Annotated in this window: 57 protein-coding genes (2 of these 57 only partly in view); 40 read left to right on the top strand and 17 right to left on the bottom strand. The window is 70.2% G+C overall.

Features of this window, described 5'->3' with window-relative positions:
- From tsaB to trmB, 12 genes are all read left to right on the top strand, one after another.
- A protein-coding gene (gene tsaB / locus ACK41C_RS05150) for a tRNA (adenosine(37)-N6)-threonylcarbamoyltransferase complex dimerization subunit type 1 TsaB (RefSeq protein ID WP_409651146.1) crosses the window boundary here: on the top strand, positions 1-537 show its 3' portion. The gene continues 99 nt to the left of window position 1, outside the view; 537 of the gene's 636 nt are visible here — the last part of the coding sequence; the start codon falls outside the window, past its left edge; it ends in the stop codon at positions 535-537.
- The gene (locus ACK41C_RS05145; RefSeq protein WP_409651144.1) at positions 534-1,016 is read left to right on the top strand and encodes a GNAT family N-acetyltransferase; all 483 of its coding nucleotides are present in this window, start codon (positions 534-536) and stop codon (positions 1,014-1,016) included. The genes tsaB and ACK41C_RS05145 overlap by 4 nt, the downstream gene beginning before the upstream one ends.
- A 13-nt stretch (positions 1,017-1,029) precedes the next feature.
- Positions 1,030-1,437, top strand: a complete 408-nt coding sequence (locus ACK41C_RS05140; protein ID WP_409651142.1) for a Fur family transcriptional regulator — start codon at positions 1,030-1,032, stop codon at positions 1,435-1,437.
- A gap of 51 nt (positions 1,438-1,488) precedes the next feature.
- Entirely contained in the window at positions 1,489-2,820 is a 1,332-nt protein-coding gene (gene miaB, locus ACK41C_RS05135; RefSeq protein WP_409651140.1) for a tRNA (N6-isopentenyl adenosine(37)-C2)-methylthiotransferase MiaB, read from the top strand.
- Positions 2,817-3,770: a PhoH family protein gene (locus ACK41C_RS05130; protein ID WP_409651138.1), complete on the top strand. Its 954-nt coding sequence runs from the start codon at positions 2,817-2,819 to the stop codon at positions 3,768-3,770. The genes miaB and ACK41C_RS05130 overlap by 4 nt, the downstream gene beginning before the upstream one ends.
- Positions 3,767-4,231 carry an rRNA maturation RNase YbeY gene (gene ybeY, locus ACK41C_RS05125; RefSeq protein WP_409651136.1) on the top strand — a complete coding sequence of 155 codons (465 nt, stop codon included), beginning with the start codon at positions 3,767-3,769 and terminating at the stop codon, positions 4,229-4,231. Before ACK41C_RS05130 ends, ybeY begins: the two co-directional genes overlap by 4 nt.
- Positions 4,224-5,111 (top strand): hemolysin family protein, encoded by an 888-nt coding sequence (locus ACK41C_RS05120; RefSeq protein ID WP_409651134.1) that lies wholly within the window; start codon positions 4,224-4,226, stop codon positions 5,109-5,111. The genes ybeY and ACK41C_RS05120 overlap by 8 nt, the downstream gene beginning before the upstream one ends.
- A complete protein-coding gene (lnt, locus tag ACK41C_RS05115) occupies positions 5,108-6,679 on the top strand; it encodes an apolipoprotein N-acyltransferase (RefSeq protein WP_409651132.1) in 1,572 nt (523 codons plus the stop codon). Before ACK41C_RS05120 ends, lnt begins: the two co-directional genes overlap by 4 nt.
- Before the next feature lie 31 nt (positions 6,680-6,710).
- Entirely contained in the window at positions 6,711-7,142 is a 432-nt protein-coding gene (locus ACK41C_RS05110) for a helix-turn-helix domain-containing protein (protein WP_409651130.1), read from the top strand.
- A gap of 109 nt (positions 7,143-7,251) precedes the next feature.
- Entirely contained in the window at positions 7,252-8,472 is a 1,221-nt protein-coding gene (gene metK / locus ACK41C_RS05105; RefSeq protein ID WP_409651128.1) for a methionine adenosyltransferase, read from the top strand.
- Between the two features lie 59 nt (positions 8,473-8,531).
- A complete protein-coding gene (locus ACK41C_RS05100) occupies positions 8,532-8,864 on the top strand; it encodes a YkvA family protein (protein WP_409651126.1) in 333 nt (110 codons plus the stop codon).
- Positions 8,865-8,874: 10 nt separating this feature from the next.
- Entirely contained in the window at positions 8,875-9,546 is a 672-nt protein-coding gene (trmB, locus tag ACK41C_RS05095; RefSeq protein ID WP_409651124.1) for a tRNA (guanosine(46)-N7)-methyltransferase TrmB, read from the top strand.
- 15 nt (positions 9,547-9,561) lie between these two features.
- On the opposite strand, the gene ppa is transcribed toward trmB, so the two are convergent.
- The gene (gene ppa, locus ACK41C_RS05090; RefSeq protein ID WP_409651122.1) at positions 9,562-10,101 is read right to left on the bottom strand and encodes an inorganic diphosphatase; all 540 of its coding nucleotides are present in this window, start codon (positions 10,099-10,101) and stop codon (positions 9,562-9,564) included.
- A gap of 129 nt (positions 10,102-10,230) precedes the next feature.
- Between ppa and ACK41C_RS05085 the strand changes: the two genes are divergently transcribed.
- From ACK41C_RS05085 to ACK41C_RS05020, 14 genes are all read left to right on the top strand, one after another.
- Positions 10,231-10,938: a hypothetical protein gene (locus tag ACK41C_RS05085; RefSeq protein ID WP_409651120.1), complete on the top strand. Its 708-nt coding sequence runs from the start codon at positions 10,231-10,233 to the stop codon at positions 10,936-10,938.
- Positions 10,939-11,056: 118 nt separating this feature from the next.
- The gene (gene rimP / locus ACK41C_RS05080) at positions 11,057-11,599 is read left to right on the top strand and encodes a ribosome maturation factor RimP (protein ID WP_409653924.1); all 543 of its coding nucleotides are present in this window, start codon (positions 11,057-11,059) and stop codon (positions 11,597-11,599) included.
- A 14-nt stretch (positions 11,600-11,613) separates the two neighbouring features.
- Complete coding sequence (nusA, locus tag ACK41C_RS05075) at positions 11,614-13,302, top strand: transcription termination factor NusA (protein WP_409651118.1); 1,689 nt, start codon at positions 11,614-11,616, stop codon at positions 13,300-13,302.
- A gap of 4 nt (positions 13,303-13,306) precedes the next feature.
- The gene (locus ACK41C_RS05070; protein ID WP_409653921.1) at positions 13,307-13,960 is read left to right on the top strand and encodes an RNA-binding protein; all 654 of its coding nucleotides are present in this window, start codon (positions 13,307-13,309) and stop codon (positions 13,958-13,960) included.
- Between the two features lie 71 nt (positions 13,961-14,031).
- Positions 14,032-16,968 carry a translation initiation factor IF-2 gene (gene infB, locus ACK41C_RS05065; protein ID WP_409651116.1) on the top strand — a complete coding sequence of 979 codons (2,937 nt, stop codon included), beginning with the start codon at positions 14,032-14,034 and terminating at the stop codon, positions 16,966-16,968.
- Between the two features lie 128 nt (positions 16,969-17,096).
- Entirely contained in the window at positions 17,097-17,636 is a 540-nt protein-coding gene (locus ACK41C_RS05060) for a lipocalin family protein (protein WP_409651114.1), read from the top strand.
- Positions 17,633-18,142: a DUF2939 domain-containing protein gene (locus ACK41C_RS05055; RefSeq protein WP_409651112.1), complete on the top strand. Its 510-nt coding sequence runs from the start codon at positions 17,633-17,635 to the stop codon at positions 18,140-18,142. Before ACK41C_RS05060 ends, ACK41C_RS05055 begins: the two co-directional genes overlap by 4 nt.
- Positions 18,143-18,180: 38 nt before the next feature.
- On the top strand, positions 18,181-18,990 hold the full coding sequence (locus ACK41C_RS05050) for a dienelactone hydrolase family protein (protein WP_409651110.1): 810 nt from the start codon (positions 18,181-18,183) through the stop codon (positions 18,988-18,990).
- 93 nt (positions 18,991-19,083) lie between these two features.
- Positions 19,084-19,515, top strand: coding sequence for a 30S ribosome-binding factor RbfA (gene rbfA / locus ACK41C_RS05045; protein ID WP_409651108.1), 432 nt, complete (start codon positions 19,084-19,086; stop codon positions 19,513-19,515).
- Positions 19,515-20,459, top strand: a complete 945-nt coding sequence (gene truB / locus ACK41C_RS05040; protein WP_409651106.1) for a tRNA pseudouridine(55) synthase TruB — start codon at positions 19,515-19,517, stop codon at positions 20,457-20,459. Before rbfA ends, truB begins: the two co-directional genes overlap by 1 nt.
- 3 nt (positions 20,460-20,462) lie before the next feature.
- A complete protein-coding gene (gene rpsO, locus ACK41C_RS05035; protein ID WP_409651104.1) occupies positions 20,463-20,732 on the top strand; it encodes a 30S ribosomal protein S15 in 270 nt (89 codons plus the stop codon).
- A 256-nt stretch (positions 20,733-20,988) separates the two neighbouring features.
- Positions 20,989-23,133 carry a polyribonucleotide nucleotidyltransferase gene (gene pnp / locus ACK41C_RS05030; RefSeq protein ID WP_409651102.1) on the top strand — a complete coding sequence of 715 codons (2,145 nt, stop codon included), beginning with the start codon at positions 20,989-20,991 and terminating at the stop codon, positions 23,131-23,133.
- A gap of 127 nt (positions 23,134-23,260) precedes the next feature.
- On the top strand, positions 23,261-23,824 hold the full coding sequence (locus ACK41C_RS05025) for a carboxymuconolactone decarboxylase family protein (protein WP_409651100.1): 564 nt from the start codon (positions 23,261-23,263) through the stop codon (positions 23,822-23,824).
- A 2-nt stretch (positions 23,825-23,826) separates the two neighbouring features.
- Positions 23,827-24,624, top strand: a complete 798-nt coding sequence (locus tag ACK41C_RS05020; RefSeq protein WP_409651098.1) for an SDR family NAD(P)-dependent oxidoreductase — start codon at positions 23,827-23,829, stop codon at positions 24,622-24,624.
- Positions 24,625-24,632: 8 nt separating this feature from the next.
- Here the strand turns inward: ACK41C_RS05020 and purU are convergent, their stop codons facing one another.
- Positions 24,633-25,475, bottom strand: coding sequence for a formyltetrahydrofolate deformylase (purU, locus tag ACK41C_RS05015; protein ID WP_409651096.1), 843 nt, complete (start codon positions 25,473-25,475; stop codon positions 24,633-24,635).
- A 104-nt stretch (positions 25,476-25,579) separates the two neighbouring features.
- On the opposite strand from purU, the gene argE reads away from it, so the two are divergent.
- Positions 25,580-26,761 carry an acetylornithine deacetylase gene (gene argE / locus ACK41C_RS05010; protein ID WP_409651094.1) on the top strand — a complete coding sequence of 394 codons (1,182 nt, stop codon included), beginning with the start codon at positions 25,580-25,582 and terminating at the stop codon, positions 26,759-26,761.
- On the opposite strand, the gene ACK41C_RS05005 is transcribed toward argE, so the two are convergent.
- Positions 26,733-27,785 carry a glycosyltransferase family 2 protein gene (locus ACK41C_RS05005; RefSeq protein ID WP_409651092.1) on the bottom strand — a complete coding sequence of 351 codons (1,053 nt, stop codon included), beginning with the start codon at positions 27,783-27,785 and terminating at the stop codon, positions 26,733-26,735. The two genes, argE and ACK41C_RS05005, sit on opposite strands and share 29 nt — an antisense overlap.
- 38 nt (positions 27,786-27,823) lie before the next feature.
- Between ACK41C_RS05005 and rfbC the strand changes: the two genes are divergently transcribed.
- Together rfbC and ACK41C_RS04995 are read left to right on the top strand one after the other, a co-directional pair.
- Positions 27,824-28,378: a dTDP-4-dehydrorhamnose 3,5-epimerase gene (rfbC, locus tag ACK41C_RS05000; RefSeq protein ID WP_409651090.1), complete on the top strand. Its 555-nt coding sequence runs from the start codon at positions 27,824-27,826 to the stop codon at positions 28,376-28,378.
- A gap of 2 nt (positions 28,379-28,380) precedes the next feature.
- A complete protein-coding gene (locus tag ACK41C_RS04995; RefSeq protein ID WP_409651088.1) occupies positions 28,381-29,208 on the top strand; it encodes an acyl-CoA thioesterase in 828 nt (275 codons plus the stop codon).
- A gap of 92 nt (positions 29,209-29,300) precedes the next feature.
- On the opposite strand, the gene ACK41C_RS04990 is transcribed toward ACK41C_RS04995, so the two are convergent.
- Together ACK41C_RS04990 and ACK41C_RS04985 are read right to left on the bottom strand one after the other, a co-directional pair.
- Entirely contained in the window at positions 29,301-29,612 is a 312-nt protein-coding gene (locus ACK41C_RS04990) for a UrcA family protein (protein WP_409651086.1), read from the bottom strand.
- Positions 29,613-29,830: 218 nt separating this feature from the next.
- A complete protein-coding gene (locus ACK41C_RS04985) occupies positions 29,831-30,985 on the bottom strand; it encodes a saccharopine dehydrogenase family protein (RefSeq protein ID WP_409651084.1) in 1,155 nt (384 codons plus the stop codon).
- A 152-nt stretch (positions 30,986-31,137) separates the two neighbouring features.
- Here ACK41C_RS04985 and ACK41C_RS04980 point away from each other — a divergent pair, with 152 nt between their 5' ends.
- Genes ACK41C_RS04980 through ACK41C_RS04970 form a run of 3 tightly spaced genes read left to right on the top strand, consistent with a single transcriptional unit; the run spans position 31,138 to position 33,515 of the window.
- A complete protein-coding gene (locus ACK41C_RS04980; RefSeq protein WP_409651082.1) occupies positions 31,138-32,052 on the top strand; it encodes a glutathione S-transferase family protein in 915 nt (304 codons plus the stop codon).
- A gap of 9 nt (positions 32,053-32,061) precedes the next feature.
- A complete protein-coding gene (locus ACK41C_RS04975; protein WP_409651080.1) occupies positions 32,062-32,874 on the top strand; it encodes a crotonase/enoyl-CoA hydratase family protein in 813 nt (270 codons plus the stop codon).
- Positions 32,871-33,515 carry a glutathione S-transferase family protein gene (locus ACK41C_RS04970; RefSeq protein ID WP_409651078.1) on the top strand — a complete coding sequence of 215 codons (645 nt, stop codon included), beginning with the start codon at positions 32,871-32,873 and terminating at the stop codon, positions 33,513-33,515. Before ACK41C_RS04975 ends, ACK41C_RS04970 begins: the two co-directional genes overlap by 4 nt.
- Here ACK41C_RS04970 and queG read toward each other — a convergent pair.
- The 4 genes from queG to ACK41C_RS04950 all read right to left on the bottom strand — a co-directional run bounded on the left by queG (position 33,512) and on the right by ACK41C_RS04950 (position 37,496).
- A complete protein-coding gene (queG, locus tag ACK41C_RS04965) occupies positions 33,512-34,657 on the bottom strand; it encodes a tRNA epoxyqueuosine(34) reductase QueG (protein WP_409651076.1) in 1,146 nt (381 codons plus the stop codon). The two genes, ACK41C_RS04970 and queG, sit on opposite strands and share 4 nt — an antisense overlap.
- Positions 34,638-35,324 carry a glutathione S-transferase family protein gene (locus ACK41C_RS04960; RefSeq protein ID WP_409651074.1) on the bottom strand — a complete coding sequence of 229 codons (687 nt, stop codon included), beginning with the start codon at positions 35,322-35,324 and terminating at the stop codon, positions 34,638-34,640. Before ACK41C_RS04960 ends, queG begins: the two co-directional genes overlap by 20 nt.
- Positions 35,321-36,295, bottom strand: coding sequence for a cation diffusion facilitator family transporter (locus tag ACK41C_RS04955; RefSeq protein ID WP_409651072.1), 975 nt, complete (start codon positions 36,293-36,295; stop codon positions 35,321-35,323). Before ACK41C_RS04955 ends, ACK41C_RS04960 begins: the two co-directional genes overlap by 4 nt.
- A gap of 115 nt (positions 36,296-36,410) precedes the next feature.
- Positions 36,411-37,496, bottom strand: coding sequence for a citrate synthase/methylcitrate synthase (locus ACK41C_RS04950; protein WP_409651070.1), 1,086 nt, complete (start codon positions 37,494-37,496; stop codon positions 36,411-36,413).
- A 74-nt stretch (positions 37,497-37,570) separates the two neighbouring features.
- On the opposite strand from ACK41C_RS04950, the gene ACK41C_RS04945 reads away from it, so the two are divergent.
- Entirely contained in the window at positions 37,571-38,734 is a 1,164-nt protein-coding gene (locus ACK41C_RS04945) for a citrate/2-methylcitrate synthase (protein ID WP_409651068.1), read from the top strand.
- Here ACK41C_RS04945 and ACK41C_RS04940 read toward each other — a convergent pair.
- Both ACK41C_RS04940 and ACK41C_RS04935 read right to left on the bottom strand, forming a co-directional pair.
- A complete protein-coding gene (locus tag ACK41C_RS04940; RefSeq protein WP_409651066.1) occupies positions 38,710-39,021 on the bottom strand; it encodes a 4a-hydroxytetrahydrobiopterin dehydratase in 312 nt (103 codons plus the stop codon). The two genes, ACK41C_RS04945 and ACK41C_RS04940, sit on opposite strands and share 25 nt — an antisense overlap.
- A complete protein-coding gene (locus ACK41C_RS04935; protein ID WP_409653918.1) occupies positions 39,018-39,677 on the bottom strand; it encodes an HAD-IA family hydrolase in 660 nt (219 codons plus the stop codon). Before ACK41C_RS04935 ends, ACK41C_RS04940 begins: the two co-directional genes overlap by 4 nt.
- Positions 39,678-39,803: 126 nt before the next feature.
- On the opposite strand from ACK41C_RS04935, the gene ACK41C_RS04930 reads away from it, so the two are divergent.
- From ACK41C_RS04930 to ACK41C_RS04915, 4 genes are all read left to right on the top strand, one after another.
- Positions 39,804-40,178, top strand: coding sequence for a VanZ family protein (locus ACK41C_RS04930; RefSeq protein WP_409651064.1), 375 nt, complete (start codon positions 39,804-39,806; stop codon positions 40,176-40,178).
- The gene (locus ACK41C_RS04925; protein ID WP_409651062.1) at positions 40,175-41,008 is read left to right on the top strand and encodes a heme-dependent oxidative N-demethylase subunit alpha family protein; all 834 of its coding nucleotides are present in this window, start codon (positions 40,175-40,177) and stop codon (positions 41,006-41,008) included. Before ACK41C_RS04930 ends, ACK41C_RS04925 begins: the two co-directional genes overlap by 4 nt.
- Before the next feature lie 50 nt (positions 41,009-41,058).
- Positions 41,059-41,898: a hypothetical protein gene (locus tag ACK41C_RS04920; protein ID WP_409651060.1), complete on the top strand. Its 840-nt coding sequence runs from the start codon at positions 41,059-41,061 to the stop codon at positions 41,896-41,898.
- Positions 41,899-41,976: 78 nt separating this feature from the next.
- Positions 41,977-42,540 carry an SRPBCC family protein gene (locus ACK41C_RS04915; protein WP_409651058.1) on the top strand — a complete coding sequence of 188 codons (564 nt, stop codon included), beginning with the start codon at positions 41,977-41,979 and terminating at the stop codon, positions 42,538-42,540.
- Here ACK41C_RS04915 and ACK41C_RS04910 read toward each other — a convergent pair.
- The 5 genes from ACK41C_RS04910 to recF all read right to left on the bottom strand — a co-directional run bounded on the left by ACK41C_RS04910 (position 42,537) and on the right by recF (position 49,789).
- Entirely contained in the window at positions 42,537-43,985 is a 1,449-nt protein-coding gene (locus ACK41C_RS04910; RefSeq protein ID WP_409651056.1) for a family 16 glycosylhydrolase, read from the bottom strand. The two genes, ACK41C_RS04915 and ACK41C_RS04910, sit on opposite strands and share 4 nt — an antisense overlap.
- A gap of 241 nt (positions 43,986-44,226) precedes the next feature.
- Positions 44,227-45,303, bottom strand: coding sequence for a methyl-accepting chemotaxis protein (locus ACK41C_RS04905; RefSeq protein ID WP_409651054.1), 1,077 nt, complete (start codon positions 45,301-45,303; stop codon positions 44,227-44,229).
- Between the two features lie 187 nt (positions 45,304-45,490).
- Positions 45,491-46,015, bottom strand: a complete 525-nt coding sequence (locus ACK41C_RS04900; RefSeq protein WP_409653915.1) for an OmpA family protein — start codon at positions 46,013-46,015, stop codon at positions 45,491-45,493.
- 205 nt (positions 46,016-46,220) lie between these two features.
- Positions 46,221-48,647 carry a DNA topoisomerase (ATP-hydrolyzing) subunit B gene (gene gyrB / locus ACK41C_RS04895; protein ID WP_409651052.1) on the bottom strand — a complete coding sequence of 809 codons (2,427 nt, stop codon included), beginning with the start codon at positions 48,645-48,647 and terminating at the stop codon, positions 46,221-46,223.
- A complete protein-coding gene (gene recF / locus ACK41C_RS04890; protein WP_409651050.1) occupies positions 48,647-49,789 on the bottom strand; it encodes a DNA replication/repair protein RecF in 1,143 nt (380 codons plus the stop codon). The genes gyrB and recF overlap by 1 nt, the downstream gene beginning before the upstream one ends.
- Positions 49,790-49,886: 97 nt before the next feature.
- On the opposite strand from recF, the gene ACK41C_RS04885 reads away from it, so the two are divergent.
- Together ACK41C_RS04885 and ACK41C_RS04880 are read left to right on the top strand one after the other, a co-directional pair.
- Positions 49,887-51,692, top strand: coding sequence for a TonB family protein (locus tag ACK41C_RS04885; RefSeq protein WP_409651048.1), 1,806 nt, complete (start codon positions 49,887-49,889; stop codon positions 51,690-51,692).
- Positions 51,693-51,724: 32 nt separating this feature from the next.
- On the top strand, positions 51,725-53,344 hold the full coding sequence (locus tag ACK41C_RS04880; protein WP_409651046.1) for a cisplatin damage response ATP-dependent DNA ligase: 1,620 nt from the start codon (positions 51,725-51,727) through the stop codon (positions 53,342-53,344).
- Here the strand turns inward: ACK41C_RS04880 and ACK41C_RS04875 are convergent.
- On the bottom strand, positions 53,341-53,862 hold the full coding sequence (locus ACK41C_RS04875; RefSeq protein ID WP_409653912.1) for a D-glycero-alpha-D-manno-heptose-1,7-bisphosphate 7-phosphatase: 522 nt from the start codon (positions 53,860-53,862) through the stop codon (positions 53,341-53,343). The genes ACK41C_RS04880 and ACK41C_RS04875 overlap by 4 nt on opposite strands.
- Before the next feature lie 84 nt (positions 53,863-53,946).
- On the opposite strand from ACK41C_RS04875, the gene ACK41C_RS04870 reads away from it, so the two are divergent.
- Positions 53,947-54,554: the 5' end (the start) of a dipeptide ABC transporter ATP-binding protein gene (locus tag ACK41C_RS04870; RefSeq protein WP_409651044.1), read on the top strand. The gene runs 1,222 nt beyond the window's last position; the window shows 608 of its 1,830 coding nt (coding positions 1-608); the start codon lies at positions 53,947-53,949; its stop codon lies off the right edge, out of view.

The following is a 54,554-nucleotide window of genomic DNA, read 5'->3' as shown; positions in this document are numbered from 1 at the left end:
GGTCATCAGGAGCGCCTGGCGCCGCTGGTCGCCGAGGTCGTGGCCGCGTCGGGCATGACCTTCGCAGATCTGGATCGCATCGCGGTCACCGTGGGTCCCGGCTCCTTCACGGGCCTGCGTGTGGGTCTCGCTTTCGCCAAGGGACTGGGTGCGGCCCTCGGCGTCCCTGTGGTCGGGATCGGCTCGCTGGAAGCTCTGGCCGAGCCCCAGTCCGGCGTCGTGCTGGCTGCGCTCGACGCCCGGCGGGATCAGGTCTACCTGCAGGGCTTCGCCGACGGGCGGGCGGTCACCGCCCCCGACGTCCTGCCTGTGGAGATCGCCGCAGCCCGGGTGGCCGAGCTTTCGCCCGACCGGCTCGTGGGCTCCGGGGCTCCTTTTCTCGCCGCCGTGGCCCCGCAGGCGCGGGTGGAGCCGTCGGACCGCATCGATCCCGTCGCCGTCGCCCGGCTGGCGGGCCGGCGAGACCCGGCGCCGCCGCGGCCGCTCTATCTCCGCGCCCCGGACGCCCGCCTTCCCGGCGGAATCCTGCCGGCATGAGGCTGCGCGGCGCCTGGGCGCATGAGGCCGACGCTCTCGCCGCCGTCCACGCGACGGCCTTCGGCCAGGGCTGGAGCGCGGCGGAGATCGCCGCCCTGGTCGATGGACCGGGCGGCTTCGCCCTGCTGGTGGAAGACGAGGTCCCGCTGGGATTCATCCTTTGCCGCGCCCTGGCCGGCGAGGCCGAGATCCTGACCCTGGCGGTCGTTCCCGCCGCCCGCCGCCGCGGCCTGGGGCGAGCCCTGGTCGAGGCCGCGGCGGGCGCGGCGGCCCTGGCCGGGGCCGAAGCCCTGTTCCTGGAGGTCGCCGAGGACAACCCCGCCGCGCTGGACCTCTATCGCGGCGCCGGGTTCGCCGTTGTCGGCGCGCGCCGCGGCTATTATGCCCGCGAGGGCGGAACGGCGGCCGACGCCGTGGTCATGCGCCGCGAGCTTGGCCCAAGCCCGCTCTCGACCTATCCTGGCGAAGCGAACGAGTAAGGAGGCGCGCCACGTGGACCGACTGGAGAGCCTGTGCGTCGAGAAGGGCATGCGCATGACCGAGCAGCGCCGCGTGATCGCGCGCGTGCTTTCGGCCGCCCATGACCACCCGGATGTGGAGGAGCTCTACCGCCGGGCCCACGAGATCGACCCGCACATCTCCATCGCGACGGTCTATCGGACGGTCCGCCTGTTCGAAGAGGCGGGCATCATCGCCCGCCACGATTTCCGCGACGGCCGTTCCCGCTACGAAGAGGCCACCGAGGTTCACCACGACCACCTGATCGACATGAAGACCGGCAAGGTCGTGGAGTTCGTCGACGAGGAGATCGAGGCCCTCCAAGAAGCCATCGCCCGGAAGCTGGGCTACAAGCTGGTCGACCACCGGCTCGAGCTCTACGGCGTCCCCATCGAGGAATGAGCCGGTGGGCATGCGCTTGCGTGCGGCGGGCCGCAACCCCATAACCCGCCCATGACTGCTCAAGCGCCCGCCAAGCGCCTCTACATCAAGACCTACGGCTGTCAGATGAACGTCTATGACAGCGAGCGCATGGCCGATGTCCTTGCGCCGCTGGGCTATGGGCTGACCGACACCCCCGAAGGCGCCGACCTGGTGGTGCTGAACACCTGCCATATCCGCGAGAAGGCGACGGAGAAGGTCTATTCCGAGCTCGGTCAGATCAAGCGGCTGAAGGACAAGGCCGACGGCGCCATGACCATCGCCGTGGCCGGCTGCGTGGCTCAGGCCGAGGGCGAGGAGATCCTGCGCCGCCAGCCGGCGGTGGACCTGGTGGTCGGACCTCAGGCCTATCATCAACTGCCTGAGCTGATCGCCAGGGCTCATCGCGCCCGTGGCGAGCGCCTGGCCGCCGAGTTCGCCGCGGACGAGAAGTTCGACGCGCTCCCGATCGCCCGGAACCCGAGCGGCGTGACCGCCTTCCTCACCGTCCAGGAGGGCTGCGACAAGTTCTGCACCTTCTGCGTGGTGCCCTATACGCGGGGGGCGGAGTGGTCGCGGCCGGTCGAGGCGATCCTTGCCGAGGCCCGCGACCTCGCCGCCAAGGGCGTGCGCGAGGTCACCCTGCTGGGCCAGAACGTCAACGCCTATGCGGGCGAGGGCGGGCTGGCGGGGCTCGTCCGCCGGCTGGCGCAGATCGAAGGCCTGGACCGCATCCGCTACACCACCAGCCACCCGCGCGACATGGACGAGGCGCTGATCGCCGCCCACGGCGAAGTCGAGGCTCTTATGCCCTACCTGCACCTGCCGGTGCAGGCCGGCTCCGACAAGATCCTGAAGGCGATGAACCGCGGCCACACCGCCGAGGGCTATCTGCGCCTGGTGGAGAAGATCCGCGCCGCGCGGCCCGACATCGCCCTGTCCGGCGACTTCATCGTCGGCTTCCCCGGCGAGCGTGACGCCGATTTCGAGGCCACCTTGCAGCTGGTGCGCGAGGTCGGCTACGGCTCGGCCTTCACCTTCAAGTATTCCCGCCGCCCGGGCACGCCGGCCGCCGCTCTGCCGGGCCAGGTCGCCGAAGAGGTGAAGGAGGAGCGCCTGGCGCGCCTCAACGCCTTGATCGAGGCGCAGCAGCGCGCCTTCAACGCCGCCCAGGCGGGCCGCGTCCTGCCGGTGCTGTTCGAGAAGCCCGGCCGTCATCCCGGCCAGCTGGTCGGGCGCAGCCCCTACCTGCAGGCCGTGCACGCCGACGCGCCGGATCGGCTGATCGGCCGGATCGTTCCGGTGCGGATCGAATCCGCCTCGCGCATGAGCCTGGCCGGGGCGCTGGAACTGGAGCCCGCTTGAGCAAGTCGCCCGAGTTCATTCCCCTGTCCGACGACGCGGTCCGGGCGGTCGCCGGCGCCGCCAGCCGCCACGCGGCCCTGATCGAGGACGCCTTCGACGTGCTGGTGGAGACCCCCGGCGGGGGGGTGCAGCTGGAGGGCGACACCCGCAACCGCGCCGCCGCCAAGCGGGTGGTCCAGGCCTTGGCCGACCGGGCCGACAAGGGGCACGAGGTCAACGAGGCCGACGTGCGGGTCGCCATCGGTCAGGCGCGCTCCCAGGGCGGTCGCGCCCCGGCCGGCCTGCCCCAGGGCCGGCGCGGCCAGGTAGCGCCCAAGACCCCGGGCCAGGCGAACTATCTTCAGGCCCTGGCCAACTGCGAGCTGGTGTTCGGCCTGGGCCCCGCAGGCACCGGCAAGACCTTCCTGGCCGTGGCGCACGGTGCGGGGCTTCTGCTGCGCGGCGAGGTGGACCGGCTGATCGTCTCGCGCCCGGCGGTCGAGGCCGGCGAGCGGCTGGGGTTTCTGCCCGGCGATCTGACCGAGAAGGTCGACCCGTACATGGCGCCGGTCTGGGAAGCCTTGACCGACATCCTGGGCGCCGACCAGCTCCGTCGCCGGCGCGACAAGGGGGAGATCGAGGTGGCGCCCATCGCCTTCCTGCGCGGGCGCACGCTGAGCCACGCCTTCATCATCGTCGACGAGGCCCAGAACGCCACGCGGCTGCAGATGAAGATGGTGCTGACGCGCCTGGGCGAGGGCGCGCGCATGGTGGTGACCGGCGACCCTACCCAGATCGACCTGGTCAATTCCGCCGATTCCGGCCTGGCCCACGCGGTGGGCCTGTTGGAGGGGGTAAAGGGCGTGGGGATCAACCGCTTCGGCGCCGAGGACGTGGTCCGCCATCCGCTGGTGGAGCGCATCGTGCGCGCCTACGACGCCGACGCGGCCAAGCGCGGACAGGCGGTGTGATCGACATCGAGATCGAGGACCAGGCCTGGAGCTACACCGAAGGCGAGGTGGAGGCTCTCACGCTCGCCGCCGCCGAGGCCGCTCTGGCCGCGGCGGACTTCGAAGGCGGCCGGGTGACCATCCTGCTCACCGACGACGCCACTGTGCACGACCTGAACCACCGCTTCCGCGGCAAGGACGCCCCCACCAACGTGCTCTCCTTCCCGGCGCCTTCGAATCCGGAGCGGCACCTGGGCGACGTGGCGTTGGCCTTCGGCGTCTGCGCGCGCGAGGCCGAGGCGCAGGCCAAGCCCTTTTCCCATCACCTGCAACACCTGGTGGCGCACGGGGTGCTCCATCTTGTAGGATACGACCACGAGACCGACGCCGAGGCCGAACAGATGGAAGGCCTTGAGCGCGTCGTCCTGGCCGGGCTGGGGGTCCCCGACCCCTATTCGGCCGAGCAGGGAGACCATGACTAGCTCCTCGGACGGCTCATCCAGTCGGCCCGAACCCGCCAGGCCCAGCCGCGGTGTTCGGGCGTTCCTTCGCAGGCTCCGCGGCCAGAACGGCGGCGAATCCCCCGCCGCGGCGCCGGCCCCCGACACGGCCGGCCACATGCTGGTCGAACGGGCCGCCGCGTTCCAGTCCATGCGGGTGAGCGACGTGATGACGCCGCGCGCCGACATCGTGGCCGTGGAGCTGTCGGCCCCGTTCTCCGAGGTGGTGGAGCGTTTCGTCGAGGCCGAACACAGCCGGATGCCGATTTTCCGCGAGACGCTCGACGACCCTGTGGGCGTGATCCACGTGAAGGACATCTTCAAGCTGCTGGCCGGCGGCCCGGGGCGCCGGCCGGGCCCCAACGACCTGATCCTCCAGAGGCTGCGCCGCGATGCGCTCTATGTGCCCGGCTCCATGCGTGCAGCCGACCTGCTGCTGCGGATGCAGGCCGAACGCACCCACATGGCCCTGGTCATCGACGAGTTCGGCGGCACCGACGGCCTGGTGACCATGGAAGACCTGGTCGAGGCGGTGGTCGGCGAGATCGACGACGAGCACGACGAGGCCGCGGCCGCCGAGATCACCGCCCGGCCGGGCGGGGTGTTCGACGTCGACGCCCGGGCCCCGCTGGAGACGCTGGAAGAGGCGCTGCGGGCCGATCTTATGCCGGCGGACTTCGAGGAGGAGATCGACACCGTCGGGGGGCTGGTTTCGGCCCTGGCCGGCCGGGTGCCGCAGCGGGGCGAGCTGATCGTCCATCCGCTAGGCTTCGAGATCTCGATCCTCGACGCCGACCCGCGGCGGATCAAGCGCGTGCGCGTGAAGCCCGCCGCGCCCGGCGAACCCGCGGCGGCGGCTTGAAGGCCAGGCTTCCGCCCGCCTGGACGGCAAGGCTGGGCGCGCTCGCCGCCGGCCTGGCCGCAGCCCTCGCCCATCCGCCGTTCGGCCTGATCCTCGGCCTGCTCGGCTATGGCCTGATGATGCGGTTGGCCGAGACGGCGGGTCCAAGACCCCTGCGCTCGGCCTTCTTCCGCGGCTGGCTGGCCGGCGTCGGCTATTTCGGCCTGGGCGTCTGGTGGGTGACCGAAGCCTTCCTGGTGGACGCCGCGGCCCACGGCTGGATGGCCCCCTTCGCCCTGCTGTTGCTGGCGGGCGGCCTCGCCCTCTTCTGGGGGCTGGCCGCACTGCTCTACCGGCTGGCGCGGCCCAGGGGGCTTGCTCGCGTGCTGGTCTTCGCCGGCGCGTTTTCGGCGGCCGAGTGGCTGCGCGGCCATGTGCTGACGGGCTTTCCCTGGAACCTGCCGGGGGAGGCCTGGATCGCCGGCGGCGCCGTCTCCCAGGCGGCGGCCTATGTGGGGGTCTACGGCCTGACCTGGATCACGGTGGCGGTCGCCGCCGCCCCGGCCCTGGCCTTCGACGCCGCGCCGCGCCGCGCCCGGGCGATCGCTGTGGGGCTGGCGGCGCTGGCGTTGGCGGGCCTCTACGGCGCGGGGGCCGCGCGCCTGGCGGCGAGCCCGAACGCCGCGCCTCACGCGCCTCTGATCCGCATCGTCCAGGCCAATATCGACCAGAAGGACAAGTGGAAGCCGGAGAACCTCGACCAGATCGTGGCCGACTATGCGGCGCTCTCGCAGCGTCCCGGCGCGCCCGACCTGGTGATCTGGCCCGAAGGCGCCCTGCCGGCGGTGATCGACGACCTGGTCGCGCCCGGCAGCCCCTATGTGCGCCGCATCGCCGCCGCGGTTCCCCCCGAGGGCCTGCTGCTGATGGGGGCCAACCGGGTCGACTACGCGCCAGGGGGCGGGCTCGACTACTTCAACAGCCTGGTCGCCTTCGGGCGGGCGGGATCCGGCCTGCGGGTGGCGGGGGTCTACGACAAGCACCGGCTGGTGCCGTTCGGCGAGTTCCTGCCGTTCGGCGACTTGGCCACCCGGCTCGGGATCCGCAGCCTGGTCCACATGCCGGAGGACTTCAGCTTCGGGCCGGAGCCGGCGCCCCTGCGCCTCCCCGGCGCGCCGCCGGTCCAGCCGCTGATCTGCTACGAGGCGCTGTTCCCGGGCTTCGCCTCGCAGGCCGCACGGCGCGCCGGCTTCCGTCCCGACTGGCTGCTCAACATCTCCAACGACGCATGGTTCGGCGCCACCAGCGGCCCCTGGCAGCACCTCAACCTCGCTAGCTACCGGGCCATCGAGGAGGGCCTGCCGATCGTGCGCGCCACGCCGACCGGCGTCTCGGCGGTGATCGACGCCCAAGGGCGGATCGTCGGCGAACGGTTGGAGCTGGGCGAGGCCGGCGTGGTCGACACCCGCCTGCCGCCGGCGCTGAACCCCACCCCCTACGCCCGCTTTGGCGGCCTCGGACTTGCGCTGATGCTGCTGGTCTCGGCCGGCGCGGCCCTGGCCATGCGGCTTGGCCGATCGGCGTTTTGACGGCCCAACGCCTGTTCGTCTAGGGTAAGACATGGTCAAGGATGCCGACGCCGCCCCGAACCCCATCGACCAGCACGTCGGCCTGCGGATCCGACTCCGGCGCAAGGAGCTGGGGGTCAGCCAGGAGCGGCTGGCCGAGGCGATCGGCCTGACCTTCCAGCAGGTGCAGAAGTACGAACGCGCCGCCAATCGCGTCTCGGCCTCCAAGCTCTACGACGTGGCCCGGGCGCTGGAGACCAACGTCGCCTATTTCTTCGAGGGGCTGGACGAGCTCGGCGAAGCCGCCGCGCCCTCCGAACAGCGCGCCGCCGCCCAGGCCTTCCTGATGACGCCCGAGGGCTTGGAGCTGGCGGCCCTCTTTCCGCAGTTGCGCCGGCCGAAGATCCGCCGACGCATCCTCGATCTCGTCCGTGCGATGGTCGAGGAGGATGAGAGCGCGCCCGCGGTCGCCGAGGCGGTTTGACGCCGCCCGCAGCGGCTTGCGGGATATAAAGATTTCTTTATAGGTTCCCCCGACCTTTCCGTCGGGGCGGCCCGTTGCGGCCCCCCGAGCCCTGTGCGGAGCCTTCGTCTTGAGCCGTTCCTCCTACATCTTCACCAGCGAAAGCGTGTCCGAAGGTCATCCGGACAAGGTGGCCGACCGCATCTCCGACACGGTGGTGGACGCCTTCCTGTCGGCGGAGCCGGAAGCGCGGGTCGCCTGCGAGACCCTGGTCACCACCAACCGCATCGTGCTGGCCGGCGAGGTTCGCGCCGCCAAGCCGGGCGCCTCCAAGGCCGAGAACAAGGCGCTCACCAAGGAGATCCTGGCGTCGTTGGAGCCGAAGGTCCGCGCGGCGGTGAAGGACATCGGCTACGAGCAGAAGGGCTTCCACTGGCAGAAGGCGAAGTTCGCCAACTTCCTGCACGCCCAGTCGGCCCACATCGCCCAGGGCGTCGACGCCACCGACAAGAAGGAAGAGGGCGCCGGCGACCAGGGCATCATGTTCGGCTACGCCTGCGACGAGACGCCTGAGCTGATGCCGGCGACCCTGCAGTATTCGCACGACATCCTGCGCAAGCTGGCCGAGGTGCGCCACTCCGGCGAGTGCGAGGCCCTGGAGCCCGACGCCAAGAGCCAGGTCACCCTGCTCTACCAGGACGGCCGCCCGGTCGAGGTGCTGAAGATCGTGGTCTCGACCCAGCACAAGAAGAAGATCGCCGGGGCCTCGGCTACGCCGAAGCGGGTCCAGGAACTGATCCGACCCTATGTGGAAGGCGTCTTCCCCGCCGGTCTGATCACCAGGAAGACCAAGTGGCACGTGAATCCCACCGGCCGCTTCGAGATCGGGGGGCCGGACGGCGACGCCGGGGTGACCGGCCGCAAGATCATCGTCGACACCTATGGCGGCGCCTCGCCGCACGGCGGCGGCGCCTTTTCCGGCAAGGATCCGACCAAGGTGGACCGGTCGGCCGCCTATGCTTGCCGCTACCTGGCCAAGAACGTCGTGGCCGCCGGCCTGGCGCGCAAGTGCACCATCCAGATCAGCTACGCCATCGGCGTGGCCCAGCCGCTGTCGTTCTATGTGGACCTGCACGGCACCGGCGAGGTGGCTCCTGAGACGCTGGAAAAGGCCTTGCCGGAGATGATCGGCGGCGCCACCCCGCGCGCGATCCGCGAGCATCTGGGCCTCAACCGTCCGATCTACGCCCGCACCGCCGCCTACGGCCACTTCGGCCGCCAGCCCGACAACGAGGGCGGCTTCTCCTGGGAGCGGACCGACCTGGTCGATCAGCTCAAAGGCCTGGCCTGAGCTTCGATGCGCTGAGGCGCTGGGCTTTCGCGCTGAAGCGCGACGCCCACGCCGTCTGGTTGGCGGCGCGGGACCCCGAGACCCCGCCGCTCGCCAAGCTGGTGGCGCTCGCCACCGCCGCCTATGCGCTGTCGCCCATCGATTTGATCCCGGACTTCGTGCCGGTGCTGGGCTATCTCGACGACCTGATCCTCGGGCCGCTCGGCCTATGGCTGGCCCTGCGGCTGATTCCGCCGGAGGTCCTGGCGCGCCACCGCGCCGCCGCCGAGGTCGCCGCCGCCCGGCCGGTCAGCCGCGCCGGGGGCCTGGCGGTCCTCATCGTGTGGATCGCCGTCGCTCTCGTCACGGCTGGGTTGCTGTTGGCGGTTCCCTGGCGCGGCCCCATCCGCTAGAGCGCGCGCCATGGAAGACCACGGACCCCTGCGCTCCTTCGGCCGGCTGAAGTCGCGCCCCATCAAGCCGCGTCAGGCGGCGCTGATGGAGGCGTTGCTGCCGGAGATCCGCGTCCCGCAGGAGGCGTTCGATCCCCGGGCGCTCATGCCCGGCGCGGCCGAGGTCTGGCTGGAGATCGGCTTCGGCGGCGGCGAGCACATGGCCGCCCAGGCGGCGCGCCGGCCGGAGGTTCTGGTGATCGGCGCTGAGCCCTTCCTGAACGGCGTGGCCAGCGCCGTGCGCCACGTGGAGGAGCAAGGCCTTTCCAACGTCCGCCTCCACGATGGCGACGCCCGCGAGCTGCTGGCGCGCCTGCCCGACGCATGCCTGGACCGGGCCTTCATCCTGTTCCCCGATCCGTGGCCGAAGGCGCGGCACCACAAGCGCCGGCTGATCCAGCCGGAGGTGGTCGCGGAACTGGCGCGGGCGCTGAAGCCCGGCGGACGGCTGCGCTTCGCCACCGACTGGGCGAACTATGCCGACTGGACCTTGGAGCGGGTGCTGGCCTCGGGCCTCTTCCGCTGGGAGGCCGAGCGGGCGGACGACTGGCGCCGCCCGCCCTTGGACCACATCACCACCCGCTACGAGGAAAAGCGGCTGGGCGACTGCGCCCCGGTGTTCTTCGACTTCGTGCGCCGATAGCGGCGCGGTCGAGGATTACTTCCCGTTCGCCTCGTTGTAGCGGGCGATGGCCTGGCGGATGATGTCGCCGGTTTCCTCGGCGTCGGCCCAGCGGGTGATCTCCACCGACTTGCCCTTCTCCAAGTCCTTGTAGTGCTTGAAGAAGTGGGCGATCTGCTCGGTCAGGATGGCCGGCAGGGAGCGCCAGGAGTCCACTCCCACATAGAAGGGGTGCAGCTTGTCCACCGGCACGGCCAGCACCTTCTCGTCGCCGCCGGCCTCATCGGTCATCATCAGGGTGCCGATCGGCCGCACCCGGATCACGGCGCCCGGCACCACCGGGGTCGGGCCCACCACCAGCACGTCCACCGGATCCCCGTCGTCGGCCAGGGTGTGCGGGATGAAGCCGTAATTGCCGGGATAGAACATCGCCGTGTGCAGGAAACGGTCGACGAAGATCGCGCCGCTCTCCTTGTCGAGCTCGTACTTCACCGGCTCGCCGCCTTGCGGGATCTCGATGATGGCGTTGACGTCGTAGGGCGGGTTCACGCCGGTGGGGATCTTGGAGATGTCCATGGGGAGGAGGACCTTGGGCTTGCACACAAAATGAAGTGGCGGCTCTGTGGACCAAGACGGGCGGTGAGGGAAGAGGTTGGGAGCAGGCGGCCGGCGGATGGACTAGAATTCGCCGTCGGGAGGTGCGCCGTGCTTGCGCTCGATCATCTGGCGATCTGGACCGGCGCTGCGGCGGCCCTGGCCGCCCAGCTCTCTGAGCTCGCCGGCCTGCCTGTGCTGGAAGGTTACGCTCCCGAGGGAGGGGTCGCCGCCTGGGGTGTTCGGCTCGCCGGCGGCGCCTTCCTCGACATCCATCAGGCCCCGGTCGCTCAGCCGAAGGGCCATGTGCTGCTGGGGCTTCGCGGCGACATCGGAAAGGCCGAAGCGTTGGCGGCGGAGCACGGCTGGGGCATCCGCGTCGTGCGCTGGCGCGACGCGGGGGATGGCTCGCCCTGGTCGTTGATGTCCTTCCGGCGAGACCGGGGCGTGCTCAGCCAGCTCTTTGTGATCGACTATGCGGCCGAGCCGGAGGCGTGGGCTTCGCCTGTATTCGACCGGCCGCTTTATCGAGCGGAGGGGCCGCTTGAGGGCCCGGTTTTGCGCCGTGTCTGGTTGAGCGCGACCGATGCACGTGCGGCGGGCGCAGCGGTGGGCGGTCTTGGTTTCGCCGACGCAGGCGAGTTCGTGAGCGCCTTTCCGCCGCACCGGGGCCGGCTTTATCGAGGCGTCGCCGGGGATCTGGTTCTTGTCGAGGGCGGGGCGGATGACGTCCTGCGCTTCGACCTTTCGGGCGCCGGTCCCGCGGTCTGCGAAGCCTTCGGCGAGCGGCTGCTGGCGGTGGTCGGCGAGACCCCGTGACAAACCTCTGAGCCGTCGCTATATTCGCCTTCAACATCGTTTGTAGCGCCGGATGGCGCATACGAGCGGCGGGCTCCGGCCCGGCCGCTTTTTTGTTTGCCGGAGGATGGCCAAGCTTATGCGCGGCAAGACCGCCGAAGACGCAAGGCTCCTGGAGCTGCTGGACCCCGTGGCCGAAGCCGCGGGCTATGAGATCGTCCGCCTGCGGCTGATGGGCGGCGACCATGCGCGCCGCCTGCAGATCATGGCCGAGACTCCCGACGGCGAGATGGTGGTCGAGGACTGCGCCCGCCTGTCTCGCGCGATTTCCGAGGTGATGGACGCCGCCGACCCCATCTCCGGGGAATATGTACTGGAAGTCTCTTCGCCAGGCATCGACCGGCCGCTGACCCGGCTGAAGGACTTCGACGCCTATGAGGGCTACGAGGCCAAGCTGGAGCTCGACCGAATGGCCGAGGGGCGCAAGCGCTTCCGCGGCCAGCTGGCGGGCGTGGAGGGCGACAATGTCGCCATCGACCTTGAGGGCGAGGATTCGACCGCCCTTGTGCCCTTTTCGTGGATCGTCGAGGCCAAGCTCGTGATGAACGACGAGCTGATGAAGCGGGGCGCAGAGCGTCGCGCGGCCCGGATATCCGAAGAACCCCAAGATTCGACCGAGTAGAGGAATCTCCGTCCATGAGCCTGACCGGCATTTCCGCCAACCGGCTTGAACTCCTGCAGATCGCCGAGGCCGTGGCCCGCGAGAAGGCCATCGACAAGGAAGTCGTCATCGAGGCCATCGAGGAGGCGATGCAGAAGGGCGCGCGCGCCCGCTACGGCGCCGAGCACGACATCCGCGTGCGCATCGACCCTAAGACCGGCGAAATGACGGTCAAGCGCGTGGTCACCGTGGTCGAGGACGACGCCAGCTGGGACGCCGAGGCCGGCGAAGAGGAGCCCGCGGGCATCCTGAGGCTCTCCGACGCCAAGCGCACCGATCCCGAGGCCTTCGTCGGCAAGACCTACGAAGAGATCCTGCCGCCCTTCGAGTTCGGCCGGGTGCAGACCCAGATGGCCCGCCAGGTGGTGACCGGCAAGGTCCGCGAGGCCGAACGCGAGCGCCAATACGAGGAGTTCAAGGACCGGGTCGGCGAGATCGTCAACGGCGTGGTCAAGCGGGTCGAGTACGGCAACACCGTCGTCGACCTGGGCCGCGGCGAGGGCATCATGCGCCGCGACCAGTCGATCCCGCGCGAGAACTTCAACATCGGCGACCGCATCCGCTGCTACATCTACGACGTGCGGCGCGAGACCAAGGGCCCGCAGATCCTGCTCTCCCGCGCCCACGGCGGCTTCATGGCCAAGCTGTTCGCCCAGGAAGTGCCGGAGGTCTATGACGGCGTGATCGAGATCCGGGCCGTGGCCCGCGATCCCGGCAGCCGCGCCAAGATGGCGGTGGTCTCCAACGACAGTTCCATTGATCCGGTCGGCGCCTGCGTCGGCATGCGCGGCAGCCGCGTGCAGGCTGTCGTCGCCGAACTGCAGGGCGAGAAGATCGACATCATCCAATGGAGCCCCGACGAGGCGACCTTCATCGTCAACGCCTTGGCGCCGGCCGAAGTCTCCAAGGTCGTCATGGATGAGGAGGACGAGCGGGTCGAGGTGGTGGTCCCCGACGAGCAGCTGTCGCTGGCCATCGGCCGCCGGGGCCAGAACGTCCGCCTCGCCTCGCAGCTGACCGGCTGGCAGATCGACATCATGACCGAGAGCCAGGAGAGCGAGCGCCGCCAGCGCGAGTTCGCCGAGCGCACGGCCCTGTTCCAGGAAGCCCTGGACGTGGACGAGGTCATCGCCCAGCTGCTGGTCACCGAGGGCTTCGCCACCGTCGAGGACGTGGCCTATGTCGACTCCTCCGAGGTGGCGGCCATCGAAGGCTTCGACGAGGATACCGCCGAGGAGATTCAGACGCGCGCCCGCGAGTACCTGGAGAAGGAAGCCGCCGAGTACGACGCCAAGCGCCGGGAGCTGGGCGTGGAGGACGCGGTTCTCGAGATCGAGGGCGTGACCCTGCCCATGGCCGTGGCGCTGGGCCAGGGCGACGTAAAGACCGTCGAGGATCTGGCGGGCCTGGTGCCGGACGACCTGCGCGGCTGGTTCGAGACCAAGGACGGCGAGCGCGTGCGCGAGCCCGGCATCCTGGAGAGCTTCGAACTCGGCGCCGACGAGGCCGAGGCCCTGATCATGCGCGCCCGCATCGCCATGGGCTGGGTCGAGGCGCCGGAGCCGGAGCCGGAACCGGAGCCGGAATACGAGGACGAGGCGGAACAGGCCTATTCCGAAGCCGAGGCGGTGTTCGGCGGCGGCCGCGAGGATCGGGAGGCCTGAGGCCCTGACGGCGAGACCCGCGACCCTGGCCGAGGCCGCCCGCGAGCGGCGGGACATCGTCACCGGCGAGGTGATGGAGGAGGATCGCCTGATCCGCTTCGTCGCCGGGCCGGGCGGCGCCGTGGTTCCCGACCTGGCGCGCAAGCTGCCGGGCCGGGGCCTGTGGGTCGCCGCCGACCGCGCGTCCGTCGAGACGGCCGCCCGCAAGGGGCTGTTCTCCCGCGCGGCCAAGGCCAAGCTCTCGGCCGCGCCAGACCTGGCCGACCAGGTCGAGGCTCTGCTGCGGAAGCGGGTTCTGGACGGGTTGGGGCTTGCGAAGCGCGCCGGCGACCTTATCTCCGGCTTCGAGAAGGTCGCTGCGGCGCTCGCCGCCGGCAAGGCGACTTGGCTGATCGAGGCGTCGGACGGCGCAGCGGACGGTCGGCGAAAGATCCTGAACGTCGCCCGAAAGTCACCCCGGCCCGTTGAAACGCTCGGAGTCTACTCCGCGGCCGAATTGGGTTTGGCCTTGGGCGGCGAGAATGTGATACACACCGCCTTCCTTGCGGGGCGCGGCGCCGGTCGCTGGACATCCGACGTCCGGCGGCTATCAGGCTTCCGCCCGCTCCTTCCCGAGAGTTGGCGCGAGGAGCAGCCTTTTCAGGCGGGCGGAACCTGAACCGGTTTCGCGCGCCTAGGCCTATTGGAATATCGGTCCGGGACCGTCCCGGAATTGAGTAAAGCGAGCGGATGAGCGACGAGAACGACAACGGCCGGCCCTCCGGAGGGCGAGCTCCCCTGACCCTCAAGCCTCGTGGGGCCGGATCGGTCAGCGCGGGCACGGTGAAGCAGAGCTTCAGCCACGGCCGATCCAAGACGGTGGTCGTAGAGACCAAGCGCCAGCGCACCCACGCGCCGGCCGCGGGGAACCTCGCCGCGCCGTCCTCGGCCGAAAAGCGGGCGTTCACGCCGGCGCCCTCCGCGCCGCGCCAGGCGCCGCAAGGCGGCGGCCGCGACGCTTCCGGCCTGTCGCCCGAAGAGCAGCGCGCCCGCCAGCGCGCCATCGAACTGGCCCGCGAGCAGCAGGCGCGTCAGGAGGCCGAGCGCCGCGCCCGCGAGGAGCGCGCCCGCGCCGAGGCCGAAGCCGCCCGCGCAGCGGCGGCCAAGGCGGCCGAGCCGCCCCCCAGCGCCCCAGCGCCCGCCGCCCAGGCGCCCCAGCCGGCTCCGCCGCCGCAGGCCGCTGCGCCCCAGGCGCCGCGCCCGGCCGCCGAGGCGTCGCGGCCCGCCGCGCCCGGCCAGACCCGCACCTACGAACCGTCGCGCGACCGTCGCGACGACCGGCCGACCACCACGACCTATCGGCCGGACCGGCCCGAGCGGCCCTCCGGCCGTTTCGAAGGCGCCAACTTCAATCAGCGCGCCCCGCGCGAGAACACCGGCTTCCAGCGCCGCGACGACCGGCCCGACCGCGGTCCCCGACCGGGCGGAGACCGCCCGCAAGGCGAGCGCGGTCCGCGCCCGACCGGCGACACCGTCCGCTATTCGGCGCTCGCGCCACGCCCGGCGCCCGGCCGCACCGGCGACCGCCCTGGGGGCCCGCGCCCGCCGCGCGTCGGCGCCGCCGCGCCGCCCGCGACGCCGGAAATCCAGCGCGCGGCCCGCCAGGCGCCGCGCCCCGGCTCGGCCAATCTCGACCGGCGGCCGGACGACGATGAGGATACGCGCCGCAAGGCCGCGGCTCCCACCAAGGCGATCTCCCGCGTCAAGGGCGCGGCCCAGCGCCGCGAAGGCCGCCTGACCATCCAGGCCGTGGCCGGGGACGACGAGGGCGCCGTCGAACGGATGCGCTCCCTCGCCTCGGTGCGGCGGGCCCGCGAACGCGAGCGCGAAAAGCGCAAGGGCGGCGCCCAGGAGCAGGCCCGCGTGGCCCGCGAGGTGGTCATTCCCGACGTCATCACCGTGGCCGAACTGGCCAACCGGATGGCGACCCGCGGCGTGGAGATCATCAAGTTCCTGATGCGTCAGGGCGTGATGCTGAAGATCAACGACGTGATCGATTCCGACACCGCAGAACTGGTGGCGACGGAATTCGGCCACACCGTCCGCCGCGTCTCCGAAGCCGACGTCGAAGAGGGCTTCATCGGCGCCGAGGACCAGGGCGAGGCCATGGTTCCCCGCCCGCCGGTGGTGGCTGTCATGGGTCACGTCGACCACGGCAAGACCAGCCTGCTCGACGCCCTGCGCTCGGCCGACGTGGCCGCCGGCGAACACGGCGGCATCACCCAGCATATCGGCGCCTACCAGGTGCGGCTGGAGAGCGGTCAGGCGGTGACCTTCCTCGACACCCCGGGCCACGCGGCCTTCTCGGCCATGCGGGCGCGTGGCGCCAACGTGACCGACGTGGTGGTGCTGGTGGTGGCGGCCGACGACGGCGTCATGCCCCAGACGATCGAGGCCATCCAGCACGCCAAGGCGGCCGGCGCCCCGATCATCGTGGCGATCAACAAGATCGACAAGCCGGACGCCAATCCACAGCGGGTCATCAACGAGCTCCTGCAGCATGAGATCGTGGTCGAGAGCCTGGGCGGCGAAACCCAGGCCATCGAGGTCTCGGCCCTGAAGAAGACCGGCCTGGAAAACCTGCTCGAGGGCATCCTCCTGCAGGCCGAGCTGATGGACTTGCGGGCCAATCCGGACCGGACGGCCGATGGGATCATCATCGAGGCCAAGCTCGATCGCGGACGCGGCGCCGTGGCCACGGCGCTGGTCAAGCGCGGTACGCTGAAGCGCGGCGACATCGTCGTGGCCGGCTCCTCTTGGGGTCGGGTGCGGGCGCTGCTGAACGAGCGCGACGAGCAGGTGCAGACCGCCGGCCCCTCCACCCCGGTGGAGATCCTGGGGCTGGACGGCACGCCCGATCCTGGCGAGCCCTTCGCGGTGGTCGAAAGCGAGGCGCGCGCCCGCGAGATCACCGAGTACCGCATCCGCGTGAAGCGCGAGAAGGCGGGCCTGCCCATCGCGGCGGGCGCGACCCTGGCCGACATGATGGCCAAGCTTCAGGACAAGAAGGTCTCGGAGCTGCCGGTCATCATCAAGGCCGACGTCCAGGGCTCGGCCGAGGCGATCGTGGGCTCGCTGGAGAAGCTGGCCACCGACGAGGTCCGTGCACGGATCATCCTGTCGGGCGCCGGCGCGATCAGCGAGAGCGACGTGACGCTGGCCAAGGGCTCGGGCGCGCCGATCCTGGGCTTCAACGTCCGGGCCTCCAAGCAGGCCCAGGCGCTGGCCGAGCGCGAAGGCGTCGAGATCCGCTACTATTCGATCATCTACGACCTGATCGACGACATCAAAGGCGTGCTCTCGGGCATGCTGGCGCCGGAACAGCGCGAGACCTTCCTCGGCAATGCGCGCGTCCTGCAGGTGTTCGACATCACCAAGGTGGGCCGGGTGGCCGGCTGCCGGGTCACCGAGGGCGTGGTGCGCCGCGGCGCCCGCGTGCGGATCATCCGCGAGGACATCGTCGTCCTCGAACTGGGCACCCTGCAGACGCTCAAGCGCTTCAAGGACGACGTGGCCGAAGTCGGCTCGGGCGTCGAGTGCGGGATGTTCTTCCAGGGCTTCCAGGACATCAAGGAAGGCGATGTCGTGGAGTGCTTCACCCTGGAAGAGGTCAAGCGCAGCCTCTGACGGCGCGCTTGGCGGAGATCGAGACAGAAGCGCGGCGCTGCAAGGCGTCGCGCTTCTTCGTTTCGAAACTCGGCGGTCGTCCGCGCATTGAAGCTTCGCTCCCCCAACATTGAAGCGAGACCAGCCCCATGCGCCAACTCCCCATCGCGGCCTGCGCGCTTATCCTCGCGGCGTGCGTCGGCGGGCCTGTCGGCAACCGAGACGTTCCGGAACCGGCCAAGCCGGTGGACATCTCGCGCTATCAGGGCCTCTGGTACGAGTTTGCGCGCTATGAGAACCGCTTCGAGAAGGGCTGCGAAGGCGTGACGGCCGAATATTCGCTGCGACCCGAGGGCGAGGTGGCCGTCAAGAACACTTGCCGCGAAGGCGCGGTCGACGGCCCGATCAAGACCAGCGAAGGCAAGGCCGTCCCTGCCGGCGATCCGCTGGGCGCAAAGTTCAAGGTGTCCTTCTTCGGTCCGGCGCTGTTCACCAACTACTGGGTTCTCGATCGCGGCGAGGCCTACGAGTGGGCGATCGTCGGCGAGGGCTCGGGGAAGTTCCTCTGGATACTCACCCGCGACCCGGTCCCCAGTCCGCAACTGCGGGCGGATTTGGTCGACCACGTGCGCGCCCTGGGCTACGACCTCTCCCTCCTTCGCTACACTCGCCAGCCGCCCTCGGAATGATCCGCGCCCTCTTCGCCTCCTGTCTCGCCCTTGCGCTCGCAGCCTGCGCCACGGCCGAGCGCTACGACGCCGCCGGCGACGTCCACCGCCTGCTGATCGCGATCCGCGACGACGACCGTGCGGCCTTCGAGGCCCACGTGGATCGCGGCGCCCTGGAGCGGCAAATCGAGGCGCGCCTGACCGCCGAGGCCAAGGCCCGCTCGGGCCGAGAGGACTGGGCGGCCGCGGCCGCGCTCCTGGCCCCGACCTTGGCGGGTCTGGCCGGCGACGCGCTGATCCAGCCGCGGGTCTTCCGCGCCGTCGCCGAGCGCTACGGCTACAAGCGCACCGACCCGATCCCGCCGCCGGCGGTGATTTCCGGCAACCTGCGCCGCATGGACACGGGCCAGGTCTGCGCCACGCGCAGCAAGAACGGGCCCTGCCTGCTGGTCTTCACCCGCCAGGGCGGGACCTGGCGGCTCACCGGCTTCGAAGGCGATCTTTCGGAGCTTCGGGTTTCCCGCTGACCCGGCTTAAGCTCGTCCGATCCTGACGGGAGGGGACGATGGGCTACGAAACGGCGCTGGCCGGCTACGAGAGGTTCGAATTCGAGCACGGCGGCCGGCGCCGGCCGGTGTTCCGCAAGGGCGCGGGGCCTGCGGTGATCGTGATGCACGAGATGCCGGGCCTGCATCCCCTGGTGATCCGCTTCGCCGATCGCGTCTCCGAGGCCGGCATGACCGTCTTCTGCCCCAACCTCTTCGGCGAGCCGGGGCGGCCGGTCTCTCCCGGCTACATGATGCGCGAGGCCCTGGCGGCGATCTGCATCCGGCGGGAATTCCATGTCTGGGCCGCCGACCGGTCGAGCCCCATCGTCGACTGGTTGAAGGCTCTGGCGCGCAAGGCGCATGAGGACTGCGGCGGCGCCGGCGTGGGCGCCGTGGGCATGTGCTTCACCGGCGGCTTCGCCCTGGCCATGATGACCGAGCCCGCGGTGGTGGCGCCGGTGCTGTCCCAACCGTCCTTGCCGCTGGCGGGCAAGAGCCCCCGCCGGGCGGCCGGCGTCGGCGCCTCGCCCGCGGAGATCGCCTGCGTCCGGCGCCGCCTCGAGGACGAAGACCTTTCCATGATCGGCCTGCGCTTCCGGAGCGACAAGCTGGTTCCGGACGCTCGGTTCCAGACCTATCGTCGGGCGTTCGGCGATCGCTTCGAGGCCATCGAGCTCGCCGACGAAGACGCCGCGCCGGCGCCTATGGCGCCGCATTCCGTCCTCACCCTGCACCTGAAGGAGGATGGGCCCACCAAGGCGGCCGAGCAGCGGGTGATCGCCTTCTTCCGCGAAAGGACCGGGGCCGCGCAGCCTCCTCGCGGCTAGGCTGGACTTCCCTTCCTTGCCCGCCTAGAAGCCCGCCTTCTCCTGAAGACCCGCGTCCGAACCGCGGGCCAGGGCGTGAAGGAAGGCCAAGCCATGAAACGTCAACAGGGCCGCGGCGGCGCCGCGGGGCCCAGCCAGCGCCAGCTTCGCGCCGGCGAGCTCATCCGTCATTCGTTGGTGGAGATCCTCCGCGAGGAGGACATCGCCGATCCGGCGATGGAGGGCGTCTCCGTCACCGTCACCGAGGTCCGCATGAGCCCGGACCTGCGCCACGCCGTCTGCTTCGTCGAACCGCTGGGCGGCGAGGGGGCCGAGGCGGTGGTCGAGGCGCTGAACCGCCACGCCAAGTTCCTGCGCGGCCGGTTGGGGCGGACGATCGACATGAAGTTCACGCCGGATCTGAAGTTCCTGCACGACGAGAGCTTCGACGAGGCGGGCCGGATGAGCCGCCTGTTCGACGATCCGAAGGTGCGCCAGGACATCTCGCCCCAGCCGCCCTCGGACGCCTGGAAGGACGAGGACTGATGGGCCGTCGGCGCAAGGGCGAGGCGGTCTCCGGCTGGATCTGCCTCGACAAGCCTTACGACCTCGGCTCCACCCAGGCGGTCAGCCGGGTGCGGCGGATCTTCAACGCCCAGAAGGCGGGCCACGCCGGCACCCTGGACCCTTTGGCCACCGGCGTTCTGCCCATCGCGCTCGGCGAAGCGACCAAGACCGTTTCGTTCATGATGGACGCCGACAAGGCCTATCGCTTCACCATCGAGTGGGGCCGCTCCACCGCCAGCTTCGACCGGGAAGGCGAGACCACCGCCACATCCGAGGTTCGCCCCACCCTGGCTGAGGTGGAGGCGGCCCTGCCGGCCTTCATCGGCGAGATCGAGCAGGTTCCGCCGGCGTTTTCGGCGGTGAAGGTGGACGGGGAGCGGGCCTACGACCTGGCCCGCGCCGGCGAGACGGTGGAGCTGAAGGCCCGCCCCGCCGTCATCCACGATCTCCGCATCCTCGGCGCGCCGGACGCCGACCATGTCGAACTTTCGATGGCGTGCGGCAAGGGCACCTATGTGCGTGCGGTGGTCCGCGACCTGGCCGCGGCGCTCGGCGCCTGCGGCCATGTGAGCGCGCTTCGCCGCACCCGCGTAGGCCCCTTCGGAGAAGACCAGGCGATAGAACTGGAATTGCTGGAGGATTTAGGGCATAAGGCGCGCCATCTGGAGGCCCTGCTTCCGGTCGAGACCGCGCTGGACGACATCCCGGCGCTGGCCGTGACCGCCGAAGACGCCTTCAGGCTTAAGCAGGGACGGCCGATCGTTCTCGTTCCCCGACAGGTCGAAGCGCTGAAGGCCCGGCTCACCCCCGGGACCCGCACCGTTTCGGCGATGGCGGACGGCGTGATGGTGGCCCTCTGCGAGATGCGCGCTGGCAAGCTCGAGCCTTCGCGGGTCTTCCATCTGGACAAGAGCGGAGACTAACCGATGTCGATCACCACCGACCGCAAGGCCGACCTCATCAAGGAACACGCCCGCTCCGAGGGCGACACCGGAAGCGCCGAAGTGCAGGTGGCGATCCTCTCCGAGCGGATCGCGAACCTGACCGAGCACTTCAAGACCCACAAGAAGGACAACCACTCGCGCCGGGGGCTCCTGAAGCTCGTCTCCCAGCGCCGTTCGCTCCTCGACCACCTGAAGAAGTCCGACCAGGGCCGCTATCAGGCGCTGATCGAGAAGCTGGGCCTGCGCCGCTAAAGACCCGAAGGTCGGCCCCCGCCAAGGCGGGGGCTTTGCGCATTCAGGCCTGACAATAGATCCAAGCCGCGCTTCCCGCTGACAGGCCGGGAAGACCTGCGCGGCGAACTCGGGATTCCGGTTTAAGGATCCCGATCCAACCGCCGAGGGTTCCACAGCAATCCTCATCGCCTGTTCGTCTGGAGAGGATTTCGGAACCCCGACGCCCTGTCCGCCCCCGGCGGGAATACGCCCCCGGGATGAGAAAGAAGCCAAAATGTTCGACATCAAAAGAAAGACCATCGAGTGGGGCGGCAAGACGCTGACGCTCGAAACCGGGCGCATGGCCCGTCAGGCCGACGGCGCGGTGCTGGCCACCTATGGCGAGACCCAGGTGCTGGCGGCCGTGACTTTCGCCAAGAGCGCCAAGCCTGGCCAGGACTTCTTCCCCCTGACGGTGAACTATCAGGAGAAGTTCTACGCCGCCGGCAAGATCCCCGGCTCCTTCCCGCGCCGCGAAACCGCGCCGTCGCAGAAGGAAACCCTGACCTCCCGCCTGATCGACCGCCCGATCCGCCCGCTGTTCGTCAAGGGCTTCAAGAACGAGGTCCAGGTGGTCGCCACCGTGCTGGCCCACGACCTGGAGAACGATCCGGACATCGTGGCCATGGTCGCCTCCTCGGCGGCCCTGGTGCTCTCCGGCGCGCCCTTCATGGGCCCGATCGCCGGCGCCCGCGTCGGCTACGTGAACGGCGAATACGTGCTCAACCCCACCCTCGATGAGCAGAAAGAGTCCGCCATGGACTTGGTCGTCGCCGGCACCCACGACGCGGTGATGATGGTGGAGTCGGAGATCCAGGAGCTCTCCGAGGAGGTGGTGCTGGGCGGCGTCACCTTCGCCCACAAGTCGATGCAGCCGGTGATCGACGCGATCATCGAACTGGCCGAGCACGCCGCCAAGGAGCCGTTCGAGTTCACCCCGGACGACACCGATGCGCTGAAGGCCAAGGTGAAGGACCTCATCGGCGCGGATCTCGCCAAGGCCTACACCATCATCGGCAAGGCCGACCGCCACGCCGCCGTGGGCGCGGCCAAGGAGAAGGCCGTCCAGGCGCTCGCCAAGTCCGAAGCCAATCCGGACGGTATCGACCCGCTGAAGCTGGTCGGCGTGTTCAAGGAGCTTGAGGCCGACGTCGTCCGCCGCAACATCCTCGACACCGGAAAGCGCATCGACGGCCGCACGGTCGACCAGGTGCGCCCGATCGTCTCGGAGGTCTCGGTGCTGTCGCGGGCCCACGGCTCGGCGCTGTTCACCCGCGGCGAAACCCAGGCCCTAGTGGTCGCCACGCTCGGCACCGGCGACGACGAGCAGTTGATCGACGCCCTGGAAGGCAAGTACTACGAGCGCTTCCTGCTGCACTACAACTTCCCGCCCTTCTCGGTGGGCGAGACCGGCCGCATGGGCGCGCCGGGCCGCCGCGAAGTGGGTCACGGCAAGCTGGCCTGGCGGGCCCTGCGCCCGATGCTGCCGAGCGTCGAGGAGTTCCCCTACACCATCCGCCTGGTCTCCGAGATCCTGGAGTCCAACGGTTCGTCGTCCATGGCTTCGGTCTGCGGCGGCTCGCTGGCGCTGATGGATGCGGGCGTGCCCCTGAAGAAGCCGGTTTCCGGCATCGCCATGGGCCTGATCCTCGAATCCGACGGCTTTGCGGTCCTGTCCGACATCCTCGGCGACGAGGATCACCTGGGCGACATGGACTTCAAGGTGGCCGGCACCGAGGACGGCATCACCTCGCTGCAGATGGACATCAAGATCGCCGGGATCACTGAGGAGATCATGCGCAAGGCCCTCGAACAGGCGAAGGGCGGCCGCCAGCACATCCTCGGCGAAATGGCCAAGGCCATGGAGGCGCCCCGCGCCGAACTCGGCGAGTATGCGCCGAAGATCGAGACCATGAAGATCGCGGTCGACAAGATCCGCGAAGTGATCGGCTCCGGCGGCAAGGTGATCCGCGAGATCGTCGAAAAGACCGGCGCCAAGGTCGACATCGCCGACGACGGCACCATCAAGATCGCCGCCGCCGAGCAGTCGAAGATCGACGCGGCCCGCGACTGGATCAAGTCCATCGCCTCGGAACCCGAGGTGGGCGCGATCTACACCGGCAAGGTCGTGAAGATCGTCGACTTCGGCGCCTTCGTGAACTTCTTCGGCGCCAAGGACGGCCTGGTCCACGTGAGCCAGATCTCCAAGGAGCGTGTCGGCAAGGTCTCCGACGTGCTGCAGGAAGGCCAGGAAGTGAAGGTCAAGCTCCTGGGCTTCGACGATCGCGGCAAGACCCGGCTCTCCATGAAGATCGTCGACCAGGAAACCGGCGAAGATCTCTCGAAGACGGAAGCGGCCACGGAAACCGAAGAGGCCTGAACGGTCCCTCCGGCTTCGCCGACCTGACGAACGGGCGGTCGCCATCCGGCGGCCGCCTTTTCGTTTGCGCGCATGGCGCAGCCCTGTTTCTTTGCCGCCCGACAAGGAAAACGACAGGGAGGGATGCATGCGCCTGAAGCAGCCGCGGATCGCGCCGGTGACGGACGCGGAACTGGACGCCGATCAGAAGGAAATCCTGGCGCCGATGGGCGACCGGGTGCTGAACATCTTCCGCACCCTGGTGCGGGCGCCCAAGGCCGCGCGGGGCTTCCTGGCCTGGGGCAACTACGTTCTCTCCCGACGCAACGACCTGCCCGCCCGCGAGCGGGAGATCGTGATCCTGCGGATCGGCTATCTCTGCCGCTCCGGCTATGAGTGGACCCAGCACCACGCGATCGGGCTGCGCAGCGGGCTCTCCGCCGAGGAGATCGAGAGGATCAAGGCTGGGGCCGACGCGCCCGGCTGGAGCCCGGCCGACCGGGCCCTGTTGCAGGCTTCCGACGAGCTGCACCACGACCAGTTCATCACCGACGCCACCTGGGCCGCCCTTTCCGAGCACTTCAGCGAGAAGCAGCGGATGGACGTGGTCTTCACCGCCGGCCAGTACACCCAGGTCTCGATGATCCTGAACTCCTTCGGCGTTCAGCTGGACGAAGGCCAGACGCTTGATCCCGACCTGAAGGGCTTCTGATCGTGCGGCTTGCAGGCAAGACGGCCGTGGTGGTCGGCGCGGGGCAGACGCCCGGCGAAACCGTGGGCAACGGCCGGGCGATTTCGCTGCTCTTCGCGCGCGAGGGGGCGAAGGTGTTCTGCGTCGACCGCGACCTCGCCCGCGCCGAGGAGACGGCCGCGATGATCGCGAAGGAAGGCGGAGAGGCCTCGGCCTTCGCGGCCAATATCGCCAAGGCCGCCGATTGCGAGGCGCTGGTCGCCGCGGCGAAGGACAGGCTCGGCCGTATCGACATCCTGGTGAACAATGTCGGGATCGGCGGGGGCGGCGACGGGCCCGCCCATCGCCTGACCGAGGAGGCCTTCGACCGCATCCTGGCGGTGAACCTCAAGGGCATGTGGCTGACGATCAAGGCGGCCCTGCCGACCCTGCGCGAGCAAGGCGCCGGCGCCATCGTCAACATCTCCTCGCTCGCCTCCATCGCCGGCGGAAACCAGGTCGCCTACGAGGTTTCCAAGGCCGGGGTGAACCGTCTGACCACCTCGGTCGCCCAGGCCAACGCCGCGAAGGGCGTGCGCTGCAACGCCGTCGCCATGGGGCTGATGGACACGCCCATGGCCGTGGCCGGCATCGCCGAGGCCAGCGGCCAGGATCCCGAGGCCGTGCGCCAGGCGCGCAACGCCCGCGTCCCTCTGGGCGGAAAGATGGGCACGGCCTGGGACACGGCCTACGCCGCCCTGTTCCTGGCCTCGGACGAGGCGCGGTTCATCACCGGCACGGTGCTGTTCGTCGACGGCGGGATGTCGAGCCGGATCGGCTGAGGCGCGCCTCAGTCGGTGAAGACCACCGTCTTGGCGCCGTTCAGCAGAACGCGATCCTCCAGCTTCCAGCGCACGGCGCGGGCGAGCACGCGGCGCTCGATGTCGCGGCCCTTGCGGATCAGGGCGCTGGGGGTGTCGCGATGGCTGATGCGCTCCACGTCCTGCTCGATGATCGGGCCCTCGTCCAGGTCGGCGGTGACGAAATGGGCGGTGGCGCCGATCAGCTTCACCCCCCGCTCGTGCGCCTGGTGATAGGGCCGCGCGCCCTTGAAGCCGGGCAGGAACGAGTGGTGGATGTTGATGCAGCGCTCCTCCAGCTTGGCGGCCAAGCCGTCGGACAGCACCTGCATGTAGCGGGCGAGCACCACCAGCTCGGTCTCGGTCTCCTGGATCAATTTCCAGATGGCCGCCTCCTGCTCCAGCTTGGTGGCGCGGGTCACGGGCAGGTGGTGGAAGGGGACCCCGCGCAGGTCGAGATTGGCGTAGGTCTCGATGGGATGGTTCGAAACCACCGCCGAGATCTCCATCGGCAGCTCGCCGCGCCGCCAGCGATAGAGCAGGTCGGCCAGGCAATGGTCCTGCTGGCTGGCCAGGATCATCACCTTGCGTTTCACCTTGGGGTCGCGAAGCGTCCAGCGCATGGAGAAGCCGTCGGCCAGGGCGGCGAAGTCGGCCCGCAGGGACTCGAGGTCGGCCTGGCGAGCGTCGAACACCACCCGCATGAAGAACTTGCCGGTCTCCTGATCGTCGTACTGCTGGGCGTCGAGGATGTTGGCGCCGCGGTCGAACAGGAAGGTCGAGACGCGGGCGACGATGCCGGGCTGGTCGGGGCAGGCGAGGGTCAGGATCATGGCGCGCCCCAAAGCCGCGATCTTGGGCGTTCCGTCAAGCTTGCTGGCCGCGCCCGCCGCGCCGCCTCGCTTCCCTTGCGAGGAATGGTCTAGGGTGCGGCCGCATGCACACACCTGAAAGCCTCGCCGCCCGCGCGACCGAGATCCTCGCGACGCTGGTGGCCTTCGACACCACCTCCCGCAATTCGAATCTCGCCCTCGTCGAATGGGTGGAGGCCTATCTCGACGGCTTGGGCGCGCCCCATCGCCGGGTCCCCAACGCCGACGGGACCAAGTCGAACCTGATGGCGACGCTTGGCCCGGCCGAGCCTGGCGGGGTGGTGCTGTCGGGCCATACGGACGTGGTGCCGGTGGACGGCCAGGCCTGGACCTCCGATCCCTTCGTGCTGACCGACAAGGGGGACGGCCGGCTCTACGGGCGCGGGACCTGCGACATGAAGGGCTTCTTGGCCCTGGCGCTCGCCGCGGCTCCGGCGATCCTGGAGGCGCGGCCGAAGAAGCCGGTGCACCTGGCCTTCTCCTATGACGAGGAGATCGGCTGCCTGGGCGCGCCGGACCTGATCCGCGCCATCGCCGCCGAGCTGCCGCGTCCGGCCCTGGTGGTGGTCGGCGAGCCCACCGACATGGTGGCGGTCAGCGGGCACAAGGGCATCTCCACCTTCACCGTCACGGTCACGGGTCACGAGGCCCATTCCAGCCAGACCCATCTGGGCGCCTCGGCGATCATGGCGGCGATCCCGCTTCTGGCCTCGCTCCAGGCGCTGGCCGGGCGGCTGGAGGCCGAGGCCGACCCCGCCTCTCCCTTCATTCCCAAGCACGCCACCCTGACCGTCGGCCTGATCAGCGGGGGCACGGCCGGCAACATCCTGGCGCGGGAGTGCTCGTTTCAGTTCGACATCCGCTGCCCGCCGGGGCTCGACCCCATGGCGGTGCTGGTGCCGTTCCTGGGCGAGGTGGAGGCGCTGGATGCGCGGCTGAAGGCCCGCTTCCCCGGCGCCGGGGTCAAGATCGTGCGCCGCTCCCACACCCCGCCCCTGGCCCCGGAGCCCGGCGGGACGGCCGAAGCCTTCGCCCGGCGGCTGGCCGGCGACAACGGCCCGGCGCGCGTCGTCGCCTATGCGGCCGAGGCCGGCCAGTTCCAGGAGGCGGGCTTCTCCACGGTGATCTGCGGCCCGGGCTCCATCGACCAGGCCCACCAGGCCGACGAGTTCGTGGCCGTGAGCCAGATGCAGCGCGGCGCGGCCTTCATGGCGCGGCTCACCGATTGGGCGGCGGCGGGGGAGTAGGCCGGTAGGGCTTCAGCACCACCCGGCGGAAGAGAAGGTCAAGCGGGTTCCAGGTCATGGCCTGCAGGATCGCACCGGAGCCGCGGCGGCGGAGCGCTTGCGTCTCGCGACGCATCCGCCAGGCCAGCGGCAGGCCCCGGAGCCCTGCCATCAAGCCCCGCCAGGGGGAGGCGAACTCGCCCGCGACGGCATGGCGGGCGAAGAGGGCGACGGTGGTCGCCAGGTGCAGGGGCCAGGTGGTCCAGAGGAGCAGCGGCGGGGTGCATTTGACGAACACCCACAGCCGGTTCCGCGTGCCGTGGAAGGTGGCGAAATCCGAACGCGCCCCCCCGGAGGCCGCCGAGCCCTCGTGGCGGACCACCGCAGAGGGGACGATCAAGGTGGGTTCGCCCGCCAGCCGCAGCCTGTAGCCGAAGTCCACGTCCTCGCAATAGCAGAACAGCCGCTCCTCGAAGCCGCCCATGGCGAGGAAGAGCTCGCGGTCCACCAGCATGGCGCCGCCGCAGGCGGAGAAGGCTTCGCCCACGGGAAGCGGCCCGGGATCGCGGCCGCGATAGCCGCCACGGAAGGGAAAGCCCGGCAGGCTCATGACATCGCCCAGGCCATCCAGCCGGCTCGGGTCCTGCGCCATCAGCTGACGGGAGCCGAAGCAGCGCACCTCGGGACAGGCGTCGGCCGCAGCCGTCAGTTCGGCCAGCCAGTCGGGATCGGCATAGGCGTCGGGATTGATGAGGGCGAGCCACCGCCCATTGGCCAGGCGCGCGGCCCGGTTGACCCCCGCGGCGAAGCCCAGATTGGCGCCGTTCTCGACGAACCGGACCTCTGGGTGGGCCTGCGCGGCGGCCTGGGGCGCGCCGTCGGTGGAGGCGTTGTCGGCGAGGATGACTTCGAAGTCGCCGAAGGTCTGGGCGGCCAGGGCGTCGAGGCAGCGGATGAGCGTCGGCCCGCTCTGATAGGCCACCACGATCACGCTGACGGCGGGCGGCGAACCTTCAGCCTTGTCTTTCGCCGCCGACCGCGCCATCCGGAGCCCTTCGCAATCCTGTCCTTGTTCGAGGCGCCATGACGACCTTCACGCCGCTCGCCCTCCCCGAGGTCCTGCTTATCACGCCCAAGCGCCATGGCGATGCGCGCGGCTGGTTCTCCGAGACCTGGAGCCGCAAGGCCTTCGAGGCCGCCGGCCTCGACCACGACTTCGTGCAGGACAACCAGGCCTACAATCCGAAGGCCGGCACCCTGCGCGGCCTGCACTTCCAGACCGCGCCCGCCGCCCAGGCCAAGCTCCTGCGGGTGCTGCGCGGGGCGGTGTTCGACGTGGCCGTCGACATCCGGCCGGGCTCGCCCACCTACGGCAAGTTCGCCAGCGCGACCCTGACCGCCGAGGGCGGCGAGCAGATCCTGGTGCCGCGCGGTTTCGCCCACGGCTACCTCACCCTCACCGACGATTGCGAAGTGGCCTACAAGGTCGACGGCCCCTATGCGCCGGAGACCGAGGGCGGGCTCGTCTGGAACGATGCCGCGATCGGCATTCCCTGGCCGCTGGCGGGCGAACCCATGGTCAATGCCCGCGACCAGGCCTGGCCCGCGCTGAAAGACCTGCCGGCGCAGGCGTTCTGACCATGAACGAGCTGGTTTCGATCCTGAAGCTCGAGGACGTCGAGCTCGACATCTTCCGCGGCTTCACGCCCCCGGAGCGCGATGGGCGGCGCATCTATGGCGGCCAGGTGGTGGCCCAGTCGCTTGCGGCCGCCTACCGCACGGTCGAGGGCCGCGTCTGCCACTCCCTGCATTCCTACTTCATCCGGCCGGGCGATCCGAAAATCCCGATCCTCTTCAAGGTGGAGCGGGTGCGCGACGGCGGCTCGTTCAGCGTGCGCCGGGTGGTTGCGATCCAGCACGGCCAGCAGATCTTCAACCTCGCCGCCTCGTTCCAGGTCCCGGAGACCGGTTTCGAGCACCAGATCGACCTGCCGGACGCGCCGGATCCGGAAACCCTGCTGAACGAAGAACAGTTGCGCGAGAAGGCCGGCGTCGACCAGTCCGACCGTCTGCCCTGGCCGGTAGAAGTGCGGCCGACCGATCCCCAGCCGTGGGGCGTGGCCCAGAAGCTTCCGCCCACCGACATGGTCTGGTTCCGCGCGCGTCAGTCGGTGGGCGAGGACGTGGCGGCCAATCAGTGCGCGCTCGCCTACGGCACGGACATGACGCTGCTGGACACCTCGCTGCGGCCGCACGGGGTGGACTGGAATTCGGGCAGGCTGCAGGTGGCGAGCCTCGACCATGCGCTCTGGTTCCACCACCCGAGCGACTTCTCGACCTGGCACCTCTATGTGCAGGACAGCCCGTCGGCCTCGGGCGGGCGCGGCTTCAACCGGGGTTCGATCTTCGATGCGTCTGGGCGGCTGGTGGCCTCGGCGACGCAAGAGGCCCTGATCCGCTACCGCTGACGCCTGAAAAGAAGAAGGCCCGCCGGTGGGGACGGCGGGCCTTCGGGCCTTCGGCTCCGGGGAGGGGAGCGGGGCCTGGGACGTCTTTCGCCTCAGCGGCTGGCGAGGGTGGAGCCCCTGGCGGCCAGCATGGCGTTGCGGGCGTCGACCTTCTCGGCGACTTCCAGCTTCACGCCGTCCTTGCAGGCCTGGCGTTCGGACAGGCGGGTCGCGTGGCTGCAGAATTTGGCGGCGGCGTGCTCGACCCGGGTCTCCAGGGTCTGCGCGCCCTGGGGCGTCGCGGCGTCGATATCGGCGACCTGCACCGTGACCGGAGCGGCCTGAGCGGCGGTGGCCAGGGCCAGCATGGGGACCGTGGCGAGGGCGAGGGTAGCGAGGCCGGCGAGGGTGGCGGACTTGATCATCTGGGCGTCTCCCGTCAGGGCCGGCCTGGGGGGCGACCGGCGATGACCAAGGGATATTCCCAGACCCGCGTTATGTCCCGTGAAGTTTGAGTAATGACATAGATTTAAGAAGCTTACACTGAAGTAATGTGACGGATTACATCGTGTTCATGTGTGTTGCTTTGCGTGTAACCTTGTGACGCGCCGAGCGGCGGCGAAGATCGCCGCCGCTCGAAACCCTAACCCTCGACCTCGAAGGTGAGACCCGCGTTCTTTTGCAGGCGGTCGACCAGCTTGCCCTGCAGGGCCGCGCCGGGAGTCCAGACGCCTCCGGGGACGTCCGTCGCTTCCTTGACCAGGCAGATCGCGGTCTCTGCGATCATTTTCGAGGTGGAGCCGTAGCCCGGGTCCTTGTCGCCCTTGACCGCGGCGCGCACCTGGCGGCCGTCGGCGGCGATGGCGACGAACAGGATGTCGTAGAAGCCGGCGTCGCGCTCGGCCTTGCTGGGGCCTTCGCCCGGCTGCGGCCCGCCGGGACCGCCGAGCGCGGTGAACTCGGTCGGGGCGTTCGGATTCACGATCGACATCTCGTCATAGACGAAGTCGGTCCCGTAGGCGTGCCCCTGCAAGAGGTTCGAGCGGTGCACGTTGCGGGTGTTGATATTGGCCATGATGAAGGGCCCGACCTCGGCGCCCACGTCCGGATCGAACTGCTTCTGGTCGCCGCGCGGTTGTTCCGGCCCGGTGAAGCCGGGGGTGAGCGCGAAGGGGTTCATCAGCACCTGCAGCACCCGCGGATCGCGCTGCGCGGCCTCCATGGTCGCCCGGCCGCTGGCCGCCGTGCCGCCGGAAAGCCCGCCGCGCATGTTGCGCACGCGGCCCTTCACCCGCAGGGCCGGCCCGCCAAGCTTCTCCTTGGCCGCCTGTTGCACGAACCAGACGCCGAGCTCGAAGGGGATGGAATCGAAGCCGCAGGAATGCAGGATCCGCGCGCCGGTCTTCTTCGCCGTCGCATCGTGGGCGGCGATCATGTCGTGCATCCAGTTGGTCTCGCCGGCCAGGTCCAGATAGTCGGTCCCGGCCTCGGCGCAGGCGGCGACCAGGGCCGAGCCGTAAAGCTGGTAGGGGCCGACGGTGGTGAGCACGGCCTTGGCTCGTTCCACCATCGCCTTCACCGAGGCCGGATCGGCGGCGTCGGCCACGATCAGCGGCGTCTCCTTCGGCGCGCCGATCTCGTCGCGTACGGCGGCCAGCTTTTCGGCCGAGCGGCCGGCCATGGCCCATTTCACCTCCCCGCCGACGCCGTAGCGCTGGGCAAGGTGCTCGGCCACCAGGCGGCCGGTGAAGCCGGTGGCCCCATAGACCACGATGTCGAATTCCGCGTCGGCGCGCATGGCGGCTCCTCCCGTTTACAGCGTACGCGGGACCATGCCGGGATCGGCGCCCCGGCGCAAACGGTTTGCGGCCGCCGCTGACGCGGCGTCACGATAGGAAGCGGCGGAATTCCGTGACAGCTTTCGGCGGCTCGAGCCCGGAGGAAGCCGCCATGACCGGCATCATCCTGCACCACTACGACACCTCGCCGTTCTCGGAGAAGGTGCGGCTGATGCTGGGCCTGAAAGGCCTTGGCTGGAGTTCCGTGATCCAGCCGGTGGTGATGCCCAAGCCTGCGCTCACCCCGCTGACCGGCGGTTACCGGCGCATCCCGGTGATGCAGATCGGCGCCGACATCTATTGCGACACCCAGGTGATCCTGGCCGAGCTGGAGCGTCGCGCGCCGGAGCCGCCGGCGATCACCGGGCCTGCCTGGGCGGTGAACTTCTGGGCCGACCGCGCCTTCTTCCAGGCCACCGTTCCGATCATCTTCGGCGAGCTGGGCGAGAGGGTGGGCGCGGAATTCATCGCCGACCGGGAGAAGCTGTCCGGCCGCCCCTTCGACGTCGCCGCGATGAAGGCCGCCGCCGGCGTCATGCGGCCCCAGTGGCGCGCCCAGGCCGCTTGGATCGAGCAGGGACTGGCCGGGTCCCGCTGGCTCGCAGGCGCCAACCCCGGCCTCGCCGACATCGCCGCCTACATGAACGTCTGGTTCCTGGCGCGGAACCTGCCCGGGCTCGCCGATGAACTGCTCGAGGGCCTGGAGCGGGTGCGGACCTGGCGCGGCGAGGTGGCCGCGATCGGTCACGGCGACCGGCGCGAGTTGGACAACCTCATGGCCCTGGAGGCGGCCCGGCGGGCAGAGCCCGGCGAACCGCCCGATCACGATCCCGCCGACCCCCTAGGCCTTGCGCCTGGCGCGCCCGTCGCCGTATCGGCCGACGACTATGGCCGCGACCCGGTTCGAGGCACGCTGGTCGCCGCCAATCCCGAGCGAATCGTCATCGCCCGCGAGACGCCCGAGCTCGGGCGCCTGCACGTTCATTTTCCCCGCGCCGGCTACGTCGCCGGCCCGGCCAAGCCATAAGGAGCCACCATGGAAGACCGCATCGTCGTCGAGATGAAGGATGGCGTCGCCGACGTTCGCCTGACGCGCGCCGACAAGATGAATGCCCTGGACGATCGCATGTTCACCGCCCTGGTGGAGACCGGCGAGCGGCTGAAGGCCGACCGGTCGGTGCGCGCCATCGTGCTGTCGGGCGAGGGCCGCGCCTTCTGCGCCGGCCTCGACATGGGCAACTTCGCCGCCATGGCGTCTGGCGAGCGCCGGTCCCGCGGCGCGACCGATTCCCTGGTCACGGCGGACCGGACGCCCGGCGGCTCCAACCGCGCCCAGCACGCGGTGATGGTCTGGCGCGAACAGGCCGTGCCGGTGATCGCCGCCGTCCACGGCGTGGCCTTCGGCGGTGGCTTTCAGCTGGCGCTGGGCGCGGACCTGCGCTTCGTGACGGCCGACGCCCGTATGGCGGTGATGGAGATGAAGTGGGGCCTGGTGCCCGACATGGGCGGCATGGTGCTGATGAAGGGCTTGCTGCGCGACGATGTCGTCCGCGACCTGACCTACACCGCCCGCATCTTCGACGGTGAAGAGGCCCTGCGCCTGGGCCTCGCCACCCGGGTCTGCGCCGATCCTCGCGCCGAAGCCCTGGCCTATGCGGCGGAGATCGCAACCAAGAGCCCCAGCGCCGTCCGCGCGGCCAAGCGCCTGCTGGACGCCATGGGGCGCCTGGAGCAGCGCGACATGCTGCTGGAGGAAAGCCGCGAACAGGCCGCCTTGATCGGTTCGCCGCACCAGGTGGAGACCGTCAAGGCGGTGATGGAAAAGCGCAGCCCGGTCTACGCCGAGTGACGCCTGTCCTCTACCACTGCGCCGACGCCCGTTCCTTCCGGGTGCTGTGGGCGATGGAGGAACTGAGGCTCTCCTATGAGCTCAAGCTCCTGCCCTTCCCGCCGAGGGTGCTGGCGCCCCAATACCTGGAGATCAATCCGCTCGGCACCATCCCCTATTTCGTCCACGGCGAAACGCGGATGACCGAATCCTCGGCCATCGTGCAGTATCTGGCGGTGCGTCACGGCGGCCCGCTGAACGTCGCGCCGGACGACCCGGCCTACGGCGCCTGGCTCAACTGGCTCTATCTCGGCGAGGCCACCCTGACCTTCCCCCAGACGCTGGTGCTTCGCTACACGCGGCTGGAGCCGAAGGAGCGGCGCAACCCCCAGGTGGCCGAGGACTACGCCCGCTGGTTCGGAGGGCGGTTGAGGGCGGTGGAGGCCGCGCTCTCCGGCTCGGACCATCTCTGCGCCGGGCGGTTCACGGCGGCGGACATCTCGGTCGGCTACGCCCTGCTGTTGGCGGAGACCCTGGGCCTTTCGGAGCGGTTCGGGCCGGCCACGGCGGCCTATTGGACACGGCTGCAAGCCCGGGACGGTTTCCAAGCCGCCAAGCGCGCCCAGACGGGGGAGGGCGTCCCCGACTGGCAGGCGGGCTAACCGTCGGTCGAGCCGAGCGCGCCGGCGCACCATTCCGCCAGCACCTCGGGATCGGCTTCCGCAGCCGCGGCGCGCAAGGCTGCGAAGGCGCTCGGTTCCAGCAGGCGAGAGAGCGCCCAGACCGCCGCGCCCCGGACGAGCGGCGAGGGGTCGGCGAGATGCTCCTGGGCGGTCCCCGCCAGGTTCGGATCGCCGGAATTGCCGATGGCGTAGAGCACGTTGCGCAGGAAGCGGTCGCGGCCGACGCGCTTGACCGGGCTTTTGGCGAAGAGGGCGCGGAAGGCGGCGGCGTCCAGCCGGGCGAGCTCCTCGAGCGCGGGCGATTTCAAGGCTTCTCGCGCGTGCAGCGCCTGTTCCCGCCCGGCTTGGGCGAACTTGTTCCATGGGCAGACGGCCAGGCAGTCGTCGCAGCCATAGATGCGGTTGCCGAGCGCCGGGCGAAGCTCGCGCGGGATCGGGCCTTTCAGCTCGATGGTCAGGTAGGAGACGCAGCGCCGCGCATCGAGCTGGTAGGGGGCCGGGAAGGCGTCCGTCGGGCAGATGTCCAGGCAGGCCCGGCATTGGCCGCAAGCGCCGCCGCTGGGCGCATCCTGGCGCAGCTCCAGTTCGGTCAGGATCGAGCCGATGAACAGCCAGGACCCGAACTCGCGGCTGACCAGATTGGTATGCTTGCCCTGCCAGCCCAAGCCGGCGCGCTCGGCCAGCGGCTTCTCCATCAGGGGTGCGGTGTCGACGAACACCTTCAGTTCCCCGCCGAACCGGCCCTGCAGCCAGCGGGCGAGGGCCTTCAGGCGCTTCTTGATCAGGTCGTGATAGTCGTCGCCTTGAGCGTAGACGGAGATCGCGCCGCGATCGGTCGCTTCCAGGGCCGTCAGGGGATCGGCCTCGGGGCCGTAATTGACCCCCAGCATCACGGCCGAACGGGCGCCGGACCACATGGCGTTCGGATGGGCCCGGCGCTCGGCGGTCTCGGCCATCCAGGCCATTTCGCCATGGCGGCCCAGGCCCAGGAATTCGGACAGCCGCGCGCCCGCCGGCCAGTCCGCCCGCGCGTCGGCGAAGCGGCAGACGTCGAACCCCAGCCTTGCGGCCTCGGCGCGGATCAGGTCTTCGCGGGTCGGGTCAGAAGTCGAGGTCGTCATAGTGCGGGGCCGGCGCGAGGCCGGGCCACCGGTCGGTCAGCAGCGGCCGGAAGGCCGGCCTCGATTTCAGCTTCATGTACCACGTCTTCACCCCGGGGAAATCGCGCCAGGGCACGTCCCCGAAATAGTCGATGACCGACAGATGGGCGGCGGCGGCGAAGTCCGCCAGGGAGAGCCGGGCGCCGGCCAGCCAATCGCGAGCTGAAAGCAGGCTTTCCACATAAACGAGATGGGCGCGGAGCGCCTCGCGCCCGGCGCGCAGAGCGGCCAGATCGGGCGCGCCGAGGCCCAGCAGCCGCTTCTCCATCTTCTCGTGCAGCAGGAATCCGCCGACTTCGTAGTCAAACTTGCGGTCGAACCACTGGAGCAGGCGCCGGGCCTCGGCCCGTTCCGCGGGTTCGCGGCCGAGCAGCGGCGGCTCCGGATGGGTCTCCTCCAGGTGATCCAGGATCGCCCGGCTTTCGCACAGCACCAGCGGGCGGCGGCCGCCCTCCTCCTTCATCACGGGCGTCAGCCCCGAGGGGTTCATCGCCAGGAGGGCCGGCGGTCGCTCCCAGTAGCGGACCTGTTCCTCCGCGAAAGGCAGGCGCTTTTCGCCCAGGGCTAGGCGCACCTGGCGCGAGGCCGGATCGAGGGGAAAGTGATAGAGGACGCGTTCGGCGGTCATGAGCCGGCCGACACTCCCACATCGTCCTTAAGGCCCCGTTTACCCAGGGCTTCTCCGGCGAAGGCGCCGCCGTGCGGTTCGGCCGCGCCCCGCGGGTCGGGGTGGATGATGATGTCGGCGTTGGGGAACTCGGCCAGGACGCGGTTCTCGGCCTCGAGCAAGACTTCATGCGCGGCCTGGAGGGTGAGTGCGGGGTCGAGATCCACATGCATCTGGATGTGAACGTAGGGACCCGAGGCTCGGCTCCTCAGGCGGTGCACGTCGGTGAGCCGCGGGTCCTGGGCGACCAGTTCGACGATGCGGCGGCGAGCCGCAGGCGACAGCTCGCGGTCCATCAGCTGGCCGGCCGCTTCCCGGAACACGTGGATCGCGCCCCAGAGCAGCAGGGCCGCCACGGCGAGCGCGCCGAGCGCGTCCCATCCGCTGGCGCCGAACAGGGCGGCCGCGGCGATCGCGCCCAGGGCCAGCAGGTTGGAGGCGAGGTCGGTGGCGTAGTGCGCCCGGTCGCCCGCCACGGCCACGGAAGCCGTTCGGCGCAGCACCCAGCTTTGGGCCGCGATCAGGCCGCCGGTCGCCACGGTGGACAGCGCCATCACCGCCACGGCCCAGCCTTCGTTGCGCAATGGGGTCGGCGCGCCGATCTGGACGATGGCCTCCCGGGCGATCAGGGCGGCGGAGGCGAAGACGAGGCCGGCCTGCATCAGGCTGGCGAAGGCCTCGGCCTTGCCGTGGCCGAACCGGTGCTCGGCGTCCGGCGGGGCGGCGGCGTAGCGGACGGCGAAAAAGGTGACCAGCGAGGCGATCAGGTCGAGGCCGGAATCGGCGGCCGAGGCCAACAGGGCCACCGAGCCGCTGATCGCCCAGGCTCCGAGCTTCGCGGCCAGAAGGGCGGCCGCCACGCTGACGGAGGCGAGCGTGATCCGGCGCGTGAGCGCGGCGCTTTCCTTGAGGCTGAGCGGCGGGGCGGCCATGCCCCTTCTCTAGTCCGAGCTTGCGGCGCGCCCCAGCAGGAAAATGCGGGGCAGCCGCCGCCCCTGCGCGGGGCTGGCGCAAAGCGCCTGGCGCGGACCCTCACTCCTGGACTCTTCAGGCCGCCGCCAGCGGCATTGGCCCCACATAGCGCGACTGCGGGCGGATCAGGCGCCCGCCAAGCACCTGCTCGCGGGCGTGGGCGATCCAGCCGGCGACGCGGCCCATGGCGAAGACGCAGGTGAAGGCCGAGGGCGGGAAGGCTAGGGCCTCCAGCAGGAGCGCGGTGTAGAACTCCACATTGGTGTCCAGCGGCCGATCGGGCTTGTGAGCCTTGAGGATGGCGAGCGCGGCCGCTTCCACAGCCTCGGCGAAGGCCAGGCGGCCTGGCAGCGCGTCGGAGCTCTCCGCCAGGCGCCGGACGGCCGCCTTCAGCGCATCGGCCCGCGGGTCCCGCACGCGGTAGATGCGATGCCCGAAGCCCATCAGCCGCTCGCCGCGGGCCAGGGCGTTCTCGATCCAGGCCTGGGCGTTCGCCGGCTCGCCGATCGCGTCGAGCATCTCGATCACCGGGCCGGGCGCGCCGCCGTGCAGCGGTCCCTTCAGGGCCCCGATCCCCCCCAGCACGGCCGAGGTCAGGCCCGCCCGCGTCGAGGCGATCACCCGGGCGGCGAAGGTGGAGGCGTTGAGGCCGTGATCGGCCACGGTGGTCAGATAGGCGTCCAGCGCACGGGCCTCTTCCGCCCCCGCCGGTCGGCCCCGGGTCATGCGCAGGATGTCGGCGGCGTGCCCGAGTCGGGGGTCGGGGGCGATCGGCGCCTCGCCCGCCTGGCTGCGTAGCACGGCGGCCGTGAACACTGCCGGCGCCGCGACGAGGCGCAGGGCGGTGGGGAGGTCTTCCCCGTCGCCGAGCCGGGCGGTCAGCGCGCGCATGGCTTCCAGCGGGGTGCGGTCCAGCAGGCCGGTGTCGAGGCCCGGCACTTCGGCGAACACCTCGGCGCGGGCGGCGCCCAGCGCCGAGCCGAGATCGCGCGGCAGGTCCTCGAAGAAGCCTTCGAACAACAGGGCGGCCACGTCTTCGAACCGGGCTCGGCCGGCCAGCTCGTCCAGGGAGCGACCGCGGACGATCAGGACTCCGCGCTGGCCGTCCACTTCGGACAGGACGGTTTCGGCGGCGACGACGTGTTCCAGGCCATCGGACATGGCGTGATCTCCTCTTGCTCGCCGCGATGTTTGCGCTCAAGTTGGATGCGTCAATCTTGATCAATATAATCAATATGACCGCTCGCACCGCCGACTGGATCGCCGCCGAAGACGCCCGCGCCCGCCTGGGCGTGCGGCCGCAGACCCTCTACGCCTATGTGAGCCGAGGACGGGTGCAGGTGCGCGTCGACCCGAACGATCCCCGTCGCAGCCTCTACCGGGCCGCCGACATCGCCGCCCTGGCCGAACGCAAGGCCCGCAGCCGCAAGCCGGCGGAGGTGGCGGCCGGCGCCATCGCCTGGGGCGAGCCGGTCTTGGCCTCGGCGATCACTACGGTGGCCGGCGGCAAGCTGTTCTATCGGGGCCGCGACGCGGTCGCCCTGGCCGAGACCGAAACCCTAGAGGCCGTGGCGCGCCTGCTGCGCGGCGGCCACGGCGCGGCGCTGAAGCGCACCGACCGCCCGCAGCCGCCCAGCGGCGCCGACATGCGGGCGCGCGCCTTCACCGCTCTGGCGGAGCGGGCCGGCGCGGACCCGCCCGCACGCGGCCGCAATCCCCTGGCCCTGGCGGTCGAGGCGGCGACCCTGCTGGACGTGCTGACCGACGCGGTGGCCGGCGCCGTGGGCGGCGGCGCGATCGCCAACCGCCTCGCCCTGGCCTGGGGCCAGGGTCCCGGCGGGCCGGGCGCGGATCTGATCCGCCGCGCCCTGGTGCTTCTGGCCGATCACGAGCTCAACGCCTCGACCTTCGCCGCGCGGGTGGCGGCGTCCACCGGCGCCTCCCTCGCCGCCAGCGCCCTGGCGGGGCTGTCGGCGCTGTCGGGGCCCCGCCACGGGGGCGCGGCCGCCGCCGTCCAGGCCTTTGCGGCGGAGGCCGCGCAGAACGGGCCGGGAGAGGCCCTGGCGCTCAGGCTCGCCGAGGATCGCGCCCTGCCGGGCTTCGGCCACCCGCTCTATCCACACGGGGATCCGCGGGCCGAGGCGCTGCTGACGCGGTTCTCACCCCCGCCGGCGCTGGAACGCCTGCGCGCCGCGGTCCGGAACGTCGCGGGGCTGGAGCCGAACGTCGACTTCGCCCTGGTCGCCTTGGCGGAAAACCTGAGATTGCCGAAGGAGGCGCCCTTCGCCCTGTTCGCGGTGGCCCGGTGCGCCGGCTGGATCGCCCACGCCATCGAGCAGGGCCAAACCGGCCAGCTGATCCGGCCGCGCGCCCGCTATGTGGGGGTGGAGCCCGCCTGAGCCGCGGCCTGATCCATGAAGGTCGCCAGCGCCACGTCGAGCTCTGTCACGCCGTCCGCGTCATGGGTGGTCAGGATCACCTCGACGCGGTTGTAGACGTTGAACCATTCCGGATGGTGGTCGAGCTGCTCGGCCTTCATCGCTACGCGGGTCATGAAGGCGAAGGCCGCGTTGAAGTCGGCGAAGCGATAGGTGCGGGTGAGGGCTTCGCGCTCGCCGCTCGCCGTCGCCCAGCCGGGCAGGCGGGCCAGCGCCGCCTCGGCGCCGATGCGGGCAGGGCGGCTCACGCGGAGGGCTCCATCTCGAAGGCGAGGCCGGTGGCGGCCGACAGCTCGGCCAGGGTCTGGTCGACGTCGGAAACCTTGATCGCGCGCATGCCAAGCTGGGCGGCGGGTTTGCAGTTGATCCCCAGGTCGTCGAGATAGACGCAGGCCTCGGCTCGCACGTCCAGCAGCTCGCACATCATCTGGTAGATCTTCGGGTCGGGCTTGCGCACGCCGGCCTTGGAGCTCTCGATGATGGCGTCGAACAGGGGCATGACCTGGCCCATGGCGCCGGCCATGCGCTGGGCGCCGTCCTGACCAGGGCTGTGTTCGGAGACCACGTTGTTGGTGATGCAGCCGACCTTGAAGTGCTGCTTGCATGTCTTCAGCGCCGCCACCATCCGCGGCCGCAGCTGACCCGACAGCAGCGGCAGGACCTCGCGTCCCGGGACGGGATGGCCCAGAGCGGTCGACTCGGCCAGGAACAGGTCGTCGAAGCCGCGGGCGTCGATCTCGTTGCGCTCGAACTGCGCCCAGGCGTTGGTGTCGGGATTGGTGGCGTTGACCCGGCGGATCAGATCCTTCGGCAGGCCCTTTTCGGCCTCGTAGCGATTGAAGGCCTCGAAGGGCGAGGTGGTGAACACCCCGCCGAAATCCCAGATCACCGCCTCGACCGTCATATGCGCGTCCATCCTCTCCGAATTCGCGCGGACGCTAATGCGGTCGGACGCCGACGAAAACCCGCTTCAGCCCTTGAGCGCGCGAAAGTCTCGCCCCGCGAGCCGGCGCCGGGCTAGAGAGGGCGCATGCGCACCTTCCTCGGTTTCATTCCCCGGCCGGTCCGGTTTTCGGCCTTCGCCCTCGTGGTCGGGGTGATCCTCTGGCTGTCGCTGGCGCCGCAGGAGGAGATCCCAGGTTCCACGCTGATCTGGGACAAGGCTTCCCATGCCGGCGCCTATGCGATTCTGACGCTCGCGGGCCTGCTGCTTTCGACCCATCGGCGGCTCGTCGTCGTGCTGGCGATCTGGGCGCTCGGGGTGGGGATCGAGGTGATGCAGAGCCTCATGGACTTGGGCCGCCAGGGCGACTGGCGCGACGCGCTCGCCAACACCGTCGGCATCGTGGCCGGTGTCGGCCTGTGGGCCCTCGCCCGCCGGTTCAAACCGAAGCCGCCGCCATGACCCTGCGCCACGCCCCCTTCGAGGAGAGCTGGGACTTCTCCATCGGCCTGAAGCCGATCGCCCCCGACGCGTGGCTGGAGGGCGGCGAAAACGATCCGGCAGGGCGCAAGGCCCCCTTGCTGCGCGATCATCCCCAGGTGGTCTGGGGGGAGGCGGAGGGCTCCCGTCCCGCCCAGGCCGAGGCCGCGGCCCTGGTCGAGGCGGCGCTGGGGCTGCAGGGCCTCGCCGCCGAGCCCCCGCCCCTGCTGGCGGCGGCCCTGCGCGTTTCCGACGATCTGGTGCTGCTGGAAAGGCGTGACGGCGTCTGGCGGGTCACGGCGGTCAGCCTCAGCGCGCCGACCTTTTTCGCCGCGACTGACGTGCTGGGGCGGAGCTTGGCCGAGATCCACGGACCGGTCACCGGCTTTTCCGAGCGGTTCCTGGCGCGGGTCGAGCGGATCTTCGACTCCCTGCGGCCGGACCTGATCCTCCAGCGGCGCAACTGGAGCGTGGTCAATTCGCCCGAGCCGTTCACGCCGGACCCGGCGCCGATGCGCGCGAAGATCCCGCAGATCGCCCCGGAAGCGGCGGCCGAGGCCCTGTTCCTGCGCGTGGAGCGCCAGACCCTGCGGCGCCTCCCGCAGACGGGGGCGGCGCTCTTCACCATTCGGGTGTGGCTCGATCCGCTGTCGGCCCTGGCGGCCGATCCGCCACGGCTTGCGGCCTTCGCCCGGGCCTGGCGTGCGGCCGCGGCGGACTTCCGCGCCTATAAGCGGCTTCCCCTCTACGACGAACTTGTCGCGAGCTTTCTTCGCGCCCACGGTGAAAGCCACAGCGTTAACGCGGGTTGACCTTCATCCTCGCCCGCTGCTTGTTCTTCTCGCCGACGCCGGAGGCCGCCATGCGCCTGAGCACCGTCCTCGCCCTTTCCGTCTTCCTGGCGCTGGCCGCCTGCGACCAGGCCCCGCGCCCGAAGGTCGGCGCGCCCCGTGAGGAGGCCGCCAAGACGGAATCCGCGCCGCCGACTGCGACGCCGCAAGCGCCTGGCGCCCAGGCCGCCGCCTGCCCGCCGGCCGATCCGGCCCCGGTCTGTCCCCCCGCGGCTGCGCCGGCTCCCGTGAAGGCCGCCCCGGCCAAGGCCGAATACCGGCCCCCGGCCAAGCTCAAGCGCAAGCCCGCCCAGCGTCATGCGGCCAAGCCGAAGGCCAAGCGGCGCGAATACGCCTGGGTGGAGCGCAACGCCTACGCCGCCGAGGGCGAGCGCTACGCCTATATCGAGCTGCCCTCCAAGCCCCAGCCCTATGAGCGCCGCTACGAGGAGCGCCGCGAGGAGCGGTACGAGGAGTCCTATCGCCGCGGCTACGAGGCGCGCATGCGCGAGGAGGCGGAGCGCCGCGAGTGGGCCCGCCGCGAGCACGAGCGGGAGATGGCCCGCCGCGACGAGATGGAACGCCGCGCCGAGGCTGAACGCCGGTTCGAGGCCGAGCGTCGGGCGCAAGCCGAACGCCGGTTCGAAGAGCGCCGCCGCTACGAGGAACGGATGCGCTACGAGGCCGAACGCCGCCGCTACGAGGAGGAGCGGGCCTATGCCATGCGCCGCGAGCAGGAGCGTTACGAGAGCTATTCCGAGCGCCGCTACGAGTCCGGCCATAGCTACGGTCCCGGGCCGGCGGATTGCTGCGTGCGCCCGGCCGCCGGCCGCGACGCCGCCGGCTTCCTCACCTGGCCGGGGAAGCGATAGGAAGAACGCTCAACCGAGGGGTTGACCGTCGCGGGGCGCGCATCTAATTAAACCGAATGGTTTAAGAAGGAGTCCCCCATGCGTGACGAAAATCCTGAACGCTTCGGCGCGGCGATCGGCGCGCGCGAGGTTCGGTTCCGCCGCCGCCTGCCCGGCGCCGTCGAACGGGTCTGGACCTATCTGACCGACCCGGACTTGCGGGCGACCTGGCTGGCTGGCGGCGAGATGGAGCCTCGGGGCGGCGGCCGCATGGAGCTCGCCTTCTTCCACGCCGACCTCTCGCCGCAGAAGGCCGAACCCCCGGAGCGGTTTCGGGAAATGGCCGAAAAGGGTCACCGCATGGCGGGAACGGTGCTGGCCTGGGAGCCGCCGAGACTGCTGGTCATCACCTGGGGGAGCAAGGGCGAGGGTCCCTCCGAGGTGAGCTTCGAACTGGAGGCGCTGGGGCCGGACGAGACCCTGATGACCCTGACCCACCGCAAGCTCGCCGACCCCGGCGAGATGGCCAATGTCGGGAGCGGCTGGCACGCCCACCTGGCGATCCTGGAGGACCGGCTGGCGGGCCGCACCCCGCCGTCCTTCTGGACCGTCTGGGAGGGGCTGGAGGCCGCCTATGCCCGCCGCTTCACGGAAGCAGCCTAAGCATAGGTCAGCCAGTCGCCGGTGAGGCTGGCGGCGGAGACCCCGACCAGGACGATCTGGGCGTCGGCCAGATGGATCACCGCGTCGGCGCCGGCCTGGGAAAGCGTCCAGGCCGTGCCGGCCGGCAGCTCGATCCGGTCGCCTTCCGAGAGCTTGAAGTCGAGGATGCGATCCAGCCCGGCGCCTTCGAAGCTGTGGAAGGTGTCGGCGCCGGCGCCGCCGAATATGGTGTCGTCGCCGCGGTCTCCGGCCAGCCAATCGTTCCCGTCGCCCCCGTGGACGCTGTCATTGTCCTGGCCGCCGCGGATGGTGTCATTGCCGGCGCCCCCCCAGAGCGTGTCCTCGCCCAGGTTGCCGTAGACGATGTCGTCGCCGGCGCCGCCATAGATCAGGTCGCCGTCCTTGCCGCCCTGGGCGGTGTCGTTCCCGGCGCCGGAGTAGATCGTGTCCGCGCCCGCATTGCCGTGGATCCAGTCATGGCCGTCGGCGGCCTCGATCTCGTCGTTCCCGCCAAGGCCTTCGATGGTGTCGTTACCGGCGCCGGCGCGGATCACGTCGTTCCCGTCGCCGCCCCGCATCATGTCGTGACCGGCCGTGCCGGTGAGGGTCAGGCCCACGGTCGGCGGCGAGGGCGCCGCGCCTTCCGAGCCCGGCAAGGCGGAATAGGCCCGGATATAGTCGATCTGCAGCGAAGCCGGGAACACGGTCGAGGCGTCGGGCGTGCCCGCCCAGCCGCCCACCGAGACGTTGGCGACCATGTACATCGGCTTGTGCATGTCGGCCGGCGTGGCGTACTGCGCGATCTTCATGCCGTCGAAGTAGAAGGTGACGTAGTCCTTCTGCCAGTCGACGCCGTAGCGGTGGAAGTCCAGCGACAGGTCCGGGGTCTTCAGCGCCACGCCCTGGGCGACGCGGGTTCCCGTCTCATTGGAATGGATCGTCACGTGCAGGCTGGTGGTGTCGCGCCCCAGCACTTCGAAGACGTCGATCTCCGGGGGCCAGGATCCATCCTGCGGCAGCAGCCAGAAGGCCGGCCACAGGCCCTTGCCCGCCGGCATCTTGGCGCTGATCTCGAAGTAGCCGTACTGCTGGGAGAAGCTGTGCCAGCTGTTGATCATGCCCGAGGTGTAGGGCAGGTCGGGAATCGTCGGCACATTGGCCGGATCGGTCCGGGTCACCGTCAGGTTCAGCACCCCGTCGGAGACCGTCCAGGGAGTGATGTGTCTGGTCGGTTCGTAGTTGTAGTTGATGTACCACTGCAGCTCGTTGGGACCCGCCAGGTTCGAGCCGTTGCTGGTCTTGAACAGGCCCCATTCGTCCCGGTACCACCAGTTGGTCGACCACACCCCGCCGGAGGACGGGCCGGTCCAGACGTTGAAGGTGTCGAAATCGTCGGAGAAGGTCAGCGTCGCCGTGGCGGCGAGGTTGTTCGGGTCGATCGGCACGGGTTACTCCAGTCTACTGGCCGAATCGCAGCCGCGCCTTCCCACCTTCTGCGGGCGTAAAGGTTTCGTTCAGGGATGATCCGGCGTCGCGCGGAATGATCGCGCTACCGGCGATAATAAACCATGAAGAGAGCTGAACGCTCAGGCGACACCTCGCCGCATCACCGCCGAAATTGCAAAAAGTTTCCCGAAATACTTCGGACCGCGGCGGCGACTATTGAATAGCGAAGGCGCTGGAAGCTTAGGCTGCGCGATCTCGCCGCGCGGCGCCATCGGGCTCGCGTTGCAGGATGCAGCCGTACCAGCCGAGGCCGCGGTAGGTTTCGTAGCCGGGGGTGAGCGCATAGCCCACCGTCACGCCGTCGGCCGCGTAGCTGCCCAGGCCCCGGGCTTCGGAGGGCAGGTTGAAACGCTCCTCGAGCTCGCCCTGGCGGTCGGAGGCGGCGAGCACCCGGCCCTGGGCGTCCAGCAGCAGCACCCGGGAGCGGGCGCGCTCCTCTTCGGTCAGGCGCACCCCGTCGACCACCGCATGAGCCTGGGGCCGCCAGTCGAAGTGGATTCCGAGGACGCCGAGCGGAGCGCCGTCGGAACGGCCCCCCTGACGGATCGCCGCGGCGTAGGTGGCCACCGGCGAATCGCCGAGCGCCGGTTCGCGCTGGATGTCGCAGGCAACGAACTCATCGCCGGAGACGGTGCGCAGGGCCTCCGCGAACCAGCGCGTCTGGGCTACCGAAAGGGTCTTGGCCTGCGGGTAGCGGTCGGGCCGCCCGCTGGCGACCACTCGCCCCTCCCGGTCGCAGATCCAGAGATCGAGATAGACGGTGTAGGCGCCGAGGATCACGCCCAGCCGCTGGCTGGCGTGGCGGCTGGCGGCGTCGGAGGGTTCGGCGAGGCAGTCGACCACCGCCGAATCCGTGGCCCACCAGCGCACGTCGCAGGTGCGTTCGTAGAGGTTGCGGTCGACGATCTCGATGGCGTTGAGGGCGAGGTCGGCCAGCCGCTGACCGCGTAAATGGGCGAGGATCGCGCCGCCTACCGCCGACAGTTCCGCAAGGTCTGCGCGCACCTGGCTTTCCATCGCCAGGGCCACGTCGTCGATCTCGGCGGCAATCCGCTTGAACTCCTCGGCGACGATGGCGAAGCCGCGCCCGGCTTCGCCCGCGCGGGCGGCGGTGATTAGGGCGTTGATGGCCAGCATCTTGGCCTGGCGGTTGATGGCCGAGATTTCGCCGATCTTGTCGCCGGCCACCGCCGACAGACGCTCCGAAAGCTCCAGAATCCGCTCGGGGACCAGCGTGCCGGAGTCGGTTTCGGACAAGGGCCGCCCTCCGCTTCGCCAAAACGAATCAGGAGGTTAGGCGCGCCGGCGCCGAAGGTCGAATGGTGATCGGCGTCGGGCCGAAATCTGCTCGAACGACGGGCGCCGGCGCCCGGTCCTTAAGCAAAGATCGCACGCGAACCGGGCGGCGCGACGACGCCCCGCCGCCCGGCGCGGTAACGACGCTCTAGCTCAGCACCACCACGACGACGCGGCGGTTCTGGGCCCGGCCGTCGCGGCTGTCGTTGGGCGCCACCGGCGCGTCTTCGCCGTAGGAGATGGTCGCCATCCGGTTCAGCGCCACGCCCTGGCGGTTGAGATACCGGCGCACCGCCTCCGCGCGCTTGGCGCCGAGCTGTTCGTTGTAGGTGGTCGGTCCGGTGGCGTCGGTGTGGCCCTGGATCTCCAGATAGACGTTCCGGTTCTCCGACTTCAGGCGTTCGGCGAATTCGGCCAGCCGCGCCTCGGCCTCCGGCGACAAGGCCGCCTTGTCGAGGGGGAACTTCACCGAATCGTCGGACAGCACCATAGAATAGACGAACTTGCCTTCGGCCAGCTTGCCCGCGGCGACGGCGCGCTCCAGGGCCTCGCGGCTGGTGCGGTCGAGTTCCGCCAGCTGGGTCTCGTGGGCGGTGACCTGGGTCTGCACCCGGCCAACCTCCTGGTTGACGTAGTTCTTGGTGGCGCAGCCCCCGAGGCCGAGCGCGCCCATCGCAACGGCGCTCAAGGCGAGCGCCTTAAAGTTGTGAAGTTGGATCAAAGATAAGTCTCCCGCGTCTCAGTCCGCAGCCGTCGAAACGCCTCCGCTCCTCCCCCGACGAGGAGCGGCTGCAGGCTGCGTTGAAAGACTTGAGAGTCCAACAAGGCCATTTGGTGGCCGGTTTAGGGCCAAGCGTGGCGGCGAGACTCTGGAAGTGTCAGACGTCGACCTCGGCGTCCAGCGCGTTTTCCTGGATGAACTCGCGCCTGGGTTCGACAAGATCACCCATCAACCGGGTGAACATGTCGTCGGCGTCGTCGGCGTGGGTCACCTTCACCTGCAGCAGAGTGCGGGCGTCGGAATCCAGGGTCGTCTCCCAGAGCTGGTCCGGGTTCATCTCGCCCAGTCCCTTGTAGCGCTGGATCGAGAGCCCCCGCCGGCCGGCCTCCATCACCGCGGCGACCAGGTCCAGCGGCCCGCGCACGGTCGTGGTGCGGTCCCGGCGGGTGAAGGTGGCTGGCTTGTGGAAGGTCTCGGCCATGGCGGCCGCCCGTTCCGCCAGGCGCCGGGCGTCGGCGGCGTGCAGCAACAGGTCGTCCAGCACGATGCGCTCGGAGACACCCCGCTTGATCCGGCTGAAGGCGAAGCCGCCGCCGGCCGCCGCTTCGCCCGACCAGGCGCCGTCGCCCTCCTCGGCATAGAGGTCGAGCCTAGCGGCCGCCCGGGCCGGGTCGCCGCCGCCCTCGCTGAGTAGGCCGGCCAGGGCCGCCTGTTCGATGGCGAAGGCCGGGGCGCGGGCCGCCAGGCGCTCGACGTTCGCCCGCGCCGCGCGGCTCTGCTGCACCAGCGCCAGCAGGTCCGCGCCGGTCAGCCGCTCGCCGGAGGCGAGTTCCAGAACCGCCCCGTCGACGCCTTCGTCCATCAGGAAGGTCTCGAGTTCGGCGTCGTCCTTCAGGTAGCGGATCGACTTGCCCTTGGCCGCCTTATAGAGCGGCGGCTGGGCGATATAGAGATAGCCGCGATCGATCACCTCCGGCATCTGCCGATAGAAGAAGGTGAGCAGCAGGGTGCGGATGTGGGCGCCGTCGACGTCGGCGTCGGTCATGATGACGATCTTGTGGTAGCGCAGCTTCTCGATGTCGAAGTCGTCGCGGCCGATCCCGGCGCCCAGCGCGGTGATCAGGGTGCCGACCTGGTCCGACGACAGCATCTTGTCGAACCGCGCGCGCTCCACGTTCAGGATCTTGCCGCGCAGGGGCAGGATCGCCTGGTTCTCGCGGTTGCGCGCCTGCTTGGCTGAGCCGCCGGCCGAGTCGCCTTCCACCAGGAAGATCTCGGACTTGGCCGGATCCTTCTCCGAGCAGTCGGCGAGCTTGCCGGGCAGGGAGGTGATGTCGAGCGCCGACTTGCGGCGGGTCAGTTCGCGGGCCTTGCGGGCGGCCTCGCGGGCGGCGGCCGCCTCTGCGATCTTCTGGACGATCAGCTTGCCTTCGTTGGGATGCTCTTCGAACCAGCTTCCCAGGCCTTCACTGACCAGCCCCTCGACCGCGGGCCGCACCTCCGACGAGACCAGCTTGTCCTTGGTCTGGGACGAGAACTTCGGGTCCGGAACCTTGACCGACAGCACGCAGGTCAGGCCCTCGCGCGCGTCCTCGCCGGAGACCGAGACCTTCTCGCGCTTGGCCGCGCCGGAGGTCTCCGCATAGTTCGAGATGATCCGGGTCAGCGCCGAACGGAAGGCCGCCAGGTGCGTACCCCCGTCCCGCTGCGGGATGTTGTTGGTGAAGCAGAGGACGTTCTCGTGGTAGCCGTCGTTCCACCAGAGCGACAGGTCCAGCTCGACGTTCTCGCGCCGCCCGCGGATCACGATCGGCGCTTTCAGGAGCGGGGTCTTGGCCTTGTCCAGGTGGCGCACGAAGGCCTCGATGCCGCCCTCGTAGCTCATCACCTCCTCGAATGGCTCGGCCTCGCGATGGTCCTTCAGCCAGATGGTGACGCCGGAATTCAGGAAGGCGAGCTCGCGCAGACGGTGTTCCAGGGTCTTCCGGTCGAACTCGATGAAGGAGAAGGTTTCGGTCGAGGGCAGGAAGGTGACTTCGGTGCCCGAAAGGAACTCGCCGTTCTCGCGCTTGGGCGCCACGCCGGTGACCGCCAGCGGGGCGACCGCGTCGCCGCGGCGGAACTCCATCTCGTGCTTCAGGCCGCCGCGATAGATGACCAGCTTCAGCCAGTCCGAGAGGGCGTTGACCACCGACACCCCGACCCCGTGCAGGCCGCCGGAGACCTTGTAGCTGTTCTGGTCGAATTTCCCGCCCGCGTGCAGCTGGGTCATGATGACCTCGGCCGCCGAGACGCCTTCCCCCTCGTGGATGTCGGTGGGGATGCCCCGCCCGTCATCGGTGACGGTGCAGGAACCGTCGGCGTTCAGGATCACCTCCACGCGGGTGGCGTAGCCCGCCAGGGTCTCGTCGATGGCGTTGTCGACCACCTCGTAGACCATGTGGTGCAGGCCCGAACCGTCGTCGGTGTCGCCGATGTACATGCCCGGCCGCTTGCGCACCGCGTCCAGGCCCTTGAGCACCTTGATGGACTCCGCGCCGTACTCGCCGCCGCCGTTGATCTCGCCTTGGGTTTCGTCGGTCATCAGCTATCCAGAATCGCCAGGCCAGAGCCGTCCACGCGGACGCCCTGGGCCCGGCCTTGAAGGTCCTCGAAGAGATGCTCGTCCGTGCCGGTCAGAAAAGCCTGGAGCCCGAGCGCCTCGATTTCGTCGAACAGCGCGGCCCGCCTCCCGCGGTCCAGGTGCGCTGCGACTTCGTCCAGCAATAATATAGGGTTCGGCGCTGATTCTGCACGCGAAAGACGCGCCGCCTGGGCCAGAGTCAAGTTCAGGATCAGCGCCTTCTGCTCGCCGGTGGAACATTCGGCCGCAGGGCGGTCCTTTTCGGCGTGGATGACGGCCAGGTCGCCCCGGTGCGGACCGGTCAGGGCGCGGCCGGCGGCGGCGTCCCGATCCCGCGCCGCAGCCAGGGCGCCGGCGAGGCGGCCGACGATCTCGTCCAGTTCAGCGCCGGCGGCCGCCAGCCCTTCCCACTCGCCGGTGAGCGAGAGCCGGGCCTGGGGAAACGGCCGGTCGCCGCGGCCGTCGATCTCCGCCTGTAGAGCCGAAAGGGTGCGGGCGCGCGCGGCGGCCATCAGGGCGCCGGCTTCGGCCATCCGCGCCTCCAGGGCCGAGAGCCAGGCCGGATCGGCCGGGCCGTCGGACAAGAGACGCATGCGCTCGCGCTGGGCCTTCTCATAGGCCGAGACGTGGGCCGCATGCGGCGGCTCGGCGGCGAAGACCAGGCGGTCGAGGAACCGGCGCCGATCGGCCGACCCCTCCAGGAACAGGCGATCCTGAGCCGGCGTCAGCCAGACCTGGCGCTGGTGGTCGGCCAGGCGGCCCGGCGGGACCGTCTCGCCCTCGATCCGCACCGTCCGGCGGGCCGCGCCCGGCGTCTCGGCGCCCGTGCCGATGCGGACCGGCTCGCCGTCCTGCTCGACCACCGCGGCCACGGCCCAGGCGCGACCCTGGGCCTCACCCGGCAGGCGACGCCCGACCTCCGACAGCGCCGCCCCGCGCAGGCCCCGGCCGGGCGTGAACAGGCTGACCGCCTCCAGCAGGTTGGTCTTGCCCGCGCCGTTCGGCCCGGCCAGGAACACCGGGCGCCCGTCCAGCGCCAGCTCCGCGCGCGCATAGGACCGGAAGTCGGTCAGCGTCAGATGGCGAAAGGCGGCGCGGGTCACCGGCGGGTCATAGCGGGTTTCGCTCCCCGGCGCGAAGGGTTGAGGCGGACCTGGCGGCGGCTAGACTGCAGGCGAGGCGCGGGGGGAGTTCATGGGCGTGCGTATCGTCTTGGCGGGGTTGTTCGCGCTGGCGTGGGCCGGAACCGCCTTGGCTGCCTCGCCGACCGTCACCAATCCCGATTGGGAGGTGCGACCCGACGCCGAAGACCTGGCGCGCGCCTATCCGCCGTGGGCGCAGGCGCTGGAAATCGAGGGTCAGGCGCTCCTGGTCTGCACGGTGGATTCCGTGGGCAAGCTGCGGGATTGCCAGGCGAAGGGCGCCCCCGCGGGGGTGGGTTTCGATCGTGCGGCGCTCCTCCTCGCGCGGCATTTCACGATGCGTCCGAAAACCGTCGATGGGCGTCCGACCGACGAGGGAACGGTTCGCATTCCCATCCGCTTCCGCCTCCCCGCGCCTGCTGACCGGACGCCCGGGGAGGTGAACGAGGGCGCCGCGGCTTCGCCGCCGCCGGTCGCGCTGGAGGTGGTTCGGCTGTCGGGCTTCAGCGACGACTTCGCAAGGCGCCGCAAGGCGGCCCTCGATCCCCTCGAACGCTGGGGCCGGGCCGTGATGGATTCCGACGTGCTGGAAGACGTCCTGGCCGCCATGCGCGAGGCAGACCGCAGCGCCTTGGAAGAGCTGGAAACCTCCGCCGCAGCCTTGCTCGCGGCCAGCCTCAGCGAAGAGGACCTGGACCGCTGGCGGCAATTTCTCGGCTCGACCGCAGGACGCACGCTGCGAACCAAGGCGGGGGAACTGGCCATCATCGGACCGGCTAGCGCGAAGTGGCGGCGCATTACAGCTCTTCGCGCGCGCGAACGCTTCTGTTTGGTCCGGGAATGTCGGGCGGAGCTAAACCTCGCGCTGAAGCGCGAGATGGAAGCCGCGGAGATCCCGACCGTCGCTTCGCCGGAGTGGTCGCAGGTTCCGAACCCATTCCAGTTCCAGCGCGCCTATCCGGCCATCGCCAGGACGTTCGAGATCGACGGTTGGGCGCTCCTGAAATGCCGAGCCACGGAGCTTGGGCTGCTTGAAGCGTGCGAGATCATGGCCGCCGCGCCATCCGACCTGGGGTTCGGAGCGGCGGCGCTCGGCCTTGCGCAATACTATCGGCTGGCGCCGCGGATGCTCGACCTCGGGGCCGCGGGAGACACCGTGGCGGTCCCGGTGGTGTTCTTCGACATCCGCCAGCCGAAGCCCGAGCCGCCGCCGCGCCCGCCGGAAAGCCCAACGCTGCATCTCGCGCGCCAGGTGGCGGAGGCGATGGGACAGGCCGATCAGCTCACGACTATGGCCGAAGGCTGGGCCGCGTGGCTCGCCAATCAGGACGGCTCGGCGGAGCCCGAAGCCGTCCGGCTGGCGGCGGGGCGGGCCCTGGAGGAAGCCGTCGCCGAATTTCGTGCGGCCGCGGTGGACGAGACGGCCGAGCTTCTGGCGCGAATCCTGAGCGAGGCGGAGCTGCATCGGGCGCTGGCCCACTTCCGCCGGCCGGAGGGTCGTCTGCAGGCCGGTCGCGACGCCGCCTTCGTCGAGGCCTCGAGCGCGCTCTTCTCCCGCCTGGCGGCGAAGCACGGCGCCCGGGCGCGCGCCATCTTCTGCCAGCGCCGTGCTTGCGAGATCTCCACCGCCGACCTCGAAATCCCCAGCCCCGGGAACACCCCGTCCGCCGCGGCGTTGGCCAAGGCGGAGGAGAGCGCCATGGCCGAGCCGAAGCCGCCGCCCGACCCCCGCCGCGAAGGCGGGGCGACCGACGCATCCCAGACGCCCCCGGCCGAGCCGGAGGAAACCGGCATGATCGAGGAGGGCGAAGGGCCGCCGCCTGTTCGCGACGAGCGTCCGGGCGGCATGATCGGCGAAGGCTGACGGTGGGGCTGGGCCGGTCCTAAACTCGCCTCATGCGCGCCTTCGCCGAGCTCCTGGACCGCCTGTCTCTGACCGCCTCGCGCAACGCCAAGCTCACCCTGCTGCGCGACCACCTGACCGGCGTGCCCGACCCCGACCGCGGCTGGGCGCTGGCGGCCCTGACGGGCGACCTCGCCTTCGATGCGGCCAAGCCCGCCTTCATCCGCAAGGCGGTGGAGGCGCGCATGGACCCGCTCCTCTTCCGCTGGTCCTACGACTATGTGGGCGACCTGGCCGAGACCGTCGCCCTGGTCTGGCCCGCGCGGCCGGGCGCAAACCGCGAGCCGGAGCTTTCCGAGGTGGTGGAGGCCCTGCGCACCGCCTCGCGTTCGGAGGTGCAGCGGCTGATCGAGGGGTGGCTGGACGCGCTGGAACCCACCGGCCGCTGGGCGCTGCTGAAGCTGATGACGGGCGGTTTGCGGGTCGGTGTCTCGGCCAGGCTCGCCAAGCAGGCGGTCGCCGAGATGGGCGGGGTCGAGATCGCGACGGTGGAGGAGGTGTGGCACGCCCTGCATCCGCCCTATGAAGATCTGTTCGCCTGGCTGGAGGGTCGCTCCGACCGGCCTTCGGCCGCGGCCCCGGGGCGGTTCCGGCCGGTCATGCTGGCCCAGGCGCTGGACGAGGCGGTGGATTTCGCGCGGCTCGATCCGGCCGACTACGCCGCCGAATGGAAATGGGACGGCATCCGCGTCCAGGCGGTCTGCGAGGGGGGAATTCGCAGGCTGTACACCCGTACCGGAGACGACATTTCCCGCACCTTCCCCGACCTTTTGGAGGCGCTAGAGTTCGAAGGCGCGCTGGATGGCGAACTCCTGGTCTTGCGCGACGGGCGGGTGGCGAGCTTCGCCGACCTCCAGCAGCGGCTGAACCGCAAGAGCGTCGACGCCAGGCTGATACAGGCCTATCCGGCGGGTGTCCGCGCCTACGACGTGCTCGCCCTGGGCGACGAGGACTTGCGAGTCCTGCCGTTCGCCGAGCGCCGCCGCCGCCTGGAGACCCTGGTCGCAAGCCTCGCCACGTCCCGCATCGACCTGTCGCCCCTGCAACCCTTCGGGAGCTGGAAAGAGCTGGGCGAGCTGCGCGCCGCGCCGCCGCCCGGCGACCCGGAGGTCGCCGAGGGCCTGATGCTCAAGCGCTGGGATTCGATCTACGAGGCGGGCCGGCCCAAGGGACCATGGTTCAAGTGGAAGCGCGACCCCTTCCTGATCGACGCGGTGCTGATGTACGCCCAGCGCGGCCACGGCAAGCGCTCCAGCTTCTATTCCGACTACACCTTCGGGGTCTGGACGACGGACGCGGCCGGCGCGCGCCACCTGACGCCTGTCGGCAAGGCCTATTTCGGCTTCACCGACGAGGAGCTGAAGGAGATCGACAAGTTCGTCCGCGATCACACGGTTGAGCGGTTTGGTCCCGTGCGGTCGGTGCGGGCCGAACCTCACGCCGGCCTTGTCTTCGAAGTGGCTTTCGAAGGGCTGCAGCGCTCCACCCGGCACAAGTCCGGCGTGGCCATGCGCTTTCCCCGCATCAACCGCATCCGCTGGGACAAGCCGCCCGGCGAGGCCGACGAGTTACCCACCCTCGAACGGATGCTGGAGCAGATGGAGGGCCGCTAATCCCGCGGCAGTTCCGACGCCAGGAACTCGAAGAGGTCGCCGCCCCGGAAGCGCAGACCCCGCACGCCGGCCCGGCGCGCGGCCTCCATGTCGGCCTCCTTGTCGCCGACCATCAGCGAGCGGGCGGCGTCCACCGGCCATTCGTGCATGGCTCTCAACAGCATGCCGGGATTGGGTTTGCGGTCCGGCGGGTCGGGGTGGCGATAGGCTTCGCTCGTGGCTTCCGGATGGTGCGGGCAATAGTAGAAGGCGTCGATCCGGGCGCCGATCCCTGCTAGGTCCTCGGACATCCGCGCGTGCAGGATGTGCACCGCCTCTTCGGCGTAATAGCCGCGGCCCACCCCCGACTGGTTGGTCACCACGAACACCCACCAGCCGGCGCGGTTGAAGGCGGCCACCGCCTCCCGCGCGCCCGGGATCCAGCGGAAATCCTCCCAGCGGTGCACATAGCCGGGATCCTCGTTCAGCACGCCGTCGCGGTCGAGGAACAGGGCGGGACGGGTCGGATGCTCGCTCACGTCGGTCAATATAGGCTCAGCGCCTTCGTTATGCCGAAGGAGCCGGCTATGGTCGTTTCCCAATCGTCAGTCCAGAGGTCTTCCGTGGCCCAGCCTTCCGCCGCCCCCGTTCTCGAGATCGAGAACCTGAAGGTCGATTTCCGCACCCACGACGGGATCGTCAACGCCGTGAAGGGCGTCTCGCTCACCGTCGGACGCGGCGAGGTGCTGGGCGTGGTCGGCGAGAGCGGCTCGGGCAAGAGCCAGACCTTCATGGCGGTCATGGGCCTGCTGGCCAAGAATGGCTCGGCCTCCGGCGCGGCGCGGTTCCACGGGACCGACCTGCTCACCCTGAAGACCGCCGCCCTGAACCGCATCCGCGGCTGCAAGATGACCATGATCTTCCAGGATCCGCTGACGGCGCTCACCCCCCACGTGAAGATCGGCGACCAGATCGCCGAACCCCTGCGCCTGCATCTGGGCAAGTCGCACAAGGAGGCCCGCGCCGTCGCCCGCGACTGGCTCTCGCGCGTGCGCATTCCCGAGGCCGCGCGCCGCCTCGACCAGTATCCGCACGAGCTGTCCGGGGGCATGCGCCAGCGGGTGATGATCGCCCAGGCCATGGCCTGCCATCCCGAGCTGCTGATCGCCGACGAGCCGACCACGGCGCTCGACGTGACCGTGCAGGCCGAGATCCTCGACCTGATGGCCGA

Source organism: Phenylobacterium sp., assembly GCF_046290725.1.
GTDB lineage: Bacteria > Pseudomonadota > Alphaproteobacteria > Caulobacterales > Caulobacteraceae > Phenylobacterium.
Note: the sequence above shows the minus strand (reverse complement) of the source record. Positions and strands in the feature narration are given on the sequence as shown.

Coding starts and splice junctions, on each gene's coding strand:
- miaB (WP_409651140.1), top strand. CDS start 1,489: ATGACTGCTCAAGCGCCCGCCAAGCGCCTCTACATCAAGACCTACGGC.
- queG (WP_409651076.1), bottom strand. CDS start 34,657: ATGACGACCTCGACTTCTGACCCGACCCGCGAAGACCTGATCCGCGCC.
- ACK41C_RS04925 (WP_409651062.1), top strand. CDS start 40,175: ATGACCCTGCGCCACGCCCCCTTCGAGGAGAGCTGGGACTTCTCCATC.
- ACK41C_RS04930 (WP_409651064.1), top strand. CDS start 39,804: ATGCGCACCTTCCTCGGTTTCATTCCCCGGCCGGTCCGGTTTTCGGCC.
- ACK41C_RS04985 (WP_409651084.1), bottom strand. CDS start 30,985: ATGCGCGCCGACGCGGAATTCGACATCGTGGTCTATGGGGCCACCGGC.
- ACK41C_RS04915 (WP_409651058.1), top strand. CDS start 41,977: ATGCGTGACGAAAATCCTGAACGCTTCGGCGCGGCGATCGGCGCGCGC.
- gyrB (WP_409651052.1), bottom strand. CDS start 48,647: ATGACCGACGAAACCCAAGGCGAGATCAACGGCGGCGGCGAGTACGGC.
- rfbC (WP_409651090.1), top strand. CDS start 27,824: ATGACGACCTTCACGCCGCTCGCCCTCCCCGAGGTCCTGCTTATCACG.
- rpsO (WP_409651104.1), top strand. CDS start 20,463: ATGTCGATCACCACCGACCGCAAGGCCGACCTCATCAAGGAACACGCC.
- ACK41C_RS04995 (WP_409651088.1), top strand. CDS start 28,381: ATGAACGAGCTGGTTTCGATCCTGAAGCTCGAGGACGTCGAGCTCGAC.
- ACK41C_RS05025 (WP_409651100.1), top strand. CDS start 23,261: ATGCGCCTGAAGCAGCCGCGGATCGCGCCGGTGACGGACGCGGAACTG.
- ACK41C_RS04955 (WP_409651072.1), bottom strand. CDS start 36,295: ATGGCCGCCCCGCCGCTCAGCCTCAAGGAAAGCGCCGCGCTCACGCGC.
- ACK41C_RS04920 (WP_409651060.1), top strand. CDS start 41,059: ATGCGCCTGAGCACCGTCCTCGCCCTTTCCGTCTTCCTGGCGCTGGCC.
- ACK41C_RS04990 (WP_409651086.1), bottom strand. CDS start 29,612: ATGATCAAGTCCGCCACCCTCGCCGGCCTCGCTACCCTCGCCCTCGCC.
- ACK41C_RS05145 (WP_409651144.1), top strand. CDS start 534: ATGAGGCTGCGCGGCGCCTGGGCGCATGAGGCCGACGCTCTCGCCGCC.
- ACK41C_RS05005 (WP_409651092.1), bottom strand. CDS start 27,785: ATGGCGCGGTCGGCGGCGAAAGACAAGGCTGAAGGTTCGCCGCCCGCC.
- rimP (WP_409653924.1), top strand. CDS start 11,057: ATGCGCGGCAAGACCGCCGAAGACGCAAGGCTCCTGGAGCTGCTGGAC.
- truB (WP_409651106.1), top strand. CDS start 19,515: ATGGGCCGTCGGCGCAAGGGCGAGGCGGTCTCCGGCTGGATCTGCCTC.
- ACK41C_RS05055 (WP_409651112.1), top strand. CDS start 17,633: ATGATCCGCGCCCTCTTCGCCTCCTGTCTCGCCCTTGCGCTCGCAGCC.
- ACK41C_RS04980 (WP_409651082.1), top strand. CDS start 31,138: ATGACCGGCATCATCCTGCACCACTACGACACCTCGCCGTTCTCGGAG.
- pnp (WP_409651102.1), top strand. CDS start 20,989: ATGTTCGACATCAAAAGAAAGACCATCGAGTGGGGCGGCAAGACGCTG.
- ACK41C_RS04975 (WP_409651080.1), top strand. CDS start 32,062: ATGGAAGACCGCATCGTCGTCGAGATGAAGGATGGCGTCGCCGACGTT.
- purU (WP_409651096.1), bottom strand. CDS start 25,475: ATGATCCTGACCCTCGCCTGCCCCGACCAGCCCGGCATCGTCGCCCGC.
- ACK41C_RS04960 (WP_409651074.1), bottom strand. CDS start 35,324: ATGACCGCCGAACGCGTCCTCTATCACTTTCCCCTCGATCCGGCCTCG.
- ACK41C_RS04945 (WP_409651068.1), top strand. CDS start 37,571: ATGACCGCTCGCACCGCCGACTGGATCGCCGCCGAAGACGCCCGCGCC.
- trmB (WP_409651124.1), top strand. CDS start 8,875: ATGGAAGACCACGGACCCCTGCGCTCCTTCGGCCGGCTGAAGTCGCGC.
- ACK41C_RS05120 (WP_409651134.1), top strand. CDS start 4,224: ATGACTAGCTCCTCGGACGGCTCATCCAGTCGGCCCGAACCCGCCAGG.
- argE (WP_409651094.1), top strand. CDS start 25,580: ATGCACACACCTGAAAGCCTCGCCGCCCGCGCGACCGAGATCCTCGCG.
- ACK41C_RS04935 (WP_409653918.1), bottom strand. CDS start 39,677: ATGACGGTCGAGGCGGTGATCTGGGATTTCGGCGGGGTGTTCACCACC.
- nusA (WP_409651118.1), top strand. CDS start 11,614: ATGAGCCTGACCGGCATTTCCGCCAACCGGCTTGAACTCCTGCAGATC.
- ppa (WP_409651122.1), bottom strand. CDS start 10,101: ATGGACATCTCCAAGATCCCCACCGGCGTGAACCCGCCCTACGACGTC.
- ACK41C_RS04950 (WP_409651070.1), bottom strand. CDS start 37,496: ATGTCCGATGGCCTGGAACACGTCGTCGCCGCCGAAACCGTCCTGTCC.
- ACK41C_RS05110 (WP_409651130.1), top strand. CDS start 6,711: ATGGTCAAGGATGCCGACGCCGCCCCGAACCCCATCGACCAGCACGTC.
- ACK41C_RS05050 (WP_409651110.1), top strand. CDS start 18,181: ATGGGCTACGAAACGGCGCTGGCCGGCTACGAGAGGTTCGAATTCGAG.
- ACK41C_RS04880 (WP_409651046.1), top strand. CDS start 51,725: ATGCGCGCCTTCGCCGAGCTCCTGGACCGCCTGTCTCTGACCGCCTCG.
- ACK41C_RS05060 (WP_409651114.1), top strand. CDS start 17,097: ATGCGCCAACTCCCCATCGCGGCCTGCGCGCTTATCCTCGCGGCGTGC.
- infB (WP_409651116.1), top strand. CDS start 14,032: ATGAGCGACGAGAACGACAACGGCCGGCCCTCCGGAGGGCGAGCTCCC.
- ACK41C_RS04900 (WP_409653915.1), bottom strand. CDS start 46,015: ATGGGCGCGCTCGGCCTCGGGGGCTGCGCCACCAAGAACTACGTCAAC.
- rbfA (WP_409651108.1), top strand. CDS start 19,084: ATGAAACGTCAACAGGGCCGCGGCGGCGCCGCGGGGCCCAGCCAGCGC.